A 57,671-nucleotide genomic window follows, 5' to 3' on the forward strand; every position below is an offset into this window, starting at 1 on the left:
AAATCGGCTTTTGCCATACCCCAGTCCGGGGCTGGATTAAAATGACGTAACAACCAACGATGGATCTGCGCGCCATGCTGCCGAACAGCCACAATTCCCGCCGCCGCCAGTGACGACACCAGACGCTCGCAGACCGGGTTGAGTGCGGCCACTGAAGATAACGTTGAGTTGGTTGCCTGTGATTGGTGAGCAGGCAGCCAGCGATAGACGACCATACGCGTCTGGCGTTGTTGTCCCCGCCATGGTTGCCCTGTGATCAGACTATCCTGAAATATCCCCTCAGGCCGGGCAATGCTGTTCAGATGGCGTTCGGACTCGGCCAGAAAGGCCGCCGTAAAAGCCGTACCTTGCGCCCAGGGTTTGACGTAATCCCGTAATGTATTGAGATAGGCCGCAGGATCATCTTCGTCCTGACAAAAAAATTGTACCACCCACGGTGAGATATCGTCCTCTTCCAGACTGTCCTGGATCGCATCTTCCAGCTGATCCCGAATTTCAATCAGTCTCTCCATTGGACGCCCTTCGGTGGCAACAGGCTCGATGCGGTAGACCGCCCCGACAGAGACACCATCATCCAGCAACAGGCATTGCCCGTCTTCCAGATATTCCACCCAGGGCAGATAATCGATAATGGAAGGGTTGGCCCGGTAAATCGCGGCTTCATCGGCTTCACGCAGCTGACCGGGGCGGTGCAGCGGTTTGGGGATTTCCATCACAGGGCCTCCGTGCGTTCACCCGGCAGGGCGTACTGCACCTGCAGATAAAACGGGAACACGGTGCTGTAGCCCGGTATCGGTGTATTGCCGGCCGCCAGATGCGGATAGACATACATCACCATATCGGGATTGGGGAGACGGGGAAATTGCTGGCTGATTTCCTGCGCCGCCGAACGGCTGTAGCTGTCAGGCTCATTCAGTGCCCGACTCCGTTCGGCTGGGGTTAACGCCCGGCGCAAGGTTTGCCTTGCTGGGATTGCACTATGACCTGCTTTGTTTCCCTGCCACATCGCCAGCACCGTCTGTTCTCCGGCCGGAAGCAACGTGTCTTTCGAGGTTGAACAGCCTGCCAACAGCCCCGTCAGACCTAACACGATAGCGTAGGTTATTTTTCGCATCCCTGAGCCTCCGTGCGACTAATAAGGGTAAAGGTGGCAAACTCAGGGTGGACAGCCAATTCCGATACCGTAAACGCCAGGCGCTCCCACTGTTCCGGTTCAGCCTCGCTGCTGCCTGCCACCATGGATTGCCACTGTGTGTCTGACAGGCGAAAAACAGTAAAATCACCGTCACCCAACAGTTGACACGCCTTGCCGATGGCAAGACAGAGCCGGGATGTTTTTTTATGGGCAGGCCGCCAGCAGAGCTGAACCGGCACAGGTTCCGCGTGTGGGGGGCGGTTAATTTGCAGGCAATAGGGTTGGCTGGCACTGAACAGCCATTGAAAGACAGGCTTTTCCATTAATCTAAGGCTTCCTGATTAGTATCATATTGAGTGGGTTCACTCACGCCGTAGTGCACCTTACGGCCTTTCGTTTCGTAATCTATCGCCAGACTCTGGGTGAGATGCACCACAACACCGGCACCGGGCGGCACGTAAACCGCATCAAACGTCTGGCTGTAACGTTGTTTAAGCCATTCGCCCATCTCCTTCATTCCCCCGGATATCGCTTTGCCTAATGCCGCCTGTCCGGCGTTGCCTGTTAAGGCGGAAGTGATACCGCCAGCGCCGTTGGTTTGGGCGGTGCGCTGGCTTTCGTTCAAGGCGTCCCCGGCTGAATTCATGGCCGAGAGGGCAAACAACGTTGGCAGATAGGTGCTGGCATTGGATTTACGCTCACCGCTGATACAGGGAATGCCGTTTTCATCCGACAACCAGCCGATACCCTGCGGGTTTTGCCCTTTGCCCGGCAGGGTACGCACGGTACCATCCTGAAACACAAACGTGATGGCATTGACCTGCCCGCGTACGCAGGAAAGGGTCCAGTCACCACTGGCCGAGCCGGACACCACCGCCCCTTCCACTTCCGGCAGTTCGATACCATTGGCGGTCAGGTTATCTTTACCAATCAGGATCTTGAACGGATAAGGGTCTGTCACGGTGCCATTGACCGGCACCCGACCGAGCAACGCAGTCATCGCCTGACTGCCTGCCAGCGTGGCATTTTCCGGCAGGGTATAGACCGGTTTTTCGTTTTCTTCCTTCAGCAAAGGGATCGGTGGGGAATTTTGCCCCGTTGCCGGTTGTTCACTTAAAAAAGGGGTCGGGAATTTCGCAGATTGCTTTCCGTCAGCCCCGTTTGGGAGATCAACCGGTTTTTCATCGGCCGGTGTCACCCAGATAAGTTCGTCCTGCCCCGTGACAGGGTTGGCCGCATACTGACGGCCTGCCAGTCCCAACCCAAGGGGTATCTGGCTGTCCTGAGCCGGCAACGGCGCTGAATTTAACCGCTCGGTGAGCCAATCAATCTGTGCCAGTAATCCCTGCTGCTCATCCTGCAACGTGCGCTGACGCTGTTCATCGTCCTGACGAATAGCCGCAACCGCCGTATCTATCTGGCTGGCAACATCCTGATTCTGACTTTTTAACTGGTTATTTTCTTTTAAAATATCGGCATTCTGCTGGCTTAAACGTTTCTGCTCTGCGCGCACTTTATTGAGGGCGCCTATCAGGGTACGCAGGGTATCTTCCGGCGTATCGCCCCCGACCCCCAGCGCCTGCAACTCTTCCGGTGACAGCGTGGCCAGCACATGATTCGCTATCGTGCCGGGCGCGGCACTTTCCGTTGAACGGCAACTTTTGATGCCAATAACCCCGCCGATAAGCAATACCACCGGCACCAGTATTTTCACCAACGCATTGGACTTAACTTCCATGGCGGCCTCCCGGTTTCACCGATACCGGCTCAGGGATAAAGATATTATCCGGCAGCCCTTTTGTGATGAGGTACAATACCGTCGTATCCTCCGGCGTCCCCGTTTCAGCCAGCCAACGATGCTGGAATGTGGCCGCGACAAACTGCCCCTGTAATTCTCGCGGGTCGAGGGTGATTTTTCGTTGGGTGGGATTGCGCAGTTTCAGTGCTACCACTGTGTGATGGTGCAGCCTCCAGCCGGCCAGCGGGGTAATGTCAATCGGCTCTGACGGGTAAAGCGTCGTGATAAACTCAGGTAAATGCAGATTCACCGGCTGGATGCCGGTCACCGACTCGACGGTACGCAATGGGGCATACAGTTGCTGGGCGGCATAGCGGGTTAAGGCCACCGGAACGGGCGCAGATAATTGGGGTTTACTCTGGTGTTGTGATTTTTCGGTTGAAGCAGGTTGTTTTTCATTCGGGTAAATAATGCGTACCGGTTCAGTGGCATCGGTTTTTCCTGCGGTCACATCCAGTAAGATGATTTCGCCGTTTTCACTGTCCTGCAATTGCAGGCGGGTTGACGGGAAGGCATGGCTGGCTTTCAGGTACACCGCCCCGCCGGCACTTTGTACCCGCAATTTATCACTGAGTGACGGGGGCAAACCGATACGGACATTTCGCTCCGCAAAAATAATCCGCTCCTGCCCTACCTTGAGCGAGAGGGATAAGGGAATACGTTCCCATTTCATTAATTCATCAGCTTTTGCGCCCACGCTGAACAGCAAGATGCTGACCAGTCCTAACCCAATACGACGGCAGCCAGGTAGATATCCTCTCATTGAAACACCCCCTTTTTCTCTTCCACTGATTGCGGCAGGGCTTCCAGCCGCTGTGGCATCCCGTCATAACAGTCCAGTGCCAGCCCGAAGGGATTATGTTCCGCATCCCCTGCCCAGCGCACCACTTTCAACGGATAACGCACCAGTGCCCGTTTAACCGGTTCGGCGTGATAGTATTCATCGGCCACCAAATCCAGCCGCACCACCCAGTTATCGCGGTCACGTACCGTCACACTGCGGGTCTCGTAGCCCCGGCCGGGGATTTCATACACCACCCGCACCCGGTCGAGCAGTTCACCGCTGTCAGCCCGGGTTCGGGCATCCGCACGCAGAAAATCCTGACAGGCTGGCGTCAGATAAGGGGAAAGCGCATAAATTTTGGCCGGATAATCCTGGGCGCCATTTTTCGGCCAGGCATTGAGTTGCTGGAAAATATAAAAAGCAAAGCTGTAGACGCTGGGTGTGGGCACTTCCCACCACGGACGGGTGCTGCCGGTGCGTAGATCGGGTGGATGATGGATGGTGAGATTACGCGGTGACGCCATCCAACCCGTCAGACTCAGCAGCAATACCAATACCAGAATGCCGCACGCCACTCGCAGGGTCAGAATATGCTGATCCCGGTTTTTGACTGCATGACGAAACCGGCTCATCGCATTCTCCTGCTACGGCGCAACGACCAGCCCCGGGCGGCAATAATCCAGGCCGGATCACCGAGACCCAGCCGGCGTTTTTTCTCTTCCAGCTTCAGCCAAATATAATTCTCCGGCTTGCCACGTTTAACCTGCGCAAGCCAGCGTCCGCCAAAGCTAATCAGTAACAAGGGCATCACCAGCATGCCGGTCGGTATCATGACCCAACCGGCTAACGGGATCAGGGGAAGACTGACGGCCAGCCCGAGCACGATCCCGGCCAGTGCGGCCAGTCCCATCTCAGGCGTGGTGAACCCGCGAAACACCACCGGTTCGGCGTTTAAACGGTCAGGCAAGAAAGCGATCGTCTGCATGGTGATTCCTTTAAAAGATAATGCTGGCCGATTTCGACAGCAACCAAATCACGGCAACCAGCAACACCACGCCGACCACAACGATGGCACCAAACTGGGTCCAGGTTGATTTGCCATCCCGCACTTCAGAAAAGGTTTCGACGGCGGCCGAGGCGACCTTAAAGAACGCCACCGCCGAGAGGATCAACCCGCCAATCACAATGCCATCCTGCGCGTACCCTTTCGCCTGCCCCAATAATCCGCCCCCGCCCCCACTTTTGGGTGGCTCAATAGCGGGTAAATCAGCCCAGGCGGATTGACAGGAAAACCCGAATAACAACATGAACGTACTGACCCGGGTCAACAGGTTTGTGCTGATACGACAACAGAATTTTAAAATATGCTTCATGTCCCCTATTCCTTTTCATGGTGTTAGTCGCATTAACTGGCAAACATCCAGACAGCCACGACCAGCAATACCGCGGTTCGCAGGGCAAACTGGCTGAGGGTCTGATTACGCACTTTTTCATTTGCCCAGCCGTTCCAGACATCCACCGCCGCCCAGGCCGCCCAGAAAAATAAGGTGGCTAAGAAAAATCCGACACATACCAGATACAAAAAAGTGATATCAAAGTGCCCGGAGGCCACGTCAAAGGCATTGCGTTGCGCCGGCGTCATTGCGGGTTTTCCTGCCGGTAATGGCCGGATAACAAACCGGATTCATGGGGCTGGTCACGGGAAGGCATCAGGTAGTGATCGATACCGGCTTTAATGGTGTTGAGATCGGCTTTGATACGGGAGTAATCAAACTCATAACGAGGGCGTTTTGCAGTGTCAGATTGCTTTTCTGCGAGACTTGCACGCTCCAGGGCCATTTGCACCTGCTCAATCAGACGCTTTGCACTGGCCAGCTCATCTTTCTCGGCCGCCTGAGCCAGCGGCATACACAACATAGCCAATCCCAGCAGGCCGGCAAAACAGGATATGGAAAAGCCACCGCGCATAGATAATTACCTTATAATGGATGCCAACATACCGAGGATGCGGGGTTTTTTCGCGACAGTCAGCACTAAACTCTTTATGCTTTGGTGAAAATTAGCTAAATAGTCTGACTAATTTATTGAGTTAACGATGTAATAATGAAGGAAGACACATGCTGCGAATTGATTTAAACGTCCCCGACGATGAATACGAGAAAGTACGGAAGCTGGGCGCTCACTGGGATGCGGCCGCCCAAACCTGGTATATCGACAACAGTTTTGACCCGACCCCGTTTATGAACTGGTTGCCGTTCTACAATGTCCATGCGGAATTCTGGTATCTGGCTCAAACCCTGACGTCATGCCCACACTGTCATCAACCCACCACCGTGACGGCATTTATGCTGCCGGCCAGACACCAGCGACTGGAAGCGAATAACGATGATGAACCCGGCACGGAAGTGGGCTATACCGAGCAGGACAGCCCGGCGTTTCTGTTTTATCTCGCTGATATTCCCACTATTGTGCGTAGTGTGCTGCCCGGTTTTCACCACACCCTGCGCAAAGTGGTCAGCCAACGACTGCGCAGGCAGCACTGGATAAATCACTGCGAACACTGTGGCACACCGCAGGATGATACCGACCTGTTTGCCGAAGCCGGTGGGGCATTCTTTCCGGCGACCAAAGAGCAAGCGGCCGCTATTCAGCTTCACCGTATTGATCAGCCTTTTGTCGGGTATTGTGAAGATATCTCACATCATCACTATCATTTTGATCCGAAGGGAGGGAGCCATATCGGTAAAGCCTGTGACTGGTTTGAATGGATGACACCGGTGGTGAATGTGCCGTCAAAGTATCTTCAATAGGCTGCAGAATGAGTGGCAAAAGAAAAATATGGCTATAGCACCTTGTGGAATGAAAGGTGCGGAGCATGGTGACCACCTGAGTGGTCACCTCAGAGAAAAGGTACTTACATAAATGCAGTACAGTTTCTGTTTGCAAAGTCATTAAGTTAATCTTTGGATTTCCTTGATCTCAGTAATGAACTCCATAATATTCTGTAAATCATTGGCATAGGATGTTGGATAGAATGACTTAACAGATTCAGGCACCACTAACTGTAGCGATTTACTCTTCATTTCTGCCAGCTGTTGTTCACTTATCCCTGGCTGCATCGTTATCAGATGCTTACGTGCCACCCTGTCTCCTTCAGCCAATACTTGTCTCCAGCGATCCTTACATGTCGTTTTTGCGCCAAGCAATCGCAACTTTTCCTGAGGAAAAGATTTATCGTGATAAGCAGAAAAACATGGAAAAAGAAAATCGGGTTTAGACTTATTCTCTGTTATATTTTTGGCAGAACCCTGTTGAAATCGCAGATTATGCAATGAGAAAAGATGATCCAGGTGATTTTCAAAGGCAAAACCAGCACGGGATTTTCGCCTGTTCTGAACACTCAATGAGAAATGAATAAATTCATCAACATCATTCCCGTTTTCTCCAAATCCCTGCGATAATTTTTTCGCTACCTCATAACGTTCATACGTTTTAAATAATTTTTCTTCCTGTTCCATCCATAGCATCAGTGTATTATCGGGTTCATTTATTGGTTCACCTGAGGCCATTTCCCTTGCCAGTAAAGAAAATTCTTTTGACTTAGGAAAACCAGCCGGAAAATGCCTTAATAATGTTTCCAGTAAATTTTCATTTTTACTTTCAGGTTCTTCAAGTTCTATTCTCAGGTCTTCAAATAACATCCTGACCGGAAGGATAAGTGATTTTTCCTCAATCGAAGATTGGGAAAAATGATGACCAATATTACCCAGACCAAATAAAGTATTCAGCTGTAATTCAACTGAAGATCCCGGGGGAGTTATAATAAGCAGCAAATCGCCATTATTACGTTTAATAATCAGAAAAAAATCACCTTCATTCATCAAAGATGAAACAGGATTCGTTTTATAATACATACGATATTCAGCCGATCTGTTTGGCTGGTTATAACGAGTATCGTACCACGTTAATTGATCTTCACAGATGACCGGCTCGCTATCTTCTCCAGCAATATAAGTCAGCGTTGCCTTAAAAAATATTTTTTCCCCTCGTTCGGGGACGGGAAGATATCTTGAAAATCCTGCTTTGACCAATCCACCAATTTCATGTTGATTTGATTTTTTAGGATCAACATCAACAGCCGAAAGATATTTTGCAACTGCGACTTCGAAATGATCAGATAACCGCTCAAACATTTTTATTATGTATCCCTTTAGTATCAATTTCTACAGAATCACTGCCTGCACAAATCCACTCTTCTATTCTTTCAGATAATTCCTGAACGGGTAATCTGAATCTGCCTTTTACAGCACATTCCCAGATAACCATAACGTGCCAGCCATCACTCCTGAGCTTCTCATTAATAGCTTTATCCCGTAATACATTCTTCCCAAGTTTGTTCATCCAAAATTCGGTTCTGGTCATCGGGACTTTAAACAGATAGCACTCATGGTGATGCCAGAAACACCCATGAGTGAAAATGATTTTTCGATACTCATCGATCACAAAATCAGGCTTCCCCGGTAATTCTTTTATCTGTGTCCGAAACTGAAAGCCTGCATCTTCAAGGATCGCTGCCAGTTTTATTTCAATGGCTGTGTCACAATTTCGGATCGCTTTCATATTCTTGCTGCGAATTGCAGGATGGTGAACATCAGCCATAATCAAACCTTATGCCACTTTCTTGCTGGTTTTAAACGCAACCGCTCTGGCAATATAAGGTGCTAATAATTGGGCCACAGCAGCAAAAGCAGGAACAATCACAGAATTGCCGAATTGCCGGTAGGCCTGAGTATCTGATACGGGAATACGAAAAGTCGTACCACCCGGAGATTCAAATCCCATCAAACGCGCACACTCGCGAGGTGTCAGCCTTCTTGGTCTGTTTTTCTGGTTTTCTTCATTGTCAAAATCTATCTCTCCAAGCTCTTGGTTCCAACCCCGGTCGATAAGTATTTCAGAGCCATCTTTATGGTAACGGGCGGACAAGGTGCGGGCAACGCTATTCGGGTTATCAGGGAAAACCAGACCAAAGCCAAAACCATTTCCTTTTGCCTGATGTTTTTTCGCGTAGTTGTATAAATATTTCCATAAAGCAGGAGTAAGGATATATTTGTTATCTACATTACTGTCCAGTAATTCTTTAAGAGTCGGTCTTTGCGCAGGAAAAAATTGATTCATATCTCTGAGGGTAAATCCCTGGTGGATATTAAGATCACGCCGAAATCCAACCAAAACAATACGTTCACGGTGTTGTGGCAGGAAATTTTGTCCATCAATAATCTTTGGATCATCTTTCCCTGTATGTTCAACATCAGCAACAGAATATCCCAATTCATCCAAAGCCTGCAAAATAACCCGAAACGTTTTCCCTTTATCATGGCTTTTCAGGTTCTTCACATTTTCCAGCAGGAAAATGGCTGGTTTTTTGGCAGCAATGATCCGGGCTACATCAAAAAACAATGTTCCCTGCGTGTCACATTCAAAGCCATGAGCACGGCCTAATGAATTTTTCTTTGATACCCCCGCAAGAGAAAAAGGCTGACAAGGGAAACCCGCCAGTAATACATCATGATTGGGGATTTCACGATCTATATTCTGGTATGCTTCTTTATCACTGGCAGAAATATCATGGCTCAGAGTTATATCCCTGATATCAGAATTAAATACATGCTCTTCAGGATCGCAATACCAGTTTGCTTTGTAAGTACGAACCGCATCTTTGTTCCATTCGCTGGTAAACACACATTGCCCACCAATCTCTTCAAATCCTTTTCTGATCCCACCAATGCCGGCAAACAGATCAATAAAACGAAAAGTGTAATTCGGATGGTGTTCAGGCGGTGATGGCAACAAACTATTGAGCATCTGTACTTCCAGCTCAGTTAATTGCTTTTGTACCATTTTACCATTTAACCAGCGATTAAGTGTTTCACGAGTCCAGTCGCTATGACTGACAGCCCGAAGTGCCTCAGCAACATATTTTTGATCATAGATTTCAACGAGTTTACTGATTAACGCTTTGTCTTCTTCTTTTTTCCGGTATTGTTCTTCTTCGTTTTGTGCAATCAGTTTTTGTGCGATTAACTCTAACTCTTTCATATTAAAAACCATTTATCTAATGGGATATCTTAGTGTAAGAATATCACCCAAATGACACAGGATAAAGTTAAACTGACAAAAAAAGAAATCTCAGAGACGTATAATAATCACTGACGCGCCGCGATGCGGCTTGTCTGCTGACGATGGCATACAAAACAAAAACCCGTTTTGCATGCCATCGTCCAGCAATTTAAATGTATTTTTTAAACATCGCAGCCGTTATCATCACCGCCATACCCAGTAATAATGCCGCTGGCAACAATATCACCGCAGGATACATCGTATCCGGCCAGGATAAATACAGCACACAGGGAATGGTGCAGGCTGGCCTAATGCCCCGTTTGGCATGATGATAAACAAAACTGGATTCATAGCCTGCGCCATAACGGCGTAAATCCCGCCGTCCCAGTCCGTCAACCAGTGCGACTAAAATCACCATCACAAACAAAGGGATGGATAACACCAGGATAGCTAACCGGATTAACGTCACCATGGTGATAAACACCGTGGCCAGACAATATTCCCGCAAATGCTCCGAGATGCCATGCAATACCGCATTGAATTCACGCATAAAATCATTGCGGCTATTGAGTTGATACTGCCATTGTCCCTGTATCCAGTGCATAAAACCACTGTCGACAAAAATCCATTGATATGCCTGCGTCAGCCCGTCAGAGACCGTTTGTGCGGGATCTGACAACAACAGGCTCTGGGTCAATTCCGTGGATAAAAATTGCAGCTCGGTTTTCATCATCGTCTGGCTGTGAGCGGCACCCTGTTCCGGCCAGAAAAAGGTCATCCCGAGATATTCCAGTAACAGACTGAATAGCCAGGACATGACAATAAACCCAATGAGTTGCCACGGCCATGCCCATAACACACGATACAGCAGGCCATGCTGGCGTGGGGGTTGTGAAGCCGAGCGGGATTGATTTTCTGACTGTGTCATGACGTGAAATTACCCCTTCTCTTCCCACCAGTTTTCACGGGTGCGGTAGTGTCGGCGCATATACTCAGCGATGTTCTGCAAACTCGCCGGCATCAGGGCATCATCGTTATCGCCGGTTGGCAGAGGCATCCGAATTTTCCACAGTTGCCCGCCCTCCAGTAAGGCGAACGCCTGCCCTTTCGGCAGGTTAATCATCTCAGCCGGCGTCACCAGCGGCGTTTTGACCGTACCTACCCGGTCCTGCGTGGACGAGGTAAAATCCTGCCCCTGTTCAACATCGGCAATATCAGAGTGCCCTGAAACCAGCGTTTTGCTGTAGATTTCCACTTCCGGCAACTGGCTGGTCAGTAACTCGGCTGTCCGGTTATCCCGCACCCGCAACATAATCAGGGTATTGAAGTTACCGATCACCTGTGCGGTTTTAGCCGGGCTGCCGATACGGGCTTCGATATCGGAGGAGGTCTGGGTATAGGCGGTGACCTGCATGCCTGCACCGCCGCCTTTATTGATCAGTGGGATAAACTCATCCCCCATTAGCTCATTGAATTCGTCACAATGCAGGTTAATCGCGAGCTTCCCGTCATCGCGAACCGGCAACCCTGCATTCATACCATATTTGTAGATTTGCCCCGCGACACTGACCAAATCGGCAAACATACTGTTGCCCACCGCCGAGGCCACATCGCTGTCAGACAGTGCATCCAGCCCGATATACACAATCCCGTTCTTGCGGATCACCTGTTCCCAGTCGAAGATGGGGCGCAGATCCATCATATTGAGATAATCCGGTGATAACAGTTCAGCGATTTTGCCCGTGGTCAGTTTTTCCAATAGCGGCAATAAGGAAGCGACAATTTTATCAAAATAGGTACGATCATAACGCACGGCAGAGCGTAACCCGTCCAGAATCGGATCGTAGAGCGACTTACCCGCTTCTGAACTCAGCGTGACTTCCATCGCCCAGAGTCTGAGCGCATCCGGCTGTCCCTGCATATTGCGCGGGATATCTTTTTCTTTCAGCTTGCCGAGGGTTTGGTTGATTTGCTCCAGCAGGGCGGGCTGCCTTTCTGCCAGCATTTTCGTGGCATAGAGCTGGTACAATTCACTGATATTATTGACGTAACGGGTAATCAGCGTGTAATCCGGCCGATGCCCCAGTGCAACTAAAGCCCGGGCGACAATATTGACAAAGCGCCAGGCAAACTCACGGAATGCGGCACTGTTGCCCTCACCACTGAGCTGCCCCGCCAGACGGGAGGCAACTTCCGAGACCCGGCCAAACCGCCCGACCGCATTATAACGTGCCGAAATTTCCGGCCAGCCCAGATGGAAGAGGGAAAGTTCACTGCCACGACCCGCCCGGTGCGTTTCTGCCCAAATCCGCCTTAACAGGTCAGCGTCGCCTTTCGGATCAAAGACAATCACCACCTCGCCCCGCCGGATATCCTGGGTTATCAGCAATTCAGCCAGCCGGGTTTTCCCCACACGGGTGGTACCCATCACTAAGGTATGCCCGACCCGCTCACGCAGATCCATAAACACGTCGGCTTCCTGTGGCTCAATGCCGTGGATCATGGGGTTACCGCCAACCGGGGGCAAAGGCCGCACCGGATTAAAAAGGGAATCGTTGCGTAACAGCGCTGATAACTTAGGCCAACAGTATTCCGTTCGGTGCGCCAGCAAACGGGCAAGCTGATAAACCTGAGAGGGTTGCACAAAGCGTTCGACTTCCGGCCGCCGCGTATCCTGCAAACGCTGGGTATGCTTCTGCTGCCAGCGAAATCCCCTGCCCAGAAACAGGCGCTGATGGCTGACGGGGATCTGTTTTGTGCCCATCTGATAACGCGGCAAGCGACGCAGGTTTCGGCGATAGCGGAGTACCTGAATACCCTGCCATGTGCGTATCATCGCCAATACCGCAAAACCGCCGGCCATGACATAACTGACTGAGGGGGCCAGTGCGATAGCCCAGGGTGCCCGGATGCAGATAAACGCAGCAACGGCGGAGACCACCGCGGTATTCAGCTCGACGGCAGGACGTAACAGGGCTTCAACAACGTAACGGCGGCTCATGATGATAACTATTGAGAGAGCGCCGTTTCGGTGATCAACACCGGATAATGTTGCAGTTGCAACCGGCGAGCCAATTCCGAACCGGCAGCCGGCGATAACAAGACATCCGGCGCTAATGCCCGCAGTGACTGTAAACCGGCTATCTCACTGACATTGACAACCAGCCCCACAGCGTGCAATTGCTTGAATCGGGTGGCATTCTGGCTTAACCACTGGCGTGAGTCAGGATCATCGCCAATCAGAAATAACGCCCCAATGCCCGGCAATTGCAGTGATCGACTTATCACCTGCCCCGGTGTCAGTTCCGGTGTTTTAACGGGCAACATCGCGGCTTCGCCAACCATTTCTGGTAAGGAATACGGGGGTCGTGCAGGAATATCCCCCGGTTGGGCATGAATACTTTCATAAAAAGGCGAGGCATCCTGGCCGCCTAAATCAGCAATGACATTCAGTTCGGCCTGGCAGGTATTAATCCATAACAGGCCGATAATGGGGAATACGCTCAACCGTTTCATTGTAATGACGTGACCTGCCATCCTTGATCTCCTTGTCGCAGCAATACCGGCATCAGCCCTTTACCAAACCGGAACCAGTAACCCGCATCATGATTCAGTGTGATTTGCCGGTTGCGTACCCGTTCAACGGGGATATGATGGTCTTTGGCCCACAGCCGTAAGGTGTCATCATTACGTTGGCTGTCTACCAAATAAATATCAACGGGCGGGTTAGCCGCCAGGACTTCGCTCAAACGGGTTTCACATTGTGGACAATCTTTGGCTCTGACAAACAGTGCCAGCCGGCCATTTGTCCCGCGCGATGTTGTCATATTGACTGGCAGCACATCCGGAAACAGCCGCTGCCAGGCCGCATCCACTTCCCGCTGGAAGCGCAATTCTTTCTCGGTACGGGCAAATTCTGATTTAACCCACTGTTCAGCATAACGACGGCGTTCGGCATCACTGTCGGCTTCAATGCCTAATGTAGTCAGCGGATCAAGCCCCGGTGACTGGATACCCCGTGGCCCCTTCACCAGGTGCTGATAACGCTGGTATTCATCGGCACTTAGCTTCCACTGTTCAGCCTGGCTTTTCAAGGGTTGCGGCTGGCTTTCTGTCGATGGTGTCTGCTGCGAAGCTAACGGTGCCGGTGTGGCTGCCCACACTGAACTGCTCAGTAACCAGACCAATAAACCGAAACGATGCCATTTCATCAATGCCCTCCCTGCTGCGTTTGTTTAGCTGAATCAGGTAGCTGATAGCCTTGTCGTAAATGATGACAAACCACTCGCTGCACCTCATCCACGTCCAGTTGCCAGGCCGGGCCTGCCATGATTTGCAATGCGGTGCGCAACCGGATTGGGCCTAACTGATAGTGCACCGAGGGCAATGGCTGGCGATATAAGATGTCATGGGTTTTATCCGGTGCACATAACGAGTAACCTGATTGACGCAACACGTAATGCAGTGCATCAGCAACCGTCGGTTTCAGCGACGCAGGGATATGGATATCAACCAATTGGGAAAGCGGGGCACGTTGTGCTTCTGTCGGGTCGGTACTGGCCAGCAAATAACGGCCATAACGAACAACTTCAGGTTGTTGTCCATAAATATCCGGTGAAACAGGCTGAATGTTGCGTGTCAGTGTGACGGAAGGAAAACGACTTTGGGAAGGCTGAGATAGCGGTTGTTTTACGGGAGTCTCGCATCCCGTCAGTATGACCGCCATTAAGCCGATTAACACGTTTATTTTCATGCCAGATAGGTTCCTGCTCAGTCGTAAAATAATCCTGACTATGCAAGGAACCCGGTGATGTATTCAATGAACAACTCAACTGTGTTTGCTGAAAATAAAGGTGTCGTAATAGGAAATAACGGATAAACCCTGAACCGGTATTATCGTATTACGTGGCATGGGTAATAACGGAACATTATTCAGCCACCGATTGACGTCTTCTCCGCTCAATCAACTTACCGTTGCGGTCAAAATAACGGCTGGGCCAGATTTCAGATGGCGCCATCTCCAGACAGGTAGCGATGATAAACTCCCCTTTGGGCCATGGGCGGGATAAGGTATTTGCCAGTGTAGAAGAACTGAGTCCCGATTCACGGGATAAAGCGGCGAGTGTGGTACCACGCTTGCGTAATGCACAAATAATTTCGGCTGGGTGCCAGTCTTGTTGAGTGTGAGTCATACCTGCTTCCCCTTCTGTTGATTATTGGTGGTAGTTCAGACAGGGTTTGCAATACCGGGAGTAACCGTCCGGCGAGACCGAAGCCTCCCCTGCCTGAACCGCCATTGAAGGTGCGATAGCAGGCACACTGGCAGAAAATTTCTACCAGTGGGTTACTCTTTAACAGGGTTGCAAATCCCCGACTATCAGATGTGCTGATAGCTTTTTTACTTTAACCGATTGAGTTATCTAATTCAATAATCGAACATGTTAGTTTAACAAGTAAATAAAATATATTCAGAATATTCAAAGTATATGCTGTGACAAAACCTTTCTGTTCAGTTCGGTTATGCGGGTTTCACACTCCTGCGGATAATCGAAACCAATAATTTGGGCAACTTCCCGTCCCAAACGCCCATATAGTTGAGTCGTTGCTTCAAATGCGCGTAGTGCATCAGATGTGTCAAACCGTCCAAAGGTGTTTTGCAATTCAGTCCACGTTTGCGAATCAGTCCATTCCTTTAAATGCAAGCCATTATGCCATAGATCTATCGACTCATTATTTCGAGCAAGTGCACTCCACTCCAACATACACATCAAGAGTTCTTTCATCGTGTTATCACGAAATTTAACCAACCAGAGTTCCCCGCGAGACAAATATTTAGGTATGTGGAAAGCTTCAAACCAAAATTCTTCAACTGAAGTTTTGAATTCGTACTGTGATGGAAGCTGTCTCACTGGAAATCCGTATGTTGAAACAGGAAGCACTTGGGTAATCGACGTTCTGTCGAATAGTACTCTATACCCTCGTTCATAGAGTTCATCAAGAATTCCACTCTCTGCCATGTAGTGAATACGATCAATACCCGCCAAGGTGAAATCGATTTTTACGCCATTGTTATAAATGGCAAGACGTGTGGCCCATGCTTGATGTTCATCTGGATCAAGACGAAGCACAGTAATCAGTTCACCAAATTCATGCATCCACTGATCATCTTTCATCAGTGATTTTGGGTCGGATACAATGATTTCAATATCAATATCCGAAAGGTCATCACTGGAATTATCTTTTCGGGCCAGAGAACCAGTCTGAATCAGTGCCTGAACGTTGTCTGCATTCTCCGCCCATTTGATAATGGCTTTCAGACAATTATCCCGCGATTGCATATTACTTACTCCATTTCACTAAAAAAAGGACGCAAAGCCAGCGACCAAGACAATACTTATTTTATTGTTTACCTTAAGATAGTGCACAATTGAGTCACATGATGCTGAAAAGGCAAAATTATGAAACCAATAACTGATAATGACCACTTAAGTAGAATTAAGATAACAGGCTACAAATCTATCGCAAAATGTGATTTACCAATGGGAAGCCTGAATATCCTTATTGGGGCCAATGGTGCCGGAAAATCCAATTTCATCAGTTTCTTTCGTTTGTCCTCCGTCCTGCTCGATCAGCGCTTACAATCTCTTGTTGGTAAAATGGGGGGACCCGATACCCTCTTACACTTTGGTCGCAAAAAAACCGAGTTTATGGGGGCTGAACTTTCTTTTGGCCACAATGGTTATAAATTTGAACTGGAACCGACTAATGATAACCGCATGATGTTTCGCCATGAATCACTCTTTTGTGACAGTAAAAGAGAATATGATATTGGTGCCGGACATTTTGAATCTCAGGTTAATCATACGAACCTTGAAAATGACACCTTACCGAGCCCGCTTCGTTGGCGGGTATATCATTTTCATGATACGAGTGACAGTGCCAAAGTTAAACAAACTTACCGCATTAATGATAATGATTACCTGCGGGAAGATGGGGCCAATTTAGCGGCATTTCTGTATCGTCTGCAAAAAAATCACCAACAACATTACACCCGCATTATCAAAGCCATTCAGATGGTCGCGCCGTTTTTTGGTGATTTTTATTTACGATCCACACCGGATAATGCCGACTACATTCAACTCGAATGGACAGAAAAAGATCAGGATATTCCTTTTAAAGCCAGTGAACTTTCTGATGGTACTTTGCGCTTTATTTTACTCACGACTGTGCTACTGCAACCCGAAGATTACATGCCCGATTCTATTATTATTGATGAACCTGAACTCGGACTCCATCCCTATGCCATCAATGTATTGGCGGGTTTGATTAAAAATGCCAGCAATAAACATCAACTGATTATTTCCACTCAGTCGGTCGAGCTGGTTAACCAGTTTGATGCTGATGATCTAATTGTGGTCGACAAACAACAAGGCGCTTCTACTTTTAAGCGACTGGATAATGAAACTCTGGCCGAATGGCTTGAAGACTATAGTTTGGGTGAATTATGGAAGAAAAACTTACTTGGCGGGAGACCACAGCGATGATCCGTATCAACGTTTTTGTCGAAGGGCAGACAGAAGAAACTTTCGTGCGGGATGTGGTGGCACCTTATTTTTTTGCACAACATATCTATCTGACACCTATATTAGCCCAGACGAGTTCCAGCCAGAAAGGGGGGATCACGAGTTACGGCAAAGTAAAACACCAAATTACCCGCTTATGCCGACAAGATCCCGGTGCATTCGTCACCATACTTATCGACTACTATGGTCTGCCAACTGATTTCCCTGATTATAACGAACAACGGGATAATGCGGCCAACGAACGGGTCGTGAAGCTGGAGCAGGCTTTCGCTAATGATATCGGACAGGCTAATTTTATTCCCAATCTGTTATTGCATGAATTTGAAGCGTTACTATTTTGCCAACCCGAAAAATTTGCAGACTGGCTTGATGACCATGCACCAATTGCCGCACTACAGGCCATCAAAGATGAATTTGATACACCTGAAGATATCAATAACAGCCCGCAAACGGCCCCGTCTAAACGTATTCTGGCAATCATTCCCAATTATCATAAAACTTTACATGGTCCACTGATCGTCGGTGATATTGGTTTAGATATCATTCGCGCCCAATGCCCACATTTCAATCAGTGGCTAAATAAGCTGACCATACTGGCCACTCGTATTAAATAAGCCACACCATTTTACCCGTAAATTAAGGTTGAGGATAAGCCCTGTGATAACAGGGCAATAAGTTTAACCACTCGTAGAGTAGGCCTCAAGTTTGATGTCATCTCCCCAGCGGCCCCTCGTCAAACCGTGCGTGCGGTTTTCCCGCACACGGCTTTCCGACTGTCTTCTTCCTGCTGCATTACGACGTTACAAGGCGAGCATACCGACTGACTTCGTTTCCGTTTATCGACAGACTATACAACTTAAATAACCCGTGATACTTGTAGAACCAGCTCGGCGGATGGTCCCTCCATCCTTTAGTTCGCTTCTTGTGCTTCTTCCTCAACATAATACAGAGTGTCCATATCGTGTAATTTGCGATGCTTTTGAAATGCATCCGGGAGTTGCACGTCTTGAAATAATTACCCCACCCTCTAAGGATTGGGTTTATTTCTGTTCTGATTAGCTCCGGAAGATCCCGATGCTGACCTTTTCGTGTCACTTCACGAATCTTTCGCTTTACTCTTTTCATCGCTTCTGGTGAGGGGTAGTAATAGGTTCTCAATTTTCCATCCCTTTTGGACGGCTGCACTGCAAACCTGTGCCCCAGAAAGTCAAACGGTGACTTTATTGCATGAACGACTTTCGTCTTTTCGGTATTTAGCGTCAATCCAAGCCGATCAAGTACCTTACAGGCTTGAGCCAGATAAAACCTCGGTGCTTTCTTACACAAAATGACAAAGTCATCGGCATAACGAACAAGATGAGCGTCATGCTCACGCTGATTGAATCCCTCTTTTTCCCAGATATGATCCAGCCAGTGCAGGTAAAGATTAGCCAGTAGTGGAGATATCACGCCTCCTTGTGGAGTTCCTGCTATCCCCGCTTTCAGGTTTCCCTCTTCCATTACTCCAGCTTTCAGCCACATTTCAATCAGTTTCACAACTGAGCGATCTATGACTCTGGTTCTCACCGATAACAACAATTTATCATGGGGGATAGTGTCAAAATAAGACTTCAAATCAGCATCTACCACCCAGTAACATTTAAAATTTAGCCACTTATAGATTTCTCTCAGCGCCTGCTGCGCATTTCTGCGAGGCCGAAAGCCATATGAAAAATCTTTAAAACTCGCTTCGAAAAGCGGTTCTATGACTATCTTTACTGCTGCCTGAACTACACGATCTTCAATAACAGGTATGCCCAGTGGTCTTTCCTTTCCATCCGGTTTAGGAATGTAAACCCTACGCACCGGTTGAGGAGAGTACTTCTTTTGAACTAGCTTCTTCTGGATGTCTTGCAGAAAGTTACCTACACCAATTTCAGTTTCAATCTTATCGATTGTTAACCTGTCAATTCCTGAAGAACCTTTATTGGCTTTAACCTGCGTCCATGCCATAACAAGCACACGACCACTACATACCTTGTCATACAGAACACCAAATTTACGTTTTGGATCCGCCTTGGCTGCCAGGTATAGCTTGCGTTGCAGTACTCGTACCTTTTCAAATGCCGTGTTTAGAGCTTTCGCAATCACGTAGTACCTCCTGTAACAACAGGCATGACAGAAGTAGAGGTCCTTCCCTACGGTCAGGTTATGTTGTCCCTACCATCAACAGTACTATGACCTCCTCCGACTCCTCTATCCTGCATCTCTCAGAATTTCAGCGGTTACCTTATATCTTTGATTACGCAGTGGGTTAGACTACGACAGGGAGAGGTCTCGTTCGTTCCACTCAGTGCTATACATGCATCCCATCCTCAATACCCCGGATCCCTGTCATGACTTCATATGGTTGTTAATCCATCATGATTCACTGGCCTTCGCCCCCATTCTAAAGGCTCGGCAGGATCACCCTACACCACACTCTCCCAGCATAACGGTATGGCTGAAATTTACGAGGCTTGTTCAGGTTCACTTGCGTTACGGGCTGCATACTTGCGCGCACCCACAGTCTGGGTCAGGGGTCACGTTTATCCGGCGTTGCTCCCGTGTTTCAGTCACCATCCACACGTACGCCATAGCTACGCAGTCAAATCAACCAACTACTGCGGCAGGACTTTCACCTGCAAGACACTGAGCAGCTTAGCGAACCGCTCAAAACGGGATCTCATCTCCCCAGTCTACTTCTTCCTCTTTCGGTAACACAGCAGGTTGTACTGCCGGAGTCACCTTTCTTTCCTTATTGGCGGGTTTAGAAGACGGTGGCTTCGGTGCTGGCTTATGCCCAGTTTGCTGAACCGCCGTCTGTTTTGCATCTCCACGGCTGCCCAGCATCTGCATCGTGCCATTCACATTCACTACCACTTCGGTTGAATAGCGATCCTGCCCCTGTTGATCCTGCCATTTGCGCGTTTGCAACTGGCCTTCAATGTAAACCTGGGCGCCTTTTTGCAGGTACTCCGCCGCAATTTCGGCTAATTTGCCGAAGATCACTACCCGGTGCCATTCGGTTTTCTCCCGTATTTCACCGGTTTGTTTATCCCGCCAGCTTTCTGATGTTGCCAGTGACAGCGTTGCCACGGTACCGCCGGTTGGCAGGTAACGGATCTCCGGATCTTGTCCCAGATTACCGATTAAAATCACTTTGTTGATACCCCGTGAAGACATATCGATTTCCTTTCTGTTACGCTGACTGACGTTGTGTCCAGCGCCCCTGTTTCAGGGCAAATTCCGCCTGCTCACGGCGGGCAAAATATTCCATAGACTCACGGGAGCAGGGCACGCCGCCCTCTATCGTGCCGATATAAAAGCCTGCACGGGTTTGTAACACCGTTAACGGTAATTGCTTATAACAATATTGCAGTGCCAGAACGCCAATGGGGGGAATAGTCATCTCTGTACCCTATTGTATTTGTTAGCAAAGAGACTGCCCTGAAACATCAGGGCAAGTCAGTGGAGTAGAATGAATATCAGAATGAGTTTTCTGCATATTCGGCTTGCGCAACACCGTTTTGTGGCGGCGTCGAATCGGATTGTTCGGCCTGATACACTTTGTCCTGCCCGATTTTAATCCAGTCCACTTTAATCAGGCGGGCTTTCAGGCTGACGCGCTGTTCACCGGCATGATCGCCGCGTTTCAGGGTAAAAATATCGGTGGACGGGTTACTTAAGGTAAAGCCCAGCAACACTTTTTTGTCCTCGTCAACGGCTTTCTGGCAACGACCCACCAGGCTGGTCGCCTCCTTACCGACCACGGTAATATCAAAACGGACATAGACCGGATTATCACTGGGACCATTTAACGCATTAATCACACAGCTCAGGAACGTGCCACTGGCGGTGCTGACATGGCGGATATGATTCAAATAGCCGAGTCCCTTGATATTCAGGTTGAAATAGTCGTTTTTGGTTAATGCTGTTGCGTTCTCAGACATACGATGTTCTCCATGGAGGTAAACAATAAGGGGTAACGGAGAAAATCCTGTCCCCTGGCGGGAAGGTTTTTCCCCGCCGGGTGTCAGACAGATACGTTACTGACGTGCTGATAAAGAATAATGAACCTTCATTGCCGTTGAGCTGGCAATATCTGCTTCCAAAGGTGGGCAGATGTACCGCGTTGAGGCGCTCCCTTTCAGGCTACGGGAGTTTTACAGCCACCCGGAGGCGATCGTTGCAGGCTCACCGATCATTTAAGAAACAGGTTGATTCTTAAAGCATCCCATCAACACGTCAATCAACAACCAGATCTTCATGTCCGTTGATTTGCCCGCCGGGCTTTGCGCGATTGCGTGGCCGCTTTGTCATTCAGCATCCCTTTACAGGCCGGATAGTTCACGCAGCCCCAGAACGGCGCGGTTTTTCCCTGCCGTTGCCGCATCCGGCCGCCACAGTTCGGGCATTCGGGTGTTTTCGGCAACGTCAGATGCAGCGGCTGTGCCTTGCCGCGCTCGACTAAATGCACAAGCCACTGCGCCTGTTTTTGCATAAAAACCGCCAGCGACGCTTTACCCTGTGCAATATCTTCCAGCGATTGTTCCCATAACGCGGTCATCCCCGGATCGGTCAGTACCGCCGGCAGCCCGGCAATCAGTTCCTGCGCCAGCGGCGTTGCGTGGATCGCTTTCTTTTTTCGCTCAATCAGCTGGCGTTTAAACAACGTATCCAGAATGCCGGCCCGGGTCGCTTCCGTACCCAGCCCGGCACTTTCTCGCAGGACTTGCTTTAATTGCGGATCACTGACCAGACTGGCGGCATTTTTCATCGCGGCAATCAGGGTACCTTCAGTAAACGGGGCCGGCGGTTTGGTGTACAGTGACTGAATTTTTGCCTCAATCACCTGACAGCAATCGCCCTGGTTAAGGGCCGGCAGGGGTAAATCGGCTTCCTGCTCGTCTTCCTTTTCGTGCCCTCTCGTTCCATCTGCAAACAGTGCCTTCCAGCCTGTGATCACATTCACCCGGCCTTTCACCCGGAATAACTGCCCGCCGATATCCAGTGTTACCGCAGTCACATCGGTTTCCTGCACCGGCAGAAATTGCGCCAGATAATACTGACGGATAAGCTGGTAAATCTTTAACTCGTCGGTTGTTAACCGGGTGAGATCAAAAGCATGACGTGTGGGAATAATGGCATGGTGTGCCGTGATCTTGTTGTCATTCCAGACCCGGGAAACACCTTGTTTATCCAGCTGGCTGATAAGGGTCTCCATAGCCGGGTCGGTGCGCACCAGTGCTGTCAGCACGACAGGAATATCTGCCTGCATGGACGCTGGCAGATAGCCGCAATCCGTACGCGGATAGGTGGTCGCTTTATGGGTTTCATACAGGGACTGGGCAATCGCCAGCACCTGGCTCGCGCCCATGCCCCAGTGACGGGAAGCGGTCTGCTGCAATGTCCCCAAATCAAAACAGAGCGGCGGGGGCGTTTTCTCCCGTTTTTTGCTGACATCCATGACGGTGGCGTGTGTTGCCTGCTGACAACGTTGCTGAACGGCCTGAACAATATCCGGCTTAATACAACGGTTTTCTTCATCACACTCATCCGTTACCGGCTGCCATTTGGCCCGAAAACGCATGCGGTCTTTTTCCAGTTTAGCCACCAATTGCCAGTAAGGTTTTGGCTCAAACCGGGCGATGGCCTTATCCCGGTTCACCACCAATGCCAGTGTCGGGGTCTGCACCCGCCCGATGGACAGCACCTCGCCAAAACCCAGGGCCTGCGCTTTCAGGGTATACAAACGGGTCAGGTTGATGCCCGTTAACCAGTCGGCCCGTGCCCGTCCCAGTCCGGCCTGATAAAGTGCTGCTGTCTGCTCACCCGGCAATATCGCCGCCAGTGCCTGCCGGATGCTGGTTTCATCCAGTGCCGACAACCAAAGACGCCTGACCGTACCGGTGAAATGGCAATACTCCAGCAACTCCCGCGCGATAACTTCCCCTTCGCGGTCGGCATCAGTGGCAATAATCACCTCATCGACCTGTTTCAATAATTGCTGGATCACCGCAAACTGCCCGGCCGTCTCTTTTTTGACTGTCCATTGCCATTGCGAAGGTAGCACCGGCAGCACCGCCATCCGCCACGGCGGACCAAATTGCTCGCCATAGTGTTCGGGCGCGGCCACCTCCAGCAAATGCCCGATGGCCCAGGTGACAATCACACCGGAACCGAAGAGAAATCCCTGCCCGCGCTGTTTCACCCCCAGGACTTTGGCAATGTCTTTGGCCTGGGAGGGTTTTTCACACAGATAAAGTGGCATAGTTGCCCTCCCTCAGCCTTGCGCAGCCGGGCGCAATGGCGGCGAGAAAACCGACCGCAACTTGCCTGACAAAATGTCGGGATGGGGTTCACCCAGCAGTTTAATGGCCTCAAGCCCGGCCGGCGTTTTTTCCGCAATATCCTGCCGGGTGACCGCCAGTGAACGGTAAGAGCGTACAATGCCATAAATCTGGCGAACGGCACGGCTGCCATTGTGCAGAAAGGCATCACGATCTGAACGTGAAATCAGCCCATAATGGAAAACCTGAAACGTTTTCATCGCCAGCTGGTCGTAACCTACCAGCAGCCAGACACAGCGATAGCCTAATGGTGAATGGCTGTAAACCCCGATATTCAGCGGTTCGACGGAGGAAACGGCGGATAAGGTGATCTGCTGTGGTACCGCGTTCAACGTATCCTGCAAAGTGGCAAGACTCTGCTGGAGATTGACGGAAGCCTTATCCAGCGCTTGTTCCAGCTTCACCAGCCAGGTATCGGCATACGGATTATCGGCAGCGGCATCCACACTGATCGTGCCCGCGCGTTTAATCACCTGCGGCATCCCAAGAATGCCTGAAAATTTTCGTGGATTGCTGATCTCTTCCCGTCTGCGCCCTGCCCACAGACGGATGGCATAGTGGGTATGCAGTTCAATCGTTAATGAGGAGGTTAATACCCCGGCGCGTAAACGCGGCTGGGATGGTGATTTGTCTTCTGAATCAGACATGCACAAAGACTCCTTTGCCTTGATAAGTCAGTAGAACTATCAAGGCAAAGGCGTTTGCGACTCAACGAATAACCAGTTATGGGAAACGGGAAAAAGAGTGAATTTTATTCGCGACCAAAAGTGATGTTTTTTTAGCCTCATGTGCCACGGGCACAGGCATCTGTTTTTTAACCACCCCTGACACAGGCAACACAGGAGGATTTCCAGCTTCTGTTGTATCGCTCAAAACAGAACATTTTTTAACCGCGTGTGCCACGGGCACAAGCGTATGCTTTTTAACCGCCCCAGGCTCAGGTAACCCAGGATGATGTCCAATCTGGAGTACCTCGCTCAAAACCGTGCACTTTTTAACCGCGTGTGCCACGGGTACAGGCGTATACTTTTTAACCATACCAGGCTCAGGTAACCCAGGATGATGTCCAATCTGGAGTACCTCGCTCAAAACCGTGCACTTTTTAATCGTGTGTGCCACGGGCACACACGCCTGTTTTTTAATCAATATTATCATTGCGGTATTTTGCCATTGTCAGCCGCTGACGGATATCTTTCACCATATTACGCACATGGGCTTGTGAGGAAGGTGAAGCAGATCGCACGACCTGTTGAGTGCATTCAACAGGTACCTTAGCCGAGGCTGGCGGGGTAACCGCCGTTTCAGGTTGTTCATATAATTTCCCCTCCCGTGCCCGTTTCATCATCACCAGCAACCAGCCGACCGGATTACCAATTTTCCCGGCCCGTAGCGCCTTATCCAGACAGTTCAACACGGTTTGTGCCTGCTCAGCGGGCAACGCTTGCAGCTGGCTGTTCAGCATCGTTACCGCTTCCGGCTCCAGTTGTCGGCAAAGTCCTTCTGGCAGAAAAAGCGCGGATTGCGGATCAACGTATGTTTTTTTATTCACACTCTGTGTGAAAGAACGTACATAACGGTTCGGTTTAGCTGATCCACTATAAGACGTTGATTGCAGACTGAGTTCGGATACCGAATTCAGCTCAGCCTGCCCCATGGGTGGACTCAGTTCGGTTTCCGAACCCGGCTGAATTCCCCTGAGTTCGGTTTGCACCGCTTCCTTTTGCAACTCAGATCCCAGCTTCTGGCGCATGACACTTTGCTGCGGAGTCTGCACGGCATTCAGCCTTGCTTCCAGCAGGTGAATATGGCTGTGACGATGGCGCATCAGCGGATCGTCTTTGATGTCGGTCAGGACGTCCCGGGCCGTCTGGCTGATGGTGCGGTTCTTACTGCGGCAGGCTTCCGCCACCGTATCCAGCCAGTGGGGATCTAACATCTCGGCATCACGGCAGGTCAGCGGCTCATCGTGTTGCGCATAAATATTGCCCCGCACCCGCCCGTGTTCATCCCGGATACGCTTACATAAACTCAGCCAGCCGGTGATCCGCAGCATCAGTAATACCCGGCTGACCGTTTCACGGGAGGCTTTACCTTTATAAGGCGAGGCCAGCAGTACCTGCAATTCGTCATAACTGGGGAAAACCGCCCCTTCATTTTGCTGCGCGTACAGGCGGATCATCATCCAGCCCGTTTTATCCAGTGGCGACAGGCGATCATCCAGCAACAGACGGCGGGGATAGGCATCATGAATATTGCCCATAAACAGCAGGCCACTGCGCAGTTGTGAGACGTCATTGTCCGCCTGTTTTTCCAGACGCATTTTCATTTTGGCAATGGTGTGTGCAATTATGCTGTCGGCGGACAGGTTCATCATGTTCCCTTTTCTGCGGCGTTAGCCCTAAAAAATAATGTCAGGGCTGCACCCTGTTGCAACAGGGTGCAGAATGACATAACTTCAGTCACATTCAGGATTTACGAATTTCATTGTTGTAGCGTTCATGGAGCATCAGCTCCCACGATTGCCCGTTATCACGGCTTAACAGCCGCCAGAACAAGCCCACATTGATTTTCAGATACCCCTTGCCTTTTTCTTTCAGCCGGACGTAATTACGCTCGCCCTGCTGGTAGCACCGTACCTGATGTTGCGCTTTATGGCGCAGTGACAACGGTGCGGTGGCGGGCACATGCAGGCCGGGGACCATTTCCGTTAATTTTCCTGACATCATTTCCCGTTCTGTTTTTTTAACTGAGGGCTTTCATGCCTGTTTTTTTGACAGGCTCAGGTGCCCCGCTGTGCTGCCAGTCCTTCACGGCACGCCAGACGGACGTCAGCGAGACCGCATGGTGCTCAGCCATCGCCATCATGAGATCCAGCCCTTCAGCACTGTCCGCATCGGTAATCATTGCCGCCTGCCAGCGTTGCCACAGGTGACGGCTTTCCTCTTCCGTCAGGGGCGAGCCGCGCCCCGGCCGGACTGCCATGCCGGCAATCCGCCGCCGGGCGGCGATTTCCAGACTGGACAGGCCAAAAAAATAGTGCATCAGCTCGATAGAGCCGCCTAATTCCAGTGCCCGGTCAATCCGTTGCATCCGCTGCTGCTCGATACGCGCCTGTTGTAAGAGGCGCACCAGATTGGTGTGATGAATATGGACATTCAGCACCGACACCGGGCTGTTACCCAGATAGTGCAAATCCTCAATCGTCAGGCGCTGCAACATCAGCATCTCGCTGGGGGCCAGCCCCAGCGCCTCACAACGGCGGATATAGCCGTTCTTCAAATCCATCACCAGCTGCATCAGCAGGCTATTTGTCACTTGCGATAAATGATTCATCCACTTCCTCCACTATCAGGCCAGTCAAAATGTCATGAACAACACATTGGAAAACAGATACCCCGCACGATGCACCGGGATCACGCCATCGCTATCATCTCTGATGTCATTTGACGCTGAAGCTCACGCAGACGACGGAGCACCCGGATAAGCCGCAGGAACTTGACGGTCTGGGTATCATCCAGTAACGGTAGACCTTCCTGTCTGGCGGTACCGAGCAAAACGGCAGCCAGCGTCAGTTCACCCCGATCAGCTGTGCTCTCTCCGGTCAGGCTGAACAATAAAGACGAAAAAGGATGGGTATCCTGCCCATCAGTCAGGCAGAAGCCCGCCGAATCCACCGTTGATACGGGCAGTAAATCACCGTCACATGCCATCACTTCTGCCAGTTCAAACGCCAGCCGGAATGCCATGTTTTGCAGATGTTCAATATCATCCTGCATTGGGGAAATCGCCCAGACCGAACTGACCGGCTCCAGCCCCGTCTGGGCAAAAGCCAGGCATTCGGTTTCAGGGACAGGCAGTGCGGATTCAGGTGGGTTATCCGCGCTATCCGGCTGATAAGGCGGAATAACCGGATTTAACGGCGCAGACCCGGGTGCCTTATCAACCAGCGCGGGTTCCGGCGCAGGTGCCTGCACGGCCCGGGCGGTGGACTGAGAAGGGGGGCGCGGGTTCGATTCCCTGTCTGGCGCTCGAACCCGCGCCGTTTTTTTCGTTTCAGGCTCTGCCGGTACCGGCACAGGGTCAAACGTGCTGGCCTGCTCACCAAAGAGCTGTCGGCGGTTGCTTTCTTTCGGATCTAATTCCAGTACCCAGCGGTCGTAATTAAGCTGCGGGTGTGGCAGGGCCGGTAATAAATCACCAATCAGCTCATCCCGGAACATCTCCGGCGACCAGATTTCCGGCGCATCAAACTTGCGGCAGCAGGCCCCAAAAACTTCATCAAAAGTGACGGCAGGTTTTAGGTTTATACTGGCCACATGCTGTTGCCAGACGGCATCGGCATCCTGTCGTAATGCCAGCAATGCCCGGATTTGCGCGACGCCCAGCCCCGAATTCAACAGGTTGGGCATCCACGGGTACAGGTACTGCACCGTATCTTCCATCCGGCTGATATAACTGCGACTGACAGGAAAACCGGCTGCCCCCAGCAGGGCAGACAGTTCACTTTGGGTGATTTTCTGCTGTTTCTGCGCTTCATAAAGGGTTCTGGCCTTGCAGACACCTAACGCTTTTTCAATAAAGCTGAGTTCACCCCGCAGCTCATTTTCGGCCAGGTGCCCGATAACACACTGTAAACGCCCCGGCCACGGTTTAAACAGGCAATGAACCCGATAAAAATGTTCATCCCCGGTCTCCTGCCACAATTCGGACAGAATTTGATAGCGCGTATTCCCGCCATCACTGAAGATATAGACCTCATCGCCATCCGGGTCACGCGTGACTTTCGGCACTGTATCCAGTCCACGGGCTTTTATGGATGCCTTGATATCGTCATAACGCGGGTTGCGGCGGGTGCGGGGGTTATCCGGATTCGGGCGAAGCTGATCGAGCGTCAACACCATTGGCATTTCCGCCATCGGCTGACTGTCATTGCGGGTAGCCACGGCCTGTCTTCCCTGCTGTAACAAAGCATGGCCTAAATTCAACGTATTGCGCCCCATCCTTTACCTCCCGCCGCTGTCGATATCCGAAAAACGCGTATACCGGCCGTCAAACCGCACACGCACCGTGCCGGTCGGTCCCTGACGCTGCTTACCGATAATGATCTCTGCAATCCCAGCGTCCGGTGTTTCCGGGTGGTAGACTTCATCGCGGTAAAGATGAAGAATGAGATCGGCATCCTGCTCCAGCGAACCGGAATCCCGCAGGTCGCCGTTGTTCGGACGTTTATCGGCACGGCCTTCCACCTGCCGGTTCAGCTGGGACAACGCCAGCACCGGACACTCCAGCTCTTTGCCCAACGCTTTCAGGCTGCGGGAGATATCGGCAATTTCCTGGGTGCGATTTTCCTGCCCGGGGGCGCACATCAACTGGAGGTAATCCACCATAATCAAAGCGGGTTTGCCGTATTGGCGGGTATAACGGCGAGCACGGGCACGTAATAGCGCGGGGGTCTGGTAACTGCAATCATCAATAATCAGCCGCTTATCCCATTGGGCAAACTGATCCAGACTCTGGCTGATGCGTCCCCACTGTTCATCATCCAGCAGACCGCTGCGCAGCGCACTTAATGCTACGCTGCCTTCCATCGCCGACAAACGCAGCATCAATTGGGCGATCGGCATTTCCAGGCTGAAAATCTGTACCACCGCATCGTCCCGATGCCGCAGGGCACCGAGACAACAGGCCAGCCCCAGTGCCGTTTTCCCCATGGAAGGACGGGCGGCCAGCAGAATGAGGTCGCCCGCCTGTAAGCCACAGGTCATGTCATCCAGCTCCTGAAAACCTGTGGGGGTGCCCGTGATGCCGTTGCTGCCCTGTATGCGTTCCAGATGGGCAATCAGGGTATCTGCGCCTTGCAGCAGGGTCACGGCCTGATGTTGCCGAACGGCGCCCTTCTCCGCCAGATTAAATAAGTGACTTTCTGCCTGCTCAATCAGGGTTTCTGACTGGATATTAGGTTGGAAGACTTCCGCGCTGAGGGATTTCCCCAGTGCCAGTAACTGACGTAACCGGCTTTTTTCCGCCACAATGCGGGCATATTCCTCAATATTGGCGGCACTCGGTGTGTTCTTACACACTTCCGCCACATAAGCAAAACCGCCGGCGCTGTCTATTTGTCCCCGCTGTGTCAGCCTGTCGGTCAGGGTAATGAGATCAAACGGGCAATTTTTTTCGCTCAGCTCCGCAATAGCCTGATAGATTATTCGGTGTGCCGGGAAGAAAAAATCGTCGGCCGCCAGCAACTGAACCACACTATCCCAGCGATCATTGTCCAGTACCAGTCCGCCAATTACCCCCACCTCGGCATAAGCATAGCTGGGTTCCGCTTCACTGATGGCCTGTAAAGCCTCATGATCCAGATTCATGGGTCACCTCCCTGTTGACGGCATTCAGTGCCCTCACTAAACGCTGTTGCAGGTGGGGAGAAGACACCCAGAACAGCACATCTTTTGCGGTTAAATATTGCGGCTTGCCCTTTTCCCAGCCACATTCCATCAGTGTCAAATCATCCGATATACCAGGCACCCACAGTGACAATCCACGCAATTCCTCTTCGTGACGGGGAATGAAATACTCCACCTTCTCAGGAGAAACCGCCCAGATAACGGATAATAATGTCCGGAGCTTTGCCTCTGCTGCCCGACGATCCGGCGCATCGACAAATACAAACCATTCATCCCGTGTATCCGTAAACGGTAATGCTGCATGGTCATAACAAAAACAGACCGCTCGCCAGATAACATTCATTGTGCATCCCCCGTCGGCTGGTTAATCAACACGGCATCAAATTTCGCTTGCCATTCAGGGAACAATTCACAGGCCAGACTGTACATGGTCTGGGCGGCGGCGGGACTTTTTCGGGTGGTTTTATACTCAAGACGATGAACGGGCTGGGCACGAACATGCCCCAGTTTGTAGATATCCAGCAGATCTATTCGGGTATTCAGCAACTGATAAACACACCTGCCGCCCAGCGCGGACGCATCATACCGTTGCTGTTCGATAATATCGGTCAGTTCATTGAGCGTGTCGCGATCTAAATTAGTGCCTTCAATGCCATTGGCCAGTATCTGGATCAGCGGAAGCTGAATGCCGTAATTTTCAAATGACTTAAGGCGGGTCAGCATCCGCAGCGTGCCGCGCAGGAACTCCCGCACATCCGGCAAAATCGGTTTAATTACCCCCAGCACAGGATGTGTGGCAGCCAGCACGACCAGCTCCGTCATCACCCCGGTTGCCCCTTTGGAGTCGATAATAATGACATCGTATTGCTGAAAAATGGGATGTTGCAAAATATTGCGCAGACGAAGACGCCCGTCAGGGGCATGCAGCATCGCAGTCGGCAAGAGTTCATCGGGATCATTGGAGACAATAATATCGAGATGGTTGATCACCGAGCGGGAAATGATCCGCTTCGATTCCCTTAGATCCATCGTCTGCATCAACAGCTCATACAGCCCGGTGGGGGCTTCATAGCCCAGGTTAAAAATACTGCTGGAGGTGGGTTGTGAATAATCGGCGTCAATCAGGAGAGTATTTAAACCCGCATCGGCCAAAAATCCGGCCAGATTCGCGGCGTGCGTGGATTTACCTTCTCCGCCTTTGGGAGAAATGATGGGAAGTATCTTCATTTGTACACTCATTAAAGTTAAGCGTACAAATTGCCAGATTAGGCGATTTTACATTGAATTAACTTACGATGGGATTGAAAATCCCCGTGTCGGTGGTTCGATTCCGCCTCCGGGCACCACTTCAACTTCCAGTGAAGTCCAGCCCAGTCAAACAATTTCTCTCAAACCCAGCAAAATCAACACCCTTTCTTATTTTTAGGTCTAGTTTCGTCTGTTGCAATCAAGAGGCAGCGAAGGGCATAATTCGGGGCACTTACCGTTCGATTCAAGGAATGCCCTTAATAATGAAACTCAACGCACGACAAATCGACACTGCAAAGCCCAAAGAAAAAACCTACAAACTTGCCGATGGTGGCGGTCTTTATTTAGAAGTCACTGCTCGCGGCTCGAAGTACTGGCGGATGAAATATTATCGCCCGACCGATAAGAAAGAAGACCGACTGGCATTTGGTGTTTATCCCGCCATATCATTAGCCGATGCCCGTGCTAAGCGCGATGAAGCCAAGAAGCTGATGGCTCAGAGGATCGACCCCAAAGCAGAGAAAAAAGGCACACCAACACCCGCCAAAGTTAACACCTTTGAACAGGTCGCCCGTGCATGGCACGCCAGCAACAAACGCTGGAGCGACAGCCACCGTCAAAAAGTGCTGCGCAGCCTTGAGCAGTCTATTTTCCCGCATATCGGTGCACGCGATATTACCACATTACGCACCAGCCAGCTTTTAGCGCCCGTCAAAGCCATTGATGAACAGGGCAAACACGATATAGCACAACGGCTACGCCAGCGTATCACCGCTGTCATGCGTTATGCTGTCCAGAATGATATTCTGGAAACCAACCCGGCCAATGATATGGCTGGCGCACTTACCACCACCAAATCCCGTCACCATCCCGCCCTGCCCCATGAATGTTTACCGGATTTTCTAAACCGATTGTCTGCTTACCGCGGGCGCTTACTGACCAAGATCGCGGTAAGGCTGGCGCTGCTGACGTTTGTGCGCTCCAGCGAACTGAGATTTGCCCGCTGGCAGGAAATTGACTTCGAAAATGCGGTGTGGAAAATTCCCGCCACACGAAAACCCATCAAAGGCGTTCGCTTCTCTGAACGCGGCATGAAAATGAAAACGGATCACATCGTGCCGCTGAGCCGTCAAGCTGTCTCGTTATTCAAAGAGTTGAACGTACTGAGCGGCAACTGCGAAGTGGTATTCCCCAGTGATCATGATGCTGCGAAAGTCATGAGCGAAAACACGGTTAACAAGGCATTACGGGCGATGGGCTACGACACTCAAACCGATGTCTGCGGGCATGGCTTCCGTACAATGGCACGCGGTGCAATGGGCGAATCCGGTCTGTGGAGCGATGATGCCATCGAACGCCAGCTCAGCCATATCGAACGAAACAACGTCCGGGCGGCGTATATTCACACTTCTAAACATCTGGATGAACGGCGGCTGATGGTGCAATGGTGGGCGGATTATCTGGATGCCAACCGGGAAAATTCCATTACACCGTATGACTTCGCCAAGCCGCTGCGCGACAGCAAGAGCCGTTAGTACAATTTGTAACCCGTTTAATTTTCATCGGGAGAAAAACAATTAACGCTGTTCATTAAGTCTTGCTTTTTAAATAATCCGCCTGTCATCAAACAACGTCCACAATGATATTTCAGGGACTGGGTAACAGGAGAAGTGACATGACAGTGGCAGCATTGAAAACAAGCCTGATTCGTTTGCCAGAAGTACAACGCAGAACGGGTTACAGCAAAGCGTGGATCTACAAACTGATTAGTGACGGCGCATTCCCGAAACAGGTCAAGATTGGCCCGCGTTCCGTTGCTTTTATTGAAGCAGAGATTGATGACTGGATTGCCCAGCGTATTGCTGAATCGCGGGCGGCATAACACAGAAAAGAAGATGACATAAGACACGTAACATAAAAATACAACGCCCCGAAGTGCGGCACACACTGCGAGGCGTTTCACCAACAACCATTAAGCAAGGTAAAAATGATGGCTGATACACAGCATACCCAAACTCGCCCCAAATTTACAGTTCAAAAAACATCAGGCAGCCAAAAACCGCTTGATCTTATCCAGACCGTGAAAACTTCGGCTATGTATTCCTGGCAAAATCTGTTGCCCGCTTGTGGTATTGATATCCCCGCAAAGGGAAAGCATGGCGCTTGTCCTATCTGCGGTGGCACCGACCGTTTTCACTTTATCGATGATCACCATCATGGCAACTGGCATTGCCGCCAATGTGATTATCCAAACTATGGTGATGGACTGGATTTAGTGGCAAGAACCAAAGGGATCTCTGTTACTGAGGCGGCAAAAGTTGTTGCTAATGTATTGGCGCTACCTTTGCCAGCCCCCAAGCCAGCCAAAGGATCCCATTATCCAACACTACCGATTGCCGAAAGAGTGGCGGCACTGATGGCACAAACTGTCGCCGGGCAATCACCCTATCTGACTGCAAAGGGTCTGAAACACCTTGATCAGCGGCTACTGTTTGATAATTCGACAGTGCTGGTACTGACAGCACTGGATAAAAAAGTCGCAGGCGCTCAAATCATCAAACCCAATGGCGAGAAAAAATTCTTCCCCGGCAGCCAGAAAAAAGGCGCGTTTATTCCCTTGACAGCGCTGGAAGAGCATCCGGAGACGGTAATTATTACCGAAGGTTACGCCACGGCACTCACGGTTAGCCAGCTCTATAAAGGCACTGTTCTGGCGGCGCTGGATGAGGGCAATTTATCTTCTGTTGCCAAAGCCATTCGGGAACGCTGGCCGGACACCAAAATCATTATTGCCGCAGATAATGACTGGCACCGCCCCGACGAGCTGGATAAGAACGGGAAACCCAAAGTGAATGTCGGCAAGATCTCAGCAGAAAAAGCTGCCCTTGCGGTGAATGGTTGGGTTACGTTACCACCGACAGAACATAAAGCCGATTGGGATGATTATCGCCAGCAAAATAGTGTGAAAATAGCAGAGCTGGCCTTTGTTCAGGGGCTTTATCAACCGACACCAACCAAGAAAAAAGCAGCCACTCAGCCCAATGACGTCGAGTCTTCTAAGCTGACATTATGCCAGATGGGTGCCAGCCAGCGCGGAGAAGTGTTGCTGGCGCGTTATGACAGCAATTTGGCGTTGGATGGCGCTTCGGAAACCGTCCATCACTATGATGGTATTGTCTGGCGTCCGGTCAGTGACCGCGATTTAAAACGGGAAATGGTCGCGGCCTTTATGGAAGAGAAATTACCGTACTCACCTCATGGTATCAGTTCTGCGGTGGATGCCCTGAAATTGCAGCTTCCCATGATGCAGCCGCCAGAGCGCCACTTAATCGGATTCAGTAACGGTGTATTTGATCTGAAAGCCTGCCGATTCAGACCTCACCGTAAACATGATTGGTTATTGCTTACCAATGACGTTGAATTCAATTCCCCCATTTTGGCGGAAACGCTAAAAGACCATGCCCCGCAGTTCTGGCAATGGCTTAACCGGGCAACAGCCAACTGTGAGAACAAGTTTGATCGCGTGCTGGCAGCCCTATTTATGGTGCTGGCGAATCGTTACGACTGGCAGTTGTTTCTGGAAATCACTGGCGCCGGAGGCAGTGGTAAAAGCATCTTTGCTGAAATCTGTTCAATGCTGGCGGGTAAAGGTAATACTGTTTCAGCAAGTATGTCTGCATTAGAAATTCCACGGGAACGGGCGTTGATTGTCGGCTATTCGCTGATTATCCTGCCAGACCAGACCCGCTATGTGGGCGATGGCTCAGGTATTAAGGCCATTACAGGCGGCGATGAAGTGGCTATCGATCCAAAGCATAAACAGCCCTACTCAACCCGCATTCCTGCGGTGGTCTTGGCGGTAAACAATAATGCCATGAGTTTCAGTGATCGCAGTGGTGGTGTATCACGGCGTCGGGTAATCTTCAATTTTTCCGAAGTTGTGCCGGAAAATGAACGTGATCCACTTCTGCGGGATAAAATCGCAGCAGAATTACCCGTGATTATCCGGCATCTGCTGCATCGATTTGCTGATCCACAATCAGCAAGGCGTTTACTGGCAGAGCAACAGAAATCAGATGAAGCGCTGGATATCAAACGCAACACCGATCCATTAGTCGATTTCTGTGGTTATCTGGTGGCTTCCCATGAAACTGACGGCCTGTTAATCGGTAATGCAGAGATTGTGCCGTTCAATCCCCGTAAGTACCTTTATCATGCCTACCTTGCTTATATGAAAGGCAACAATCTGAATAAACCTGTTTCCGTAACCCGTTTTGGTATGGATATGCCGGGCGCACTGGCGGAGTACAACCAGCATTACCTGCGCAAGAAAAGCAAATACGGCATTCGCAGCAATCTGAGTCTGGATCTTGATACTGCCATCGAGTGGCTGCCAAAATTGACAAGGGATAACCTACCAGAAGAATAATTCTTTCTGATTACAGACATTTTTCAAAGAAATATAAAAAAGTGTTCATTCCTGTTCACTCTATAATTTAAACCAGATATATCAATATATTATAGGGTGAATAGTTATTTTTAAACTGTTCACAAGTCTTCACCTCTGTTCACCTTATTTTAGTTTGAGGTGAACGGTTAGGTGAAGAGTGGTGATGAGTTTTATTTCAAGCTATCATCCTTTAACAATATGAATTTAAACAAAAATATTCAAAGGTGAACAGGGTGAACAGTTTTATCCCTAATTCTTTAATACAGGGGGTAAGCAAAAAAATTTTCTCTGGAAGGTGTTTTTCAGCTCTCCGAGTTACTGGGTTAATGTATTAGCCCGGTAACTCGGAGAAGACAAGCATAGCGCGTCAGTGTCGCTCTAAGTAGGTTAAAGTGGTTATCAGCAGGAACTATCGATGATAGAGATATGCCCTAATAATGTTGTATACCCGACATAACTCAATGTTTAGGAACGACGGGAGTACCTGCAAGTTAATGCCCAAGCAATGTATCTACATATACTCTTGTCAGTCAAATTTAAATTTAATTAACAATAACTTCAAAATATAATCCAACGCGTTAGGTGTATATCCCAGATAATTTAAATCAGAGATCATAAAATATGTGACCTGAAGATACATCTACATTCCGAATCGTATTCTTAATCCATTGTTTTAATTAAAAATTAATATTTACGCAAGTATTATGCAAACGCTTTAAAATCATTGTATTACAGATATCGCTGTGCGGAATAACGGATATATTTTCTCCTAGCCAATATCAGAAATGCCGTTATCATTTATCAATATTTCATATACAAGATAGAACATTTTTTTGACAAAAAAACACATTAAATTAACATGAGTTTTGTTCGCAACATAAAATGTAAAATGGTGCGTATATTGACATTTTTTACACTCTTACAAACATATATAGAAGGAAAATAAAATGGATAAAGCTCAAGAATTGGAAATTGCTGTAGCCGAACTGAATGCAGAAAATTCCGATGCGGAAAATGAATTGTTGTTAGATATTACAGGTGTAGTTTCCAACAAAGAGTGGCAAGAATAATACTACATGGCCGCGATGCGGCCATGTCTAAATCACGACTAAAATTCTTAACCATATAATTTTAATTAAAATTAGTTTTTCATCTAAAAACAGACTTTAATATGAGCAATATTATGGGTGATATTCAAGATGTTGAAACAATAACAATTAATGCATTAAAAGAACTTAATAGCTTTCTATTGGTGGATGTTCGGGAAAGCCATGAATTTGCTAATGGCACAATTCCCGGAGCATTAACCCTAGGACGAGGTTTTTTGGAAATTGAGCTAAAAAACAGACAAGTTGAACTAGATCATCCAATTGTTTTGTTTTGTGCTAGTGGGCTTCGTTCAAAATACGCTGCATTGGGCTTAATTGCACTGAATTTCGTTAATATATATTCTCTTGAGGGTGGTTTCGAAGCATGGAAAGCAGGAGGTAATTCTGTAGAACAACCCTCCACAATCTTAAGCCAAACCGAGAAAAACCGATATGCGCGTCATATCTCCTTAAAAGATATTGGACTTCATGGACAATTAAAAATCATGAAGTCTAAAATACTGGTCATTGGAGCAGGGGGACTAGGTTCATCTTGTCTGCTTTATTTGACAGCCGCTGGGGTAGGTGAAATTGCCATTGTTGATCACGATATCGTCGATTTAGGTAACCTACAACGGCAAGTTATCCATAATGAAACGATGTTACAAAAGAAAAAAGTTGAATCAGCCCTTCATACGCTAAAAGCATTAAATTCTGGCATCAAAATAAAAATCATAGATGTTGCCATTAATATCAAGAATATTCAGCCTATTCTGGAGGATTACGATATAATCATCGATTGTACAGATAACTTTAATGCTCGTTATGCGATAAATGATGCTGCAGTAAGGGCAAATAAACCATTAATTTCTGCTGCCGTACAACGATTTACAGGCCATGTAATGGCACGTACTCAACCTTATTCTCCTTGCTACCGCTGTATCTACCCCGAAGCTCCACCAACAACTTTGTCCCCCTCATGCTCTGAGAATGGTGTAGTTGGAATTATTCCAGGTATTTTAGGATTACATCAGGCAAATGAAGCATTGAAAGTTATTCTAAATATAGGTGATACATTAGATGGAAAGCTATTGAAACTTGATTTGTTAAATAATAAATATCAATTATTAGTGACCAAGAGACGCACTGACTGTTTGTGTCAAAACCAATAAATAATTGAAGGAATTAATATGATTACTATATCATTTCCTGAATCTGTTAGCGGAAATAGACAGATTATTATCTCAGCAAATAATCTTTATGAAATATTAAAAGAGATGCAGGAGAAACATATCGATATTTTTTCTTTGATTGCGATATCTAAAGACGATAATCTTAAACTTAAACCTTTCGTTACTCTTTTTATAAATAATGTCATGTCAGTAGAGAGTAATCCTTCATTAAATGATGGTGACATTTTGTCTTTTGAAATAGCTATTTCAGGAGGATGAAATGGATGCTAAGTTATTACAAAAAGCCTACGTATCACTACTATATAGTGATCATTGTTGTATTACAGGTGCGGAAAAAGAGTATCATTATATCCATTCTACAATGGATCACGACAGACTGGTAGTTGAGCGGGCTGCTCGTCGCAGAAATTTACGTACAGTACTTTATGCAGATATGCATTTTTCTCCACGCTTTTTTAGTAAGGATTTTTTCCTTAAGCTTGTAAATTTATATTGTGATTCGGATAGTTTCTGGAATTGGAATAGTAGAACATTGATTGAAAGCTTTTGCTATTTTGTTTATACAAATGCAGATTTGATGGAAGAAGAAAAAATTCCTTTTCTTATTGATGGTATTTATTCTGGCATTTCTACCGGAATGACAAACTCACCATGGAGTTCTACAATTTCCAGAAATAATGAAAAATCCATAACAGAAGAAATTAACTGTGATCGTTATTTTACTCTATCTAAATTAGATACAATAAACTCTCTCAAGGAAATAATTTTTAAAAATAAATTAGCTAAGCTTCGCTTTCATAACGAAAGTGGCAAAGTGGCATTATCCTGTCGGGAGGTTGTATGAATGCACGAGTAGGGTTAGGAATTGATTATACACATAATTATGGTTATGACTTAACTAAATTATTACAATTAGCGCAAAACGGAATTAGTCATTTATCTGTCGTGGCCATACCTAATGAGGATGTTGCACAAGCTTTTCGTAATAAATATCCTCAATATCCTATCATTCATCATTTTTCTGGAATGGAGCCAGCAGGTATTGATGGATTACGCTCTGATGTGCTTGTAAGGCAAAATGCCATTAGTGAGACTCTCCAGGCATACTGGTGTCTGGAAGATATCGGTATCTGGAATATTGGCCCTTACAACTTACCTTATTTTGCTGCGCCAGTACTTTGTGAATCCGTTCTTTCTATGGCAATTGAAGGTGTGAAAACGATTCAGTCTGTTTCCAGTATTCCTTTTTCTGCGGAAATACCTTCTTTCAGCATTGTTGCAGGAGAAATGGCTTTAGGTGAGTTTTTCCATCGGCTAGTTGATGCGACAGACTGTAATATTGTTTTAGACATCAGCCACGTATTTTCATATGCCATTTATTGTGATCTACAGCCACCGGATGTATTAGCTAGCCTTCCATTGACCTCAGTGAACGAAATTCATATTGCTGGGGGGAGTGTACACCCAAACCATTCATGGAGATACCGTGATACACACTCAGAACCAATTGTTGATAGTGTTTTCCCACTGTTGGAACAGGCACTAGCTCAGTGCCCAAATCTGAAAGCTGTGACATATGAGTTAGGGGTGGGAATTACTCCAATTGTGATCCGTACAGATTTACAGAATATTGAAGATATTTGTCAACGAATGGCGTTTATCCCTTCATTCTGAATAAACAAACAGAGCTGATAATCAGGTTGTTGCAAATTTAAAGGTAATGAGTATATGGAAAATGATAAAACATCTATTCTTCTTATCGATAGTGCTAAAAAAAATCAGTTATCCAAGCTTAATGACGTTTCTCAACAGAATAATTTACATAATCATACCGCTAAAATCGCTAATATTTTATCACAAATACCTTTTCCATGGACAACACAAGTCTCTCTGGATTTAATATCAGCCAGCTACTTGGATGCGTTTGAGCAAGGATATTCAGAGTTGCGCACTCATATATATGAGCGTTTTGGCATCTGCCCTATAGAAGCACATGCATACTCTCTGCCAGAGAATGAATATATTACAGATATTCATACCTCATTATCTACATTCCATGATAAAGCACTAGCTCCTTATGTTTTGGCTTCTGTAGGCCATGATTTTGGTCGCCAGCGTTTTCCTGGGTCATGCAGTGAAACTATTGGCGTAGGATTATTATGCCATAATGGCAGTATTCCAGGTATGACGCCTTTAGGATGGGGTAATATCGAGTTTTTGGTCAAAGAATGTGACTATTCCACCTACGACGAACAAGGGGCACTAACCACAACAAAAGGTACCTCTGCGGCAGTAGTCTATCTCGCCAGTCTGGCTGGAAAACTTCATTCGTGGCTAAAAAGAAATCAAATGGTCTATGATCGCCATGCTTTACATGCAGCCATGATTTGCATGAGCCAAGCATTTCAAGGTAGATATCTTTTTGATGATGTATCAGAGCAAAAATGTATGCCTCAAACATGGAGTATTCCTTTGAAGCGTTCGAAGGAAGCAGAAATACTGCTTACGCTTACTCCAAACACATCCGTCAGAAACAATCAAATTGCATTGGTCGTTTCTTATCAAGCGTCCATTGCCAGACAAACACGCCTGACAACCGTAGTCAATGGTCAAGAAATTGTAGGGCAAAGAGGTACATTATTAATACCAGCTCATTTGCTTGAAAAATCCCCCCTTAATATTACAGTATACGCTGTAGGACGTCTCGATCATGTGACAGTGGCATGTCAGAACACACTGGTAATGAAATGTATTAGCTCGCAACTACTTGTCGCGCCTGACGATGAAATTATTGTTGGTATCTCTGCAAGTCACGATGCTTCTGCTTGTGTGATGATTAACGGAAAAATTCGTTATGGAATTCAGCTTGAGCGTTTAACCCGTGTCAAACACGATGGAAGCCAATCCCTCAATACTACTTTAGCTGTAGATTATTGTCTGAATGCCGCTGGTTTAATGCGGGAAGATGTAAGCTGTTTTGCCTATAATATTCAATCAGTGACTCCGGAGTATATCGGGCTAAATCAGCCTGTTTGTAGTACAGATTTTTCGTTGTTTGATCCCTTCTCTCCAGAGGCTATAGTTGTTAGCCATCATCTGTGTCACGCATTTGCCGCTTGGTCGGGGTCAAAGTTTTCCAGAGGAAATGTAGTGGTAGCGGATGGTTCCGGAGGTAGTGTCGTAGGACAAAATGATTTACTCATCTCTGGGCAAGAGTTTTCTGAGTATTTAAATGCTGGACTTAAAGAGTATAAACCGGAATTGCATGTAGTTTCTCATTATACCTTTTGTGAAAATGGATATACGCTGCTAGCCCGTGAATACAGCCCATCATTTAATATTCGAACTGGAAGTCGCTCATTGGGTGAGGCTTATGCCTCTGTGAGCCAACTTGTTTTTAATTCTTGGCACGCTTCTGGAAAATTAATGGGGCTTGCACCTTATGGTATACCAAAATTTGCTGAGGAGATTGCGATTGAAAGCCCGCAGGGTATTTCTTTTGGTTATACTTGGAAGCAAAAATTTAGCAAGAAAACACTTAACGTGATGGATTACGCAGATCTGGCCGCTTCGGTACAACTCGTTCTGGAAAAAGGGATTTTTTCTCGCTTAGAGCATTACCACATAACTAATAATGAACCTCTTGTCATGACAGGAGGTGTTGCTCTAAATTCTGTAGTGAACTATAAGGTGCGTCAGAACTTTCAATTACGTGATTTCTATTTATTCCCAGCTCAACATGATGCTGGTATTTCTATCGGTGCCGCTAATGCTGCTTATTATAAAAGGCATAACCGAATTCTTAGTGATGCTTTTAATCACGATTATCTGGGAAAAGTTTACAGATATGAAGATATTTCCAGAGCCCTTAACTTATTTGCTGATAGGGTAATAGTGAAACCTATTGATACTGTTACACTAGCCGAACGGTTACATGCGGGACAGATCATTGGTTACTACTCCTGTACTAAAGGGTCTGAATTTGGTCCACGTGCGTTGGGTGCCCGTTCAATACTAGCTAGCCCTTGCTCGATGGATACATGGAAATTCATCAATCGCTGGGTGAAGTTCCGTGAGGATTTTCGTCCTTTTGCGCCGATGGTTGCTACTGAGCACCTAGGTCGTTATTTCGAAGGTGAAGGTGACTATAAATATATGCTTGAAGTGCTGCCAGTTCGTCCTGAATACCGGGAGCAACTTGCCGCTATCACGCATATAGATGGTTCAGCACGTGTACAAACAGTGTCTGTCAATGATAATGAAGAAATCCATGCTTTGCTCTCCGCATTTGGCAAACTTTCTGGATTTCCCGTTTTACTGAATACATCGTTTAATGTTCGTGGAAAACCTATCGTAGAACGGGCAGAACAGGCAATCGAAATGTTGCTTTCCACCCATATTGATGCGGTGGTATTCGGTGACTATATAGTCGAACTATTCGCTCCATCGTTTACTCCAGAAGTAGTTCCAGGATTGTTATGTTTGAGCCCTGGTTGTAGCTTAAAAAGCAGTCTAGAGAAAAATCAACTGCGTCATATAATAAGCCACGAATACCAAGATAATAATCAAATTATTACTGCCTCGCTATATCAGGCTCTTTTACTATTAGTGAAGCAAATGTCTCTGGCGGATACCCAAGCTGTATATGATGAGTTAAGCCCTGAGCTAAGGAAAGCAGTGATGCACTATGTTCGATTGAAATTTCTTAATATTGCACGTGATTTTACTGAGGAATTTGAGTGTGACGATCTCCATCACTGAATTAGGGTTTCGCCGTTACTCTACCCGAGAGGCACTGAAATTAATTTTACCATTACGTAAGAAACTGGGAATCTCGCGCTTAGCTTCTGTTGGTGAATTTGTGGATATTGCTGGCATCAGTATAGTAAATGCAGTTCGTACTACATTGAAAAAAGGACAAATATCAACCACCCAAGGAAAAGGGCGAAATCTATATACAGCCACCTGTAGCGCATTAATGGAGGCCTATGAACGCCACTGTGCTTGTTGGTGTGATGATCTGATTGTTCACCAAAATACGCATTATTATGACCGTCTCATACAGCGGCAACTGGGATTTGATCCAGAGTATGATATCAAAGACTGGATACCAGGATACGAGTTGCAAACTGGAAAAGAAATTTTATTACCTGCTGTAGAAGTACAGTTTCCTTATCATGGTTCGGATGCTCAACGGGTAAATATACACGCTCACACCTCGGGACTGGCGTGTGGTGGCACCTTAGAAGAAGCGATCTGTTTTGCTATATTAGAATCCTTTGAACGCAATATTACATCCCGATTTTACCAAAACTGTTTATCGAGTATTTGTGCAGATATTATAGATCCTGAAAGCATCAATTATCCGTCGACAAAAGCTTTATGGCAATCGTTATCTGACAAAGGGTATGAAAGTTTCGCCTTACGTATCCACGGTACGATACCGACTTATTATGTAGCTTTATACGATCCAACCAATATGGGACCAAAATTTATGGTTGCCGGTTCCGCCTCTGGATTTACTGAAACACTAGCTCTGGATGCTGCACTAATGGAAGCAGTTCAGGGGCTAGTAGTCTGTTTACAGGCTTCACGAGAAGATTTAAGCCGTCAGCAGAAAAAGTATGATGATAAGAACTTCTTTAATCATTCACGTTTCTACGTACTGCGCGAATTATTTCGCAAGCATTATAAAATGGTGAATATATCGACTGAGCAGAATGTCCCGATAGCACTGGCTTCTGCTACCGAGTTTTTAATCCAAAAGCTAGCGGAGGAAGGAAAGGAACAGATTTATATCACGGATTTATCTCTGCCCGATGTACCTTTTCATACGGTAAAAGCTATTATTCCAGGGCTATTTGATTGGCATGTTAATCCGGGAAGGAGGAAATAAATCGTGCTATTTGCTCGTAAACAAAAACCAGTTGTATTTGGTGGTTCTTCCTTACCCTGTGATCAGCGTTATGACGCAATAATTGAATTTCGCCCACCAATCCAGACAGGAGATTTACTGGAGCTGTCAGGAAGTGGTCGGCCGGTTCTGATTACAGATGGCCTTTTTGGTAGCAATATGTCGATTACTGTAGTGGAGTGCTTAAATTTTATCAACGCAGGAGGAATACTACTCGGTAGTTCCAGCATGGGAGCATTGCGCGCTGCAGACTGCTACATTCAAGGAATGGTAGGAATAGGGCAAATATTTCAGGGATATCTATTCGGGTATTATCACTCAGATGCAGATGTGGCTCTGCGATATCACACGGATAATTATCAGGAAATCACGCTCTCTTATGTGCATATAGAATATATTGCTTGCTATCTGATGGCAGAAGGGCAGATAAGTTCACTACAAAAACGTCAGATGATGGCTTTGGTACGACAAATCATTTGGTACGAGCGCTACATTGATCGGGTGATTGATGCCATGCTTAAGATTGCTCCACATTTAGATATAGCGCAGCTGCGTTCTTTATTTAAAAACGACACTATGCACCCTAAAAAACAAGATGCCAGATTAGCAATAGATTATTTAGTGAAATTTTATTTGGCCAAATGTGAGTAATAAGAAATGAAAAATCAAAATTGGTTAAAAAACATTGGTTATTTAGATAGCATATCGCGTGCAATGCAATCAACATCAAATCAAATTAGTCATTTATTAGTAGGAAGCTTAGGTGGTATGTTTGGTACAGCGGTTTCATTACGTGTTTCTATTGCATTCTATTCATCTCTCTTCCTTGAAGTCCCTTCTGGATTGCTGGCTGATAGATTAGGTCATTTTAAAACAGTTGCTTTAGGGAACTGGTTTAATGCTATTGCCCTGCTTGTATTGTACTGGTCACTCGCAACGGCAGATAATATCGATAATCAAATTACATTACTTATTATCAGTTCTTTTTTAAGTGCCATCGCGATGTCTTTGATTTCTGGTGCTTATCAAGCAATGTTACAGGATTTGATTGATTATCAAATCATTAAACATGGTGAAGAACGCACTCTACGTACAAAAGCACTTCTGCTTTCTCAACGATATGGTAAAGAAATTGTTTCTATCGTTCCTGTTCTTTTTTTATTGCTATTATTAGTGCTTTACCGGACTATAGGACATGCTGAAATTATATTATTTATTCCAACTATAATGTTTATTGGTTTAGGAATATGGCTATGGTGTTTTCCTCAGTTGAATGGTATGCATGAAAATCTCGGAAAGCAGAACGCTCACATCAGGCGTAAAAGTACATTACGTCACTTTATTGTATATATGCGTGAATTATCACATACTCAATGTTTGATTTTTTTGAAACTTTCTATAGTAATAATTCTTCTAAATTTCTCTATGATTCATGTTCACACTTATCTCATGATTTCTGAATTCAGAGAATACAATATAATGCAGGTTGAAAGAGCTTATCTAATTCTTTTGTTTTTGTTTATTATATCATTTGATGTAGCTCATTATATTAAAGGTGTGATAGTTCCACGTGTAGCCGCAAAGTTCTCAGATAATACGATGATTATGATTTCTTTCGTCAGTTTGATGATACTCTCAGGATTTTGTTATCTTCTTTATCTTTATTTCAATGGCATTTTAGCATTAATTTTGTATATTTTGTTTTTTAGAACGACCGTGACTATTGGTCAAGACGTGGCGATCAGTAATTTTCTTGCCCGCTTACCTGAGGAAATCCGAGCTTTTTCTTTGAGTCTCGCAACAGGTACTGTAATTATATTATATGGTGCTTATTCTGTCTATTTAACCTTTGCTGGTATTGGTGCAGAGCCTGCACCATATATCTTGTTAGAAATAGCAGTGATTGCACTGATAGGAGGACTTTTGACGTTCTATATAAAAATCACCCCACAAATAGATACTGAAAACCCTGCTTTGCAATCAAGAAATTAGCTATAATTTTTGACTATGTTTCAACTAATTTATAGAGTATGACAATAGCCTGTTCTTTATCGCCTTTAATATTTAAGTATATATTTTGTCTTGAGGAACTATTTTATTATGACTATTTATTTTACTAATTAATTTTACATAACTCTAGTAACCATCCTTAATTACGCAATTAATAGGAAAGTATTATGCATAAAAGTAATTATATTACATCATTTAGTACCAAACAAATGGATGTTCACTACATCAATGAAGAAATGGCTAATGCCTTTCAGAAATATTTGGTGAATAATAAAGATAGATTAGCACCATTTGAGCCATTAAGGACTTGCGAATATTACGAATTAAATGAAGTGAAAAAGCGTATTCGATCAACTGTGAATCTGCAAGAGGAAAATAAAGGAGTTTCACTTGTATTTACTCTAAAAAATTCATCAGATATAGTTGGAAATATCAATTTTACTAATTTCGTTTTTGGGGTTTTTCAAGCATGCCACCTTGGTTTCTCAATTGATACTGATTTTGAGGGTAAAGGTGTGATGCGTGAAGTTTTAACTGAATCATTAAAACATATCAGAAATAAATATCAACTACATCGCGTAATGGCTAATCACCTTACAACTAATGATAGATGTGCTCATTTATTACAACGAGTTGGATTTATTAAAGAAGGTTATGCCAAATCATATCTTAAGATAAATGGAGTATGGCAAGATCATGTATTGAATTCTTTTGTATTTGAAGATTAATTATAATTATTTTTTCAATGTAAAAATCACACATGTTGGTTTTCCCAAAGCAATTAGTATTTCTTAATTTTGGAGTGATATAATGTTAAAATCACAAAGTATCATTGTAATCGATGATTTTTATGATAATCCCATTGAGATCAGAAAGCATGCACTTTCACTTGATTATAAACAAAAAAATGGAGCTACGTATCCAGGAATGGAGGCTACATCTGAACGAAATTGGGATGTAGTTAGAAATACTCTCATGTCATACATAAATGAAGATGTCAGTGCCCCCTGTCCTAAGTCGGATGGATTTGCACAGGGAAAATTTCGTATTGCTGTTGCAAATGATAATAAAAAACGTCTAGATAATGTCCATGTAGACCAACAGAAATATTCAGGAATTATATATCTAACACCTAACATTCTTTGTCAAGGAGGGGTTGCTTTTTATAAACATAAAAAAACAGGAGAGGTTTTTTTTAATAAAACTGTAATTCAAAGTAAAGGATTTCCTACCGTTGGCGATGATTTTCATAAGAGAGTTCTTTCGTACTTTAAGGATGATAATAATTGGGATAAAATTGGTGAAATTCCAATGCGATTTAATCGCGCTGTAATTATTATGGCCAGAGTGTTTCATGGATCCACTGGAATTTTTGGTGACTCTATGGAAACTGGTAGATTAACTCAACATTTCGAATTTTATACCTATGACTAATAAATATTAGTTTTATTGAATTTTTTCATCATGAAAATATAATCAAGCTATCGATGCTAATTTAATAAAAATGGTGTGTAGTGGAATGATAATCTTGAAAGACCAAAAGTCTGTTAAGATTATTAACAAAAGCTAAGTCATTTTCATCAAAAAATAATGGTGCTTTTTCCACTCCCCATCATTGAACAAAGATTTGACCCCGCTCGATTCAATCGATAAAGTATTTAATTGTTATCAATGATCCATAGCCTGCAAGGATCAGCATTAAGCGGCGAAACAAAACTCCCGTAGCCTGAAAGGGAGAGCAAAATTTGCGGTACATCTGCACACTTTTGGAAGCAGATATCGTCGAAAAAATAACCCAGTGTATCGATGATGAAAGTTTCCCGGTTTCTTTATGCACCGGCTTATCACACACGTTGAGCAGTCCCCCCTGCCACGTTCGCTATAACAATTTTACTCTGTACGATTTTTATCCACACCTTGACTAACGTACAATAAACGTCCCGAAAACTTCGCGGCGTCACTTGCGTTAAAGCGAAGCGATTACCAAGTGACGCCGCCGGCGGCCAACGTCCAGAGCACGTCCGGTCTGGCTTTACTAACGATTTGAACCCCGTTTTACTCAGTGTCACCACTTTTCATTGGCATTTTTCTGCCTTAATTCACTTATTTCGTTTTTTTCACCCACTGCCTTGCAACAGGCCGATGCAGTAAAGAAAGGAGATATCACACGTCACGAATAATGAGGCGTTCATCCTGATTGAATCAGGCGCTGAACGGGGAGTAAACCATCGCCGTGCCTAGCATGCACGTAGCGAACTCCTGCAAAAACTCAACACAATGCTCTCTCTGCTACACATTATCTGACGCACCACGGAACGGTGAACCTAACCGACACGCAGAGAATGTTTCGAAATGTATAAAAATAGCCTGAAAATCAAAGGGAAAATGCGGACAGCGAAACGATCACGAACCAGAATAAACAACAAAGATTGATTTAGCCGTCCGTATTCTCCCCTGAGTTTGTGCGCTCATGAGAGGAGTTATAGCCGTTACACTTAGCCGTTCAGTTATTGAGTAAGCTAAAACAATCAGTTAAAGTATTCCCGCCATTGGCAAAATCCGATGGTCGGGGATTCGCAACCCTGTAATGATCAACCCACTGGTAGGATGTTTCTGCCAGTGCGCCTGTGTTCGCCTTTTCTATGGCGGTTCAGGTGGGGGAGGCTTTGGCCTCGCCGGATTGGTTGATCTCCGGTATTGCGAACCCTGCTTGAATCGCCACCATCAATATTAATTAATGGAAGGGGTAGCAGGAATGAATAACAACAATGTTCAAAATGACTGGCATCAGGCCGATATTATTGCTGCATTACGTAAACGGGGTACAACCTTAGCGGCGGTTTCTCGTGAAGCAGGACTTAGTTCATCTACACTGGCAAATGCATTCAGCAGACCGTGGCCGAAAGGCGAATGGATTATCGCAAATTACCTTGGCATCCATCCCTCAGAGATCTGGCCCAGCCGTTATTTCGATTCTCATACCGGAGAATTATTAGAAAGGAAAGCCCGCTCTAAGCCACAGGAATAACCTGCTGTAATTTGTGATCTATGTCGTAAAATGAACATTTTTTATCTTAAGCCCTGAGCGTAAAATGGCAGCCCAATTTGACCATTTTTAACCCTCACGGCTTTTTTGCTTTAAGATGATTTAAAAGCACATAGGTAGCGATATAAATAATAAAAATCAGTCAGATATAGAAGAAAAAGCAAACAAAAAAACTTAGGGGCATTAAAAGGGGCATAAAAGGAAGGCAAGGTTATAGACTTTGATTATTCAACAAGTTATAATGATTTTCGATTCCGCCTCCGGCACCAAGTTTCCATGCGGGTTTGTCCTAGGTTGTTAAATTTCCTGACAAAAGCGCGAAAAAGAATCAATCGTTAATTAAATGTTAAAGCCTAATCAGTTCAATTTGTACTGTTTAGTTGATAAGAACATTTAAGACAAGATGACAGGGTGGCTGTTTTATCAGTTGCCCTTTTCTTGTTTAAGGTAATGATTTCAGTAATTGATTCTGATGTCAAGTCAGGTGAAAACTTCACGACGGGATACCGGATCAGCATGAACGCTTTTTTCCATCCCATCACTGTTGATGCAGGGCAGCTCACGCTATCTCCTCCTTAATCCATCCTGCGATCTGCCCTGATTTTTTTAATCCGCTTTATTCCTTCTCACCGGCAGGCTCATCAGAACGATCGGTATACAACCCCAGCTCCCGCTCCAGTGTTTTCCCCGTCACTTCCATATCGAGATCAATGTATTCCATCGTGGTCGCGACATTACGATGCCCCAGTAATCTTTTCACCAACGGCAGGTTCCGATCCGGCGCTTTCATCAGCGTCGTTGCCACGGTATGGCGAAAACGGTGGGGCGAGACGGCAAAATCACACTCCCTGGACAGCCGACGAAAGAAAGAACGGAGCTGTTGTTTTTCCCGATTGATATCATATTGGTAACGGGAAAGCCGGCTGGGGTGCGGCACACTTAACCGGCTGAGATCGAAAATCGGATCGTGGCCTTCAGCACCGGCAGCCATCGCCCTTGCCACGAGTTGTGCCAGCCAGGGTTTGAGTTGCGGAATAATCGGTATCTCCCATTCGCTGTGGTTTTTACTGCCTTCCAGCCCCAGTTCAATATAATTGCTTTCCAGGTTAATATCCCGCAGCCGCAGGTGCAGTAACTGGTTCTGGCGCATCCCCGTAAAGCGCAATGTCGCCAGCACGGTTGACCAATACCAGGTTGGGTACAGGGCACACCGCCCTCCCCGTGGCATCACGTCGGTTCTTTCTTCTTCCGCAAACTTCCCCATCAACAGGTTAATACGGGTTATCTGCGACTGACTCAAAATCTTCTTCTTTTTCTTCTCTTTTTTAACCACCGCGTGGTTAAACGGGTTGTCGGTGTGGGGCAGCAATTTTTGCGCCATACCAAAATTAAAAATCGCCCGCAGGTGGGCTACCTTATTGTTCCAGGTATGGCTCGACTGCTTTTTTTCCACCAGAAGATGGCGCCGCCACCGCAACACATCCCGATGAGTGATCTGCGCCGGTGATGCCGCTTCCCCCATAAACCGGATAAAACCCCGTGTGACCTTACGATAACTCCATTCGGTATCCGGTCTCAGGATATGTGAAAAAAAGTACTCTTCTAATAGCGCTTCCCAACTGTGGGCTTCTGCTGTGTGCAACATATTATTTTTTCCTCGGCTCATCCTGCCGTTTCCTGTCCAAAAACAATTCGCGGCAATAAAATAAAAATAACTGTTTGAATTATTTATCTTTAAATGATGAATGCAGGTGACTGTCAGGGGCAATACTTTCTTTCTCCCGTTTTGACCGTTTGGTCAGTTTCGAGGCGGGGGGGTGACTTTTTCCCTGATTTTGCGGCGAAGACCCATCAGGTGACTGAAATAAGGATAATAATGTCAGGGTATCATCAGACACGGATGGCGGTGGGGTTGTGATTTCACTGACAGGCGGCGTGGATGTCGTTTCCGGTACCGGATTGTATTCGGAAGAGAACTCCGCCTCCTTCGCCGGAGATGAAAAAACTTCCTGTTTCCCCCGCAAAGGGGAATGAACCTGCCCGGCAGCGTCCTGAAGCAATGTATCTATCAGCGGAACAGTGGAGGGACGCCCATTGAGATGCTGCATCAGACAATGCCAGACTTCCGGTACGCTCACCAGCCACATCATGGCTTTTTCTGGTAACAAACAGGCAGCCAGCAACACTTCTTGTGGAACCGACGGTATGTTCTCCGGTGTGCGAAAACGGAAACGAAACGGTTTGTCGGGGATACCGATGCCCGGCTGCCAGACATGCCCGTCCTCCAGTTCCCCCTCAAGCTGCCGCAACAAGGGCAGGTGGTAAAACAACGCCGCCCAGAACACCACCGCCTGCCATAGCAAGCTCTGGGCCGCCTGCGTTTCCGGTGCCGCCCCCGGTGGTAACAGATGCCCCTTCGCCAGCCGCACGGCACAGGTGGTAAATTGCAGCGTCAGGTCGGCAAATCCCCCAGCCCCTGACCAGTCACCTTCCGGTGTGGCGGGTATTTGCTGGACACTGCCCAGCAATTGCTTCACCGGTGCAAGATAAAAACGCTGATACAGCCCTTCCGGCAAGGCACTGTTTTGCCATAATTGCTGAAGACACTGGCGGCGCAGGGGCGTTGCCAGTAACTCATCAGCCGATTGCGGCCGGAAATAGCCCCGGCTGTCACGAATGGCGGCCGGTTGTTGCTCGGGGGATTTTTGCAGTGTGGCAGACTGGCGGGCAAAATGCGATTTAAAACGCGCAAACATGGTCTTTCCTCTTTCCGTTCAAATTGGGCACAGTGTCGGTGGATCCCAATCGGAAACAAGGGAAAACTCTTTTTGCGGAAATGAAAATTAAACTGACCCGATTCATCCATGGATTCACTTATCGGATCACCTTAATTTTTACTATAAATCAATACATTAATATTACTTAAAAGTAAGAAAGCGCCCCGAAAGGCGCATGAGAACAATAGAATAGATACTGAAAAAATTCAGGCTGCCTGTGGCTGTTGATGCTCCCGTAAACGGTTCGACCAGTTACCCAGATAATGTGCCGGTGTATAGCGGGTTCGCTGACTGCCGCCATCATGCAGGGCATTGCCAATAGTGACGGCGGCCGGAATGTCGGTCAGGGCAAACTGGATGTAGGCCATCACCGCGGCCAGCGGATCAATATCAATCGCTGAGACCCACAGACTGCATAACGGATCATGCCCCTGCGCTCTCAGGACGTCGGCTGCGGCCAGCGTCATACAACCCGCCCCACAAGCCGGCTCGTACAGGGTGACAAAGGGTTTCTCCTGCAAGCGTGCAGCGACATCCTGCAACTGTATCTCCGCCATCATTCTGGCCACGCACCAGGGGGTAAAAAACTGGTTGAGGTCTTTATCACCCAATCCCAGCTGCATAAACACACTGCCCAGAAAATCACCGGGTTCCTGCGCCAGCCCCAGCACGGTACAGGAAAAGAGTTCTACAATCCGGTCAACATCCTCCCGTTCGTACTTGTTGATGGTTTTCAGGTAATACTGCTCCAGCTCCTCACAATAATGGTATTTATTGTGAATGGCGGCCATCGCACAATTGCAAAAATCCTGAAAAACCTGATAACGACGGTGGTCACGTGCCGTCTGGTTAAACAAAGAAATAAAGGCTTTCTGATAATCGGGTTGAGATGTCATCACCTGTTTTCCCTGAAGAACAAAAAGAGAAAAAGGAAAACACATCCCGAAAAAGGAAAATGTTTCCCCTTTCGGTTGAAGTGAAGATAAAAAATAAATTAATGATGGGTTAAATAACGCGTTACTGCCCAACGGCAATGGCCGGCACAGGCAGGTTCACCGCCCGCTTGTCATCGTTGACCAGATAAAGCGTAGGCCGGTTCTCCCGTCCTGACAGCCCGTTGCCACTGTCCACATGCTCGCCCTGGTCATAGCAATCGTAACCTTTGAGGCTTCCTGACGGTTCGCTGTACCCGTGGCGGATTTCACAGTCAAACACCGATGACAGCTCGCCCATCAGTTCGGCCGACGGGGGTGCCCAGGGAGAATCAAAGCGCACGGTCAGGCTGCTGACATGCCGGCGCTCCCAGCGGACATGGTGCCCCAACGGCCATTCCATACCGTATTGCGCGTCGTAAAACTGCGCCGGAGTCGCGATGCCTTTGAGCAAGCCACTGTTGCCGTTAATCTCGGTGGCAAGGCGGGTCGGCATTATCATCAGCATATCGCAGGGCTGCGCCGATCCCGGATAAACACTCAGTTTATCCCAGCACGCGCCGATATCGATAGTTTCAGACCAGCCCACCATGCCAAACCAGTCGGTATACTGGCGGGTCAGGAGACGGGTGATAATGTCACGCGCCGGCGCCGGTACGCTTTCCCAACGCAACAGGCTGAGACAGGACTGGCGGTACAGGTTATCTGTCCGTTTAATGTTGTCGCTGTTTAACGGCACATTATCCTGCAACAACTTAAGCCATTGTTCAAAAGCCAGGTTCTGTGCCGTCGGCGCCGCCGTGCCGTACACCAGTGCCGGGTAAGGCGCATAGGTTTGCGGTTTAGTCGGTTTCAGTATCCCCGCACAACCCGCCAGAAACAAGGCGGGTCGGCATTATCATCAGCATATCGCAGGGCTGCGCCGATCCCGGATAAACACTCAGTTTATCCCAGCACGCGCCGATATCGATAGTTTCAGACCAGCCCACCATGCCAAACCAGTCGGTATACTGGCGGGTCAGGAGACGGGTGATAATGTCACGCGCCGGCGCCGGTACGCTTTCCCAACGCAACAGGCTGAGACAGGACTGGCGGTACAGGTTATCTGTCCGTTTAATGTTGTCGCTGTTTAACGGCACATTATCCTGCAACAACTTAAGCCATTGTTCAAAAGCCAGGTTCTGTGCCGTCGGCGCCGCCGTGCCGTACACCAGTGCCGGGTAAGGCGCATAGGTTTGCGGTTTAGTCGGTTTCAGTATCCCCGCACAACCCGCCAGAAACAGCCGCAGGCTTTGCTGCACTGCCTGACGGTAACGGGGAGTTTCTTCCCCGCAGACCCATTGTTGCATTACGTCAATACACACCGACTTACCGGTGATGTCCAGTTGATTAGTATACCATTCTGCCATGGTCAGGTTCCTCATTGGATGAATCAGCATAAACCGGAGGAACCGCGCCATCAGGGCACCGCTCCCCCGATGGGTGATTGAAAAATGGATTTATTCGGGCTGTGACCCGGTGTCCTGACTGAGCAGCGTTTCGGTAATCCCGCAGTCGAAAATTGCCCTCAGCTCATCATGAATCCCCAGGTACGGTGTACTGCTCATACTCTGCGCATTCAGCCGGGTTAAATCGTATTTATCCACCAACGCGTTGATGGCTTCAAAGGGCTGGACGCCACTGGCCATCAGTTCAGCCACCGTGTCAGCATCACACAGGGCCGTATCATTCAGGTTCAGGCCAAAATGCCGTTTCAGCAGCGTGCCGGCAATGACCTGCCAGACGGTTAGACGTAAAGGTGCCATAGTAATATCTCCCACGTTAAATACTGACTGTCGTGCTGTGCCGGAGAATATCCTGCACTTCACGGCACGCGTGATAACGGGGTGAAACCCCATGCAGCGACAGTAAATGCGCCTCATGCCACAATGCCCGGGCGGCCGGGATATTCTGCCAGCCCTGCTCAAGTACCGCCGACTGGCACAACTGCTGCTGTCGCTTTTCCAGTGACAGGCGCGCTGAGGCCAGCGTCACCGGCTGCGCCCAGACAATCTCGTCATAAAACCGGCCACCGAGCACTTTTCTGTCCCCGGCGTCATAAATCATGACGGTCAGCGGAAAAAACACACACGCCGCCTGACCGGATGGAGTCTCCGGCACCGGCCAGTCCCCCAGTAAATGGATAACCTTCAGCCGCTGTACCGCTTCCGTAACTGAAGAAGCTTCGCACACCGTCAGGGTTTCCGACCGCAGAGACGGGGGCATTTGTGGGGGTTGCATCAGGCCGGTGACCTGGGCAGTAAAAATATCTTCACGTAAGGCCGGGTTAGTTTCAGCCGGCACGGGTAAAAAAATCGGGTTCATCGGTATTTCCTTGATGGAAGGTCAAATAAAGAAAACACCCGCCCGATGCCGGGAAGGTGTTTTCGGCTCCCTGGTCAGGCGCTTAAGAAAAGAGCAGGGTTAACAGCGACATAGGCCGATAACCTCAATGATGATGATGATTTTGATTTTCGATTAATGACGGGCTGATAAAGTCCTCGTGGAATCTCAATGTCATGACTGATTCTATCAGGCCATTTTCCGGATGTTGCTTCGCATATTCCCGCAATTCGCGAAACCGACAGGCATCCGCATTCAGCTCATTCAGCGCGGCGATACGGGCAAGCACGATTGACGTCACCGCCAGCCCGAAGGCATCGGCTGAGAGTGTCACCGTTAACTGCGTGTCTGACAGGTAAACCGGGTAGTTTTTCGCTGAGGTCGGCACCATATAGGCCAGCGACTCAGACACCTGCCGGCCTGTCCATTGTTCATACGGGTCATTTTTGCATAACGTTGAAGCGGTATTGACAATCAGAAACCCCAGAAACAACCGCTCCAGCGATTTTTTACCGGGAAATGCCGCGGACAGCGCGAGACTGTCCAGCATGATAAGGTCACCTTCTTGCATGATGTTCTCCTGTAAATAAAAAAGACGGAGAACACCCTGCCCGATGGGAAAGGCATTCCCCGTCGGGTGACTGGCATTGTGCCAGGGTAGATTAAATTATCGCCATGCCCCCGCTAAACTTAAAGCCGCCCGGATACACGGGGCCTGGGGGTGTTGCAGCGCGTATTCCCGCAAATCACACAACCGTTCAGCGATTTCATCCTGCTTTACCAGTGCCGTCAGATAGCCCAGTACCGTCAGGGTGACCATCAGCCCGAACGTATCTGCTGACACCTCGCTGTTAAAGTCAGTGGTCTCGATTTTGACCCCATACGTGTCAGCACGGGTCGGCACGGCATAGGCAATTTTGTCGGACACTTTCCGGCACTGCCAGGTATCACACCGGTAATCCTCACACAGCGTAACCGCCGCTTTAATGACCGAGTGTTCCAGCAGCCTCAATTCCAGTGGGCTACTTCGCGGAAAGACGTCCGCAAAAGGGGACAATTCAGACGCCGGTACAGCAGGCACCGTTGTCCTGGTTTCGTTTTGTTGCATGGTGGACTCCTTTAAAATAACGGAGAACACCTTGCCCGACGGGAAGCATGTTCCCCGTCCGGGTTGACTGGCTGGGTTGCCAGCGTGGATTAAATAACCTTCATCATCAACAAAGATGATATCTGCTTCCAAAGGTGGGCAGATGTACCACACAGTGTGTACTCCCTTGCAGGCTACGGGAGTGTGGGTGTCGCTGCCCGAAGGTGATCCTCACAAGCGACCGGATCATGGATAAGTCTGGCTACGCTAATCAATGAACATATTAAGATCAATGGGTAATTCATTTTCTGATACTGAAAATAATGTCAGAAACGGGATGATCTTATTCACCCTCAATATTCTGGTAATACACCTGCCGGATATAGCGCCCGCGCCCATCGCCATGGCCCAAATCCATTGAGACCAGGGCCTGTGCTTCCTGCTCGCTGAAGCCCTGCGCGGTGTAATGTTCACCAGATTGCTGGGCAAAATGGTAGCGCATACTGTGTGGGGCTTTCTTGCCGCTCAGTCCTGCCCTTCTGACAATATACCGATAGCGATCTATGGCCTGGGTGATAGTAGGCTTATCAATCAATTTGCCGCTACGCCCGGCCTGCTCGCGTTCCGCATAAGCAATCGCGTGTTGCAGGGCTTCCCGATCCAGTATGACCGTTTGTCTTGGACGTCCGCCTTTGGTGCCGAACACCACCCGCACAGAGGTATGCCCGTTTTCCAGCGCTTTTTTCCAGGTCGCTAACGATTTATAGGCTTCGATTGCTTCTTTGGTGCGCAGCCCCAGTACATAAGCCAGTTGCATCACCGCTGCCACGCGCCGGTCTTTTTGTTCCACCTGCTGAAAAATTTCCCGGAACGCGTCCGGTGTCAACGCCGTTTTCATTCCCTTGCGGCTCGTCTCAGCGATACCCAATGCCCGGTTACTCAGGCGGGCATTCTCGGGATCAGCCAGCTTGTGCTTTCCCGCCCGCGCTAAAATGGCTCGCAGCACCGACATTTCATTTTGCAATGTCCGGTGATTAATATGGTGAGCTTTCCGTTCAGCGATGTAGCGCTCAATATATTTCACCTTCAGGCTATCCATTTGCCGGAGTTTGATGCCATTATTTTTTAAATAATCAAGGAAATACCGGGCAATCCGCTCACGATCAGCCACTGTCACAAAACTTCCGCCCGCCTGTCGGGCATGAGTAATAAAGGCTTTTCTGAACTGCTCAACCTTTGAACGTGTCGATCCCTGCGCCATTCTCGCCTCTCCTGCTGCTTTGCTTGTGTTTTATTCATTTTTTGAGTCGTTTTTAAAACAATTCCCTGCGTGTCGGTTCAGGTTC

Annotated in this window: 60 protein-coding genes and 2 pseudogenes (1 of these 62 only partly in view); 18 read left to right on the top strand and 44 right to left on the bottom strand. The window is 47.8% G+C overall.

Translation table 11 applies throughout. The features are described 5' to 3' along the window. The 10 genes from WDV75_RS05645 to WDV75_RS05690 form a co-directional block, all read right to left on the bottom strand. Positions 1 to 713: the beginning of a conjugative transfer ATPase gene (locus WDV75_RS05645; RefSeq protein ID WP_273571627.1), read on the bottom strand. 2,035 nt of this gene lie to the left of the window's left edge; the window shows 713 of its 2,748 coding nt (coding positions 1–713); it begins with the start codon at positions 711 to 713; the stop codon falls past the left edge of the window. Beyond that, positions 713 to 1,114, bottom strand: a complete 402-nt coding sequence (locus tag WDV75_RS05650; RefSeq protein WP_273571625.1) for a TIGR03751 family conjugal transfer lipoprotein — start codon at positions 1,112 to 1,114, stop codon at positions 713 to 715. The genes WDV75_RS05645 and WDV75_RS05650 overlap by 1 nt, the downstream gene beginning before the upstream one ends. Further along, a complete protein-coding gene (locus WDV75_RS05655; protein ID WP_273571623.1) occupies positions 1,102 to 1,458 on the bottom strand; it encodes a hypothetical protein in 357 nt (118 codons plus the stop codon). The genes WDV75_RS05650 and WDV75_RS05655 overlap by 13 nt, the downstream gene beginning before the upstream one ends. Then, complete coding sequence (locus WDV75_RS05660; RefSeq protein ID WP_273571621.1) at positions 1,458 to 2,873, bottom strand: TIGR03752 family integrating conjugative element protein; 1,416 nt, start codon at positions 2,871 to 2,873, stop codon at positions 1,458 to 1,460. Before WDV75_RS05660 ends, WDV75_RS05655 begins: the two co-directional genes overlap by 1 nt. Then, positions 2,863 to 3,606, bottom strand: a complete 744-nt coding sequence (locus WDV75_RS05665) for a TIGR03749 family integrating conjugative element protein (RefSeq protein WP_420497552.1) — start codon at positions 3,604 to 3,606, stop codon at positions 2,863 to 2,865. Before WDV75_RS05665 ends, WDV75_RS05660 begins: the two co-directional genes overlap by 11 nt. Positions 3,607 to 3,692: 86 nt before the next feature. Then, the gene (locus tag WDV75_RS05670; RefSeq protein WP_273571617.1) at positions 3,693 to 4,349 is read right to left on the bottom strand and encodes a PFL_4703 family integrating conjugative element protein; all 657 of its coding nucleotides are present in this window, start codon (positions 4,347 to 4,349) and stop codon (positions 3,693 to 3,695) included. Beyond that, positions 4,346 to 4,702: a TIGR03750 family conjugal transfer protein gene (locus WDV75_RS05675; RefSeq protein WP_273571615.1), complete on the bottom strand. Its 357-nt coding sequence runs from the start codon at positions 4,700 to 4,702 to the stop codon at positions 4,346 to 4,348. The genes WDV75_RS05670 and WDV75_RS05675 overlap by 4 nt, the downstream gene beginning before the upstream one ends. A gap of 10 nt (positions 4,703 to 4,712) precedes the next feature. Next, a complete protein-coding gene (locus WDV75_RS05680; RefSeq protein ID WP_273571646.1) occupies positions 4,713 to 5,024 on the bottom strand; it encodes a TIGR03745 family integrating conjugative element membrane protein in 312 nt (103 codons plus the stop codon). 98 nt (positions 5,025 to 5,122) lie between these two features. Then, positions 5,123 to 5,359, bottom strand: coding sequence for a TIGR03758 family integrating conjugative element protein (locus WDV75_RS05685; RefSeq protein WP_273571613.1), 237 nt, complete (start codon positions 5,357 to 5,359; stop codon positions 5,123 to 5,125). Further along, positions 5,356 to 5,685: an RAQPRD family integrative conjugative element protein gene (locus WDV75_RS05690; RefSeq protein ID WP_273571611.1), complete on the bottom strand. Its 330-nt coding sequence runs from the start codon at positions 5,683 to 5,685 to the stop codon at positions 5,356 to 5,358. The genes WDV75_RS05685 and WDV75_RS05690 overlap by 4 nt, the downstream gene beginning before the upstream one ends. A gap of 149 nt (positions 5,686 to 5,834) precedes the next feature. Here WDV75_RS05690 and WDV75_RS05695 point away from each other — a divergent pair, with 149 nt between their 5' ends. Beyond that, on the top strand, positions 5,835 to 6,527 hold the full coding sequence (locus WDV75_RS05695) for a DUF5710 domain-containing protein (protein ID WP_273571608.1): 693 nt from the start codon (positions 5,835 to 5,837) through the stop codon (positions 6,525 to 6,527). Between the two features lie 141 nt (positions 6,528 to 6,668). Here WDV75_RS05695 and WDV75_RS05700 read toward each other — a convergent pair whose 3' ends face one another. The 10 genes from WDV75_RS05700 to WDV75_RS05745 all read right to left on the bottom strand — a co-directional run bounded on the left by WDV75_RS05700 (position 6,669) and on the right by WDV75_RS05745 (position 16,175). Further along, positions 6,669 to 7,910 carry a type II restriction endonuclease gene (locus WDV75_RS05700; RefSeq protein ID WP_074021594.1) on the bottom strand — a complete coding sequence of 414 codons (1,242 nt, stop codon included), beginning with the start codon at positions 7,908 to 7,910 and terminating at the stop codon, positions 6,669 to 6,671. Continuing rightward, positions 7,903 to 8,376 (bottom strand): very short patch repair endonuclease, encoded by a 474-nt coding sequence (locus WDV75_RS05705; protein WP_273571603.1) that lies wholly within the window; start codon positions 8,374 to 8,376, stop codon positions 7,903 to 7,905. The genes WDV75_RS05700 and WDV75_RS05705 overlap by 8 nt, the downstream gene beginning before the upstream one ends. 9 nt (positions 8,377 to 8,385) lie before the next feature. Then, positions 8,386 to 9,816 (bottom strand): DNA cytosine methyltransferase, encoded by a 1,431-nt coding sequence (locus WDV75_RS05710; protein WP_273571601.1) that lies wholly within the window; start codon positions 9,814 to 9,816, stop codon positions 8,386 to 8,388. 190 nt (positions 9,817 to 10,006) lie between these two features. After that, a complete protein-coding gene (locus WDV75_RS05715) occupies positions 10,007 to 10,765 on the bottom strand; it encodes a TIGR03747 family integrating conjugative element membrane protein (RefSeq protein ID WP_273571599.1) in 759 nt (252 codons plus the stop codon). 9 nt (positions 10,766 to 10,774) lie between these two features. After that, entirely contained in the window at positions 10,775 to 12,838 is a 2,064-nt protein-coding gene (traD, locus tag WDV75_RS05720) for a type IV conjugative transfer system coupling protein TraD (protein ID WP_338860850.1), read from the bottom strand. An 8-nt stretch (positions 12,839 to 12,846) separates the two neighbouring features. Further along, the gene (locus tag WDV75_RS05725) at positions 12,847 to 13,374 is read right to left on the bottom strand and encodes an integrating conjugative element protein (protein WP_273572397.1); all 528 of its coding nucleotides are present in this window, start codon (positions 13,372 to 13,374) and stop codon (positions 12,847 to 12,849) included. Continuing rightward, positions 13,350 to 14,048, bottom strand: coding sequence for a TIGR03759 family integrating conjugative element protein (locus WDV75_RS05730; protein ID WP_338860852.1), 699 nt, complete (start codon positions 14,046 to 14,048; stop codon positions 13,350 to 13,352). The genes WDV75_RS05725 and WDV75_RS05730 overlap by 25 nt, the downstream gene beginning before the upstream one ends. Then, a complete protein-coding gene (locus tag WDV75_RS05735) occupies positions 14,048 to 14,590 on the bottom strand; it encodes a PilL N-terminal domain-containing protein (protein ID WP_273572256.1) in 543 nt (180 codons plus the stop codon). Before WDV75_RS05735 ends, WDV75_RS05730 begins: the two co-directional genes overlap by 1 nt. Before the next feature lie 175 nt (positions 14,591 to 14,765). Beyond that, on the bottom strand, positions 14,766 to 15,029 hold the full coding sequence (locus WDV75_RS05740; protein ID WP_273572258.1) for a helix-turn-helix domain-containing protein: 264 nt from the start codon (positions 15,027 to 15,029) through the stop codon (positions 14,766 to 14,768). Between the two features lie 285 nt (positions 15,030 to 15,314). Further along, complete coding sequence (locus WDV75_RS05745; protein WP_273572260.1) at positions 15,315 to 16,175, bottom strand: aminoglycoside 6-adenylyltransferase; 861 nt, start codon at positions 16,173 to 16,175, stop codon at positions 15,315 to 15,317. 120 nt (positions 16,176 to 16,295) lie between these two features. Between WDV75_RS05745 and WDV75_RS05750 the strand changes: the two genes are divergently transcribed. Continuing rightward, positions 16,296 to 17,381, top strand: coding sequence for an AAA family ATPase (locus tag WDV75_RS05750; protein WP_273572262.1), 1,086 nt, complete (start codon positions 16,296 to 16,298; stop codon positions 17,379 to 17,381). Further along, on the top strand, positions 17,342 to 18,034 hold the full coding sequence (locus tag WDV75_RS05755; RefSeq protein ID WP_273572264.1) for a DUF4276 family protein: 693 nt from the start codon (positions 17,342 to 17,344) through the stop codon (positions 18,032 to 18,034). The genes WDV75_RS05750 and WDV75_RS05755 overlap by 40 nt, the downstream gene beginning before the upstream one ends. A 178-nt stretch (positions 18,035 to 18,212) precedes the next feature. Here WDV75_RS05755 and ltrA read toward each other — a convergent pair whose 3' ends face one another. The 14 genes from ltrA to WDV75_RS05825 form a co-directional block, all read right to left on the bottom strand. Further along, positions 18,213 to 19,550: a group II intron reverse transcriptase/maturase gene (gene ltrA, locus WDV75_RS05760; RefSeq protein WP_338803455.1), complete on the bottom strand. Its 1,338-nt coding sequence runs from the start codon at positions 19,548 to 19,550 to the stop codon at positions 18,213 to 18,215. Positions 19,551 to 20,111: 561 nt separating this feature from the next. Beyond that, entirely contained in the window at positions 20,112 to 20,624 is a 513-nt protein-coding gene (ssb, locus tag WDV75_RS05765; protein WP_338860856.1) for a single-stranded DNA-binding protein, read from the bottom strand. A 16-nt stretch (positions 20,625 to 20,640) separates the two neighbouring features. Continuing rightward, a complete protein-coding gene (locus WDV75_RS05770) occupies positions 20,641 to 20,850 on the bottom strand; it encodes a hypothetical protein (protein ID WP_273571248.1) in 210 nt (69 codons plus the stop codon). A gap of 76 nt (positions 20,851 to 20,926) precedes the next feature. After that, positions 20,927 to 21,391 (bottom strand): STY4534 family ICE replication protein, encoded by a 465-nt coding sequence (locus WDV75_RS05775; protein ID WP_273571246.1) that lies wholly within the window; start codon positions 21,389 to 21,391, stop codon positions 20,927 to 20,929. 314 nt (positions 21,392 to 21,705) lie between these two features. Then, complete coding sequence (locus tag WDV75_RS05780) at positions 21,706 to 23,712, bottom strand: DNA topoisomerase III (protein ID WP_273571245.1); 2,007 nt, start codon at positions 23,710 to 23,712, stop codon at positions 21,706 to 21,708. Between the two features lie 12 nt (positions 23,713 to 23,724). Next, positions 23,725 to 24,438, bottom strand: coding sequence for a PFL_4669 family integrating conjugative element protein (locus WDV75_RS05785; RefSeq protein ID WP_273571243.1), 714 nt, complete (start codon positions 24,436 to 24,438; stop codon positions 23,725 to 23,727). 76 nt (positions 24,439 to 24,514) lie between these two features. Beyond that, entirely contained in the window at positions 24,515 to 24,910 is a 396-nt protein-coding gene (locus WDV75_RS05790; RefSeq protein ID WP_273571241.1) for a hypothetical protein, read from the bottom strand. 19 nt (positions 24,911 to 24,929) lie between these two features. Further along, a complete protein-coding gene (locus WDV75_RS05795; protein ID WP_273571239.1) occupies positions 24,930 to 26,165 on the bottom strand; it encodes an STY4528 family pathogenicity island replication protein in 1,236 nt (411 codons plus the stop codon). A 91-nt stretch (positions 26,166 to 26,256) separates the two neighbouring features. After that, positions 26,257 to 26,514, bottom strand: a complete 258-nt coding sequence (locus WDV75_RS05800) for a hypothetical protein (protein ID WP_273571254.1) — start codon at positions 26,512 to 26,514, stop codon at positions 26,257 to 26,259. A gap of 19 nt (positions 26,515 to 26,533) precedes the next feature. Then, positions 26,534 to 27,124: a DUF2857 domain-containing protein gene (locus tag WDV75_RS05805; protein ID WP_273571237.1), complete on the bottom strand. Its 591-nt coding sequence runs from the start codon at positions 27,122 to 27,124 to the stop codon at positions 26,534 to 26,536. An 80-nt stretch (positions 27,125 to 27,204) separates the two neighbouring features. Then, positions 27,205 to 28,791 (bottom strand): ParB family protein, encoded by a 1,587-nt coding sequence (locus WDV75_RS05810; RefSeq protein WP_273571235.1) that lies wholly within the window; start codon positions 28,789 to 28,791, stop codon positions 27,205 to 27,207. A 3-nt stretch (positions 28,792 to 28,794) separates the two neighbouring features. Further along, on the bottom strand, positions 28,795 to 30,159 hold the full coding sequence (gene dnaB-PI / locus WDV75_RS05815) for an SPI-7-type island replicative DNA helicase (protein WP_273571233.1): 1,365 nt from the start codon (positions 30,157 to 30,159) through the stop codon (positions 28,795 to 28,797). Beyond that, positions 30,143 to 30,541, bottom strand: coding sequence for a hypothetical protein (locus WDV75_RS05820; protein ID WP_273571231.1), 399 nt, complete (start codon positions 30,539 to 30,541; stop codon positions 30,143 to 30,145). Before WDV75_RS05820 ends, dnaB-PI begins: the two co-directional genes overlap by 17 nt. Continuing rightward, complete coding sequence (locus tag WDV75_RS05825) at positions 30,538 to 31,425, bottom strand: ParA family protein (protein ID WP_273571229.1); 888 nt, start codon at positions 31,423 to 31,425, stop codon at positions 30,538 to 30,540. Before WDV75_RS05825 ends, WDV75_RS05820 begins: the two co-directional genes overlap by 4 nt. A 284-nt stretch (positions 31,426 to 31,709) precedes the next feature. On the opposite strand from WDV75_RS05825, the gene WDV75_RS05830 reads away from it, so the two are divergent. From WDV75_RS05830 to WDV75_RS05900, 15 genes are all read left to right on the top strand, one after another. Next, positions 31,710 to 32,981, top strand: coding sequence for a tyrosine-type recombinase/integrase (locus tag WDV75_RS05830; protein ID WP_273571252.1), 1,272 nt, complete (start codon positions 31,710 to 31,712; stop codon positions 32,979 to 32,981). Positions 32,982 to 33,121: 140 nt separating this feature from the next. Continuing rightward, positions 33,122 to 33,328 (top strand): helix-turn-helix transcriptional regulator, encoded by a 207-nt coding sequence (locus WDV75_RS05835; RefSeq protein WP_273571227.1) that lies wholly within the window; start codon positions 33,122 to 33,124, stop codon positions 33,326 to 33,328. Between the two features lie 108 nt (positions 33,329 to 33,436). Then, a complete protein-coding gene (locus WDV75_RS05840) occupies positions 33,437 to 35,875 on the top strand; it encodes a toprim domain-containing protein (RefSeq protein ID WP_273571226.1) in 2,439 nt (812 codons plus the stop codon). A gap of 968 nt (positions 35,876 to 36,843) precedes the next feature. Next, complete coding sequence (locus tag WDV75_RS05845) at positions 36,844 to 36,966, top strand: hypothetical protein (RefSeq protein WP_255430643.1); 123 nt, start codon at positions 36,844 to 36,846, stop codon at positions 36,964 to 36,966. Between the two features lie 113 nt (positions 36,967 to 37,079). Beyond that, positions 37,080 to 38,156 carry a molybdopterin-synthase adenylyltransferase MoeB gene (gene moeB / locus WDV75_RS05850; RefSeq protein ID WP_273571224.1) on the top strand — a complete coding sequence of 359 codons (1,077 nt, stop codon included), beginning with the start codon at positions 37,080 to 37,082 and terminating at the stop codon, positions 38,154 to 38,156. 18 nt (positions 38,157 to 38,174) lie between these two features. Then, positions 38,175 to 38,435 (top strand): MoaD/ThiS family protein, encoded by a 261-nt coding sequence (locus WDV75_RS05855; RefSeq protein ID WP_099118155.1) that lies wholly within the window; start codon positions 38,175 to 38,177, stop codon positions 38,433 to 38,435. Between the two features lies 1 nt (position 38,436). After that, positions 38,437 to 39,021: a hypothetical protein gene (locus WDV75_RS05860; RefSeq protein ID WP_273571222.1), complete on the top strand. Its 585-nt coding sequence runs from the start codon at positions 38,437 to 38,439 to the stop codon at positions 39,019 to 39,021. Then, positions 39,018 to 39,851 carry a DUF692 family multinuclear iron-containing protein gene (locus WDV75_RS05865; protein WP_273571220.1) on the top strand — a complete coding sequence of 278 codons (834 nt, stop codon included), beginning with the start codon at positions 39,018 to 39,020 and terminating at the stop codon, positions 39,849 to 39,851. Before WDV75_RS05860 ends, WDV75_RS05865 begins: the two co-directional genes overlap by 4 nt. Before the next feature lie 54 nt (positions 39,852 to 39,905). Beyond that, entirely contained in the window at positions 39,906 to 42,938 is a 3,033-nt protein-coding gene (locus WDV75_RS05870; protein WP_273571218.1) for a carbamoyltransferase C-terminal domain-containing protein, read from the top strand. After that, a complete protein-coding gene (locus WDV75_RS05875; RefSeq protein WP_167383268.1) occupies positions 42,919 to 44,073 on the top strand; it encodes a YcaO-like family protein in 1,155 nt (384 codons plus the stop codon). Before WDV75_RS05870 ends, WDV75_RS05875 begins: the two co-directional genes overlap by 20 nt. A 3-nt stretch (positions 44,074 to 44,076) precedes the next feature. Then, on the top strand, positions 44,077 to 44,742 hold the full coding sequence (locus tag WDV75_RS05880) for a TfuA-like protein (protein WP_273571215.1): 666 nt from the start codon (positions 44,077 to 44,079) through the stop codon (positions 44,740 to 44,742). A 6-nt stretch (positions 44,743 to 44,748) separates the two neighbouring features. Then, on the top strand, positions 44,749 to 46,083 hold the full coding sequence (locus tag WDV75_RS05885) for an MFS transporter (protein WP_273571213.1): 1,335 nt from the start codon (positions 44,749 to 44,751) through the stop codon (positions 46,081 to 46,083). A 185-nt stretch (positions 46,084 to 46,268) separates the two neighbouring features. Beyond that, positions 46,269 to 46,829 (top strand): GNAT family N-acetyltransferase, encoded by a 561-nt coding sequence (locus WDV75_RS05890; protein WP_273571211.1) that lies wholly within the window; start codon positions 46,269 to 46,271, stop codon positions 46,827 to 46,829. An 82-nt stretch (positions 46,830 to 46,911) separates the two neighbouring features. Beyond that, positions 46,912 to 47,535 carry a DUF6445 family protein gene (locus WDV75_RS05895; RefSeq protein ID WP_273571209.1) on the top strand — a complete coding sequence of 208 codons (624 nt, stop codon included), beginning with the start codon at positions 46,912 to 46,914 and terminating at the stop codon, positions 47,533 to 47,535. A 1,321-nt stretch (positions 47,536 to 48,856) separates the two neighbouring features. Beyond that, positions 48,857 to 49,129, top strand: coding sequence for a helix-turn-helix domain-containing protein (locus WDV75_RS05900; protein ID WP_143707543.1), 273 nt, complete (start codon positions 48,857 to 48,859; stop codon positions 49,127 to 49,129). Between the two features lie 634 nt (positions 49,130 to 49,763). Here the strand turns inward: WDV75_RS05900 and WDV75_RS05905 are convergent. The 10 genes and pseudogenes from WDV75_RS05905 to WDV75_RS05950 all read right to left on the bottom strand — a co-directional run bounded on the left by WDV75_RS05905 (position 49,764) and on the right by WDV75_RS05950 (position 57,586). Continuing rightward, the gene (locus tag WDV75_RS05905; RefSeq protein WP_338861199.1) at positions 49,764 to 50,792 is read right to left on the bottom strand and encodes a site-specific integrase; all 1,029 of its coding nucleotides are present in this window, start codon (positions 50,790 to 50,792) and stop codon (positions 49,764 to 49,766) included. Positions 50,793 to 50,871: 79 nt separating this feature from the next. Next, positions 50,872 to 51,903, bottom strand: a complete 1,032-nt coding sequence (locus WDV75_RS05910; RefSeq protein WP_273572324.1) for a TraI domain-containing protein — start codon at positions 51,901 to 51,903, stop codon at positions 50,872 to 50,874. Positions 51,904 to 52,130: 227 nt separating this feature from the next. Next, positions 52,131 to 52,820: an N-6 DNA methylase gene (locus WDV75_RS05915; RefSeq protein ID WP_273572325.1), complete on the bottom strand. Its 690-nt coding sequence runs from the start codon at positions 52,818 to 52,820 to the stop codon at positions 52,131 to 52,133. Between the two features lie 121 nt (positions 52,821 to 52,941). Next, a pseudogene (locus WDV75_RS05920) lies at positions 52,942 to 53,739 on the bottom strand (DUF1281 domain-containing protein); the annotation flags it as partial. Next, positions 53,738 to 54,265, bottom strand: a pseudogene (locus WDV75_RS05925) (DUF1281 domain-containing protein); the annotation flags it as partial. The pseudogenes WDV75_RS05925 and WDV75_RS05920, both read right to left, overlap by 2 nt. 90 nt (positions 54,266 to 54,355) lie before the next feature. Then, on the bottom strand, positions 54,356 to 54,661 hold the full coding sequence (locus WDV75_RS05930; protein ID WP_273572343.1) for a TA system toxin CbtA family protein: 306 nt from the start codon (positions 54,659 to 54,661) through the stop codon (positions 54,356 to 54,358). A gap of 16 nt (positions 54,662 to 54,677) precedes the next feature. Further along, a complete protein-coding gene (locus WDV75_RS05935) occupies positions 54,678 to 55,220 on the bottom strand; it encodes a hypothetical protein (protein ID WP_273572340.1) in 543 nt (180 codons plus the stop codon). A 124-nt stretch (positions 55,221 to 55,344) separates the two neighbouring features. After that, positions 55,345 to 55,809, bottom strand: coding sequence for an antirestriction protein (locus WDV75_RS05940; RefSeq protein WP_273572341.1), 465 nt, complete (start codon positions 55,807 to 55,809; stop codon positions 55,345 to 55,347). Positions 55,810 to 55,905: 96 nt separating this feature from the next. Continuing rightward, entirely contained in the window at positions 55,906 to 56,499 is a 594-nt protein-coding gene (locus tag WDV75_RS05945; protein ID WP_338860872.1) for an antirestriction protein, read from the bottom strand. Positions 56,500 to 56,668: 169 nt separating this feature from the next. Beyond that, on the bottom strand, positions 56,669 to 57,586 hold the full coding sequence (locus tag WDV75_RS05950; RefSeq protein ID WP_273571437.1) for an integrase domain-containing protein: 918 nt from the start codon (positions 57,584 to 57,586) through the stop codon (positions 56,669 to 56,671). Positions 57,587 to 57,671 lie beyond the last annotated feature (85 nt).

The sequence above is a fragment of the Xenorhabdus griffiniae genome, assembly GCF_037265215.1.
GTDB lineage: Bacteria > Pseudomonadota > Gammaproteobacteria > Enterobacterales > Enterobacteriaceae > Xenorhabdus > Xenorhabdus griffiniae.

Bases quoted from the DNA above. Each gene is read 5' to 3' on its own strand.
- WDV75_RS05650 (WP_273571625.1), bottom strand. From the start codon at position 1,114: ATGCGAAAAATAACCTACGCTATCGTGTTAGGTCTGACGGGGCTGTTG.
- WDV75_RS05655 (WP_273571623.1), bottom strand. From the start codon at position 1,458: ATGGAAAAGCCTGTCTTTCAATGGCTGTTCAGTGCCAGCCAACCCTAT.
- WDV75_RS05660 (WP_273571621.1), bottom strand. From the start codon at position 2,873: ATGGAAGTTAAGTCCAATGCGTTGGTGAAAATACTGGTGCCGGTGGTA.
- WDV75_RS05665 (WP_420497552.1), bottom strand. From the start codon at position 3,606: ATGAAATGGGAACGTATTCCCTTATCCCTCTCGCTCAAGGTAGGGCAG.
- WDV75_RS05670 (WP_273571617.1), bottom strand. From the start codon at position 4,349: ATGAGCCGGTTTCGTCATGCAGTCAAAAACCGGGATCAGCATATTCTG.
- WDV75_RS05675 (WP_273571615.1), bottom strand. From the start codon at position 4,702: ATGCAGACGATCGCTTTCTTGCCTGACCGTTTAAACGCCGAACCGGTG.
- WDV75_RS05680 (WP_273571646.1), bottom strand. From the start codon at position 5,024: ATGTTGTTATTCGGGTTTTCCTGTCAATCCGCCTGGGCTGATTTACCC.
- WDV75_RS05685 (WP_273571613.1), bottom strand. From the start codon at position 5,359: ATGACGCCGGCGCAACGCAATGCCTTTGACGTGGCCTCCGGGCACTTT.
- WDV75_RS05690 (WP_273571611.1), bottom strand. From the start codon at position 5,685: ATGCGCGGTGGCTTTTCCATATCCTGTTTTGCCGGCCTGCTGGGATTG.
- WDV75_RS05695 (WP_273571608.1), top strand. From the start codon at position 5,835: ATGCTGCGAATTGATTTAAACGTCCCCGACGATGAATACGAGAAAGTA.
- WDV75_RS05700 (WP_074021594.1), bottom strand. From the start codon at position 7,910: ATGTTTGAGCGGTTATCTGATCATTTCGAAGTCGCAGTTGCAAAATAT.
- WDV75_RS05705 (WP_273571603.1), bottom strand. From the start codon at position 8,376: ATGGCTGATGTTCACCATCCTGCAATTCGCAGCAAGAATATGAAAGCG.
- WDV75_RS05710 (WP_273571601.1), bottom strand. From the start codon at position 9,816: ATGAAAGAGTTAGAGTTAATCGCACAAAAACTGATTGCACAAAACGAA.
- WDV75_RS05715 (WP_273571599.1), bottom strand. From the start codon at position 10,765: ATGACACAGTCAGAAAATCAATCCCGCTCGGCTTCACAACCCCCACGC.
- traD (WP_338860850.1), bottom strand. From the start codon at position 12,838: ATGAGCCGCCGTTACGTTGTTGAAGCCCTGTTACGTCCTGCCGTCGAG.
- WDV75_RS05725 (WP_273572397.1), bottom strand. From the start codon at position 13,374: ATGGCAGGTCACGTCATTACAATGAAACGGTTGAGCGTATTCCCCATT.
- WDV75_RS05730 (WP_338860852.1), bottom strand. From the start codon at position 14,048: ATGAAATGGCATCGTTTCGGTTTATTGGTCTGGTTACTGAGCAGTTCA.
- WDV75_RS05735 (WP_273572256.1), bottom strand. From the start codon at position 14,590: ATGAAAATAAACGTGTTAATCGGCTTAATGGCGGTCATACTGACGGGA.
- WDV75_RS05740 (WP_273572258.1), bottom strand. From the start codon at position 15,029: ATGACTCACACTCAACAAGACTGGCACCCAGCCGAAATTATTTGTGCA.
- WDV75_RS05745 (WP_273572260.1), bottom strand. From the start codon at position 16,175: ATGCAATCGCGGGATAATTGTCTGAAAGCCATTATCAAATGGGCGGAG.
- WDV75_RS05750 (WP_273572262.1), top strand. From the start codon at position 16,296: ATGAAACCAATAACTGATAATGACCACTTAAGTAGAATTAAGATAACA.
- WDV75_RS05755 (WP_273572264.1), top strand. From the start codon at position 17,342: ATGGAAGAAAAACTTACTTGGCGGGAGACCACAGCGATGATCCGTATC.
- ssb (WP_338860856.1), bottom strand. From the start codon at position 20,624: ATGTCTTCACGGGGTATCAACAAAGTGATTTTAATCGGTAATCTGGGA.
- WDV75_RS05770 (WP_273571248.1), bottom strand. From the start codon at position 20,850: ATGACTATTCCCCCCATTGGCGTTCTGGCACTGCAATATTGTTATAAG.
- WDV75_RS05775 (WP_273571246.1), bottom strand. From the start codon at position 21,391: ATGTCTGAGAACGCAACAGCATTAACCAAAAACGACTATTTCAACCTG.
- WDV75_RS05780 (WP_273571245.1), bottom strand. From the start codon at position 23,712: ATGCCACTTTATCTGTGTGAAAAACCCTCCCAGGCCAAAGACATTGCC.
- WDV75_RS05785 (WP_273571243.1), bottom strand. From the start codon at position 24,438: ATGTCTGATTCAGAAGACAAATCACCATCCCAGCCGCGTTTACGCGCC.
- WDV75_RS05795 (WP_273571239.1), bottom strand. From the start codon at position 26,165: ATGATGAACCTGTCCGCCGACAGCATAATTGCACACACCATTGCCAAA.
- WDV75_RS05800 (WP_273571254.1), bottom strand. From the start codon at position 26,514: ATGTCAGGAAAATTAACGGAAATGGTCCCCGGCCTGCATGTGCCCGCC.
- WDV75_RS05805 (WP_273571237.1), bottom strand. From the start codon at position 27,124: ATGAATCATTTATCGCAAGTGACAAATAGCCTGCTGATGCAGCTGGTG.
- WDV75_RS05810 (WP_273571235.1), bottom strand. From the start codon at position 28,791: ATGGGGCGCAATACGTTGAATTTAGGCCATGCTTTGTTACAGCAGGGA.
- dnaB-PI (WP_273571233.1), bottom strand. From the start codon at position 30,159: ATGAATCTGGATCATGAGGCTTTACAGGCCATCAGTGAAGCGGAACCC.
- WDV75_RS05820 (WP_273571231.1), bottom strand. From the start codon at position 30,541: ATGAATGTTATCTGGCGAGCGGTCTGTTTTTGTTATGACCATGCAGCA.
- WDV75_RS05825 (WP_273571229.1), bottom strand. From the start codon at position 31,425: ATGAAGATACTTCCCATCATTTCTCCCAAAGGCGGAGAAGGTAAATCC.
- WDV75_RS05830 (WP_273571252.1), top strand. From the start codon at position 31,710: ATGAAACTCAACGCACGACAAATCGACACTGCAAAGCCCAAAGAAAAA.
- WDV75_RS05835 (WP_273571227.1), top strand. From the start codon at position 33,122: ATGACAGTGGCAGCATTGAAAACAAGCCTGATTCGTTTGCCAGAAGTA.
- WDV75_RS05840 (WP_273571226.1), top strand. From the start codon at position 33,437: ATGGCTGATACACAGCATACCCAAACTCGCCCCAAATTTACAGTTCAA.
- WDV75_RS05845 (WP_255430643.1), top strand. From the start codon at position 36,844: ATGGATAAAGCTCAAGAATTGGAAATTGCTGTAGCCGAACTGAATGCA.
- moeB (WP_273571224.1), top strand. From the start codon at position 37,080: ATGGGTGATATTCAAGATGTTGAAACAATAACAATTAATGCATTAAAA.
- WDV75_RS05855 (WP_099118155.1), top strand. From the start codon at position 38,175: ATGATTACTATATCATTTCCTGAATCTGTTAGCGGAAATAGACAGATT.
- WDV75_RS05860 (WP_273571222.1), top strand. From the start codon at position 38,437: ATGGATGCTAAGTTATTACAAAAAGCCTACGTATCACTACTATATAGT.
- WDV75_RS05865 (WP_273571220.1), top strand. From the start codon at position 39,018: ATGAATGCACGAGTAGGGTTAGGAATTGATTATACACATAATTATGGT.
- WDV75_RS05870 (WP_273571218.1), top strand. From the start codon at position 39,906: ATGGAAAATGATAAAACATCTATTCTTCTTATCGATAGTGCTAAAAAA.
- WDV75_RS05885 (WP_273571213.1), top strand. From the start codon at position 44,749: ATGAAAAATCAAAATTGGTTAAAAAACATTGGTTATTTAGATAGCATA.
- WDV75_RS05890 (WP_273571211.1), top strand. From the start codon at position 46,269: ATGCATAAAAGTAATTATATTACATCATTTAGTACCAAACAAATGGAT.
- WDV75_RS05895 (WP_273571209.1), top strand. From the start codon at position 46,912: ATGTTAAAATCACAAAGTATCATTGTAATCGATGATTTTTATGATAAT.
- WDV75_RS05900 (WP_143707543.1), top strand. From the start codon at position 48,857: ATGAATAACAACAATGTTCAAAATGACTGGCATCAGGCCGATATTATT.
- WDV75_RS05905 (WP_338861199.1), bottom strand. From the start codon at position 50,792: ATGTTGCACACAGCAGAAGCCCACAGTTGGGAAGCGCTATTAGAAGAG.
- WDV75_RS05910 (WP_273572324.1), bottom strand. From the start codon at position 51,903: ATGTTTGCGCGTTTTAAATCGCATTTTGCCCGCCAGTCTGCCACACTG.
- WDV75_RS05915 (WP_273572325.1), bottom strand. From the start codon at position 52,820: ATGACATCTCAACCCGATTATCAGAAAGCCTTTATTTCTTTGTTTAAC.
- WDV75_RS05930 (WP_273572343.1), bottom strand. From the start codon at position 54,661: ATGGCACCTTTACGTCTAACCGTCTGGCAGGTCATTGCCGGCACGCTG.
- WDV75_RS05935 (WP_273572340.1), bottom strand. From the start codon at position 55,220: ATGAACCCGATTTTTTTACCCGTGCCGGCTGAAACTAACCCGGCCTTA.
- WDV75_RS05940 (WP_273572341.1), bottom strand. From the start codon at position 55,809: ATGCAAGAAGGTGACCTTATCATGCTGGACAGTCTCGCGCTGTCCGCG.
- WDV75_RS05950 (WP_273571437.1), bottom strand. From the start codon at position 57,586: ATGGCGCAGGGATCGACACGTTCAAAGGTTGAGCAGTTCAGAAAAGCC.